Annotated in this window: 36 protein-coding genes; 10 read left to right on the plus strand and 26 right to left on the minus strand. The window is 50.3% G+C overall.

Annotated features, from left to right (window positions below; all coding sequences use genetic code 11):
• Nucleotides 1-479 precede the first annotated feature (479 nt).
• Nucleotides 480-1,463, plus strand: coding sequence for an integron integrase (locus tag NO559_RS16465; protein ID WP_258332972.1), 984 nt, complete (start codon nucleotides 480-482; stop codon nucleotides 1,461-1,463).
• Between the two features lie 65 nt (nucleotides 1,464-1,528).
• Here the strand turns inward: NO559_RS16465 and acs are convergent, their stop codons facing one another.
• The 11 genes from acs to dksA all read right to left on the minus strand — a co-directional run bounded on the left by acs (nucleotide 1,529) and on the right by dksA (nucleotide 15,322).
• The gene (gene acs, locus NO559_RS16470) at nucleotides 1,529-3,466 is read right to left on the minus strand and encodes an acetate--CoA ligase (RefSeq protein ID WP_258332973.1); all 1,938 of its coding nucleotides are present in this window, start codon (nucleotides 3,464-3,466) and stop codon (nucleotides 1,529-1,531) included.
• A 196-nt stretch (nucleotides 3,467-3,662) separates the two neighbouring features.
• Nucleotides 3,663-4,547 carry a pantoate--beta-alanine ligase gene (panC, locus tag NO559_RS16475; protein ID WP_258332974.1) on the minus strand — a complete coding sequence of 295 codons (885 nt, stop codon included), beginning with the start codon at nucleotides 4,545-4,547 and terminating at the stop codon, nucleotides 3,663-3,665.
• A 310-nt stretch (nucleotides 4,548-4,857) separates the two neighbouring features.
• Complete coding sequence (panB, locus tag NO559_RS16480) at nucleotides 4,858-5,652, minus strand: 3-methyl-2-oxobutanoate hydroxymethyltransferase (RefSeq protein ID WP_258332975.1); 795 nt, start codon at nucleotides 5,650-5,652, stop codon at nucleotides 4,858-4,860.
• A 15-nt stretch (nucleotides 5,653-5,667) separates the two neighbouring features.
• Complete coding sequence (locus NO559_RS16485; protein ID WP_258332976.1) at nucleotides 5,668-6,348, minus strand: deoxynucleoside kinase; 681 nt, start codon at nucleotides 6,346-6,348, stop codon at nucleotides 5,668-5,670.
• Nucleotides 6,349-6,367: 19 nt separating this feature from the next.
• The gene (gene folK / locus NO559_RS16490) at nucleotides 6,368-6,859 is read right to left on the minus strand and encodes a 2-amino-4-hydroxy-6-hydroxymethyldihydropteridine diphosphokinase (protein ID WP_258332977.1); all 492 of its coding nucleotides are present in this window, start codon (nucleotides 6,857-6,859) and stop codon (nucleotides 6,368-6,370) included.
• A gap of 12 nt (nucleotides 6,860-6,871) precedes the next feature.
• Nucleotides 6,872-8,248 carry a polynucleotide adenylyltransferase PcnB gene (pcnB, locus tag NO559_RS16495; RefSeq protein ID WP_258332978.1) on the minus strand — a complete coding sequence of 459 codons (1,377 nt, stop codon included), beginning with the start codon at nucleotides 8,246-8,248 and terminating at the stop codon, nucleotides 6,872-6,874.
• A gap of 866 nt (nucleotides 8,249-9,114) precedes the next feature.
• Complete coding sequence (locus NO559_RS16500) at nucleotides 9,115-10,572, minus strand: sigma-54 dependent transcriptional regulator (protein WP_258332979.1); 1,458 nt, start codon at nucleotides 10,570-10,572, stop codon at nucleotides 9,115-9,117.
• A 104-nt stretch (nucleotides 10,573-10,676) separates the two neighbouring features.
• A complete protein-coding gene (locus NO559_RS16505; RefSeq protein WP_258332980.1) occupies nucleotides 10,677-13,637 on the minus strand; it encodes an ATP-binding protein in 2,961 nt (986 codons plus the stop codon).
• Nucleotides 13,627-13,803 carry a hypothetical protein gene (locus NO559_RS16510; protein ID WP_258332981.1) on the minus strand — a complete coding sequence of 59 codons (177 nt, stop codon included), beginning with the start codon at nucleotides 13,801-13,803 and terminating at the stop codon, nucleotides 13,627-13,629. Before NO559_RS16510 ends, NO559_RS16505 begins: the two co-directional genes overlap by 11 nt.
• Nucleotides 13,804-13,891: 88 nt before the next feature.
• Nucleotides 13,892-14,806 (minus strand): tRNA glutamyl-Q(34) synthetase GluQRS, encoded by a 915-nt coding sequence (gluQRS, locus tag NO559_RS16515; RefSeq protein WP_258332982.1) that lies wholly within the window; start codon nucleotides 14,804-14,806, stop codon nucleotides 13,892-13,894.
• A 75-nt stretch (nucleotides 14,807-14,881) separates the two neighbouring features.
• Nucleotides 14,882-15,322 carry an RNA polymerase-binding protein DksA gene (dksA, locus tag NO559_RS16520; protein ID WP_258332983.1) on the minus strand — a complete coding sequence of 147 codons (441 nt, stop codon included), beginning with the start codon at nucleotides 15,320-15,322 and terminating at the stop codon, nucleotides 14,882-14,884.
• Between the two features lie 212 nt (nucleotides 15,323-15,534).
• Between dksA and sfsA the strand changes: the two genes are divergently transcribed.
• On the plus strand, nucleotides 15,535-16,257 hold the full coding sequence (sfsA, locus tag NO559_RS16525) for a DNA/RNA nuclease SfsA (protein ID WP_258332984.1): 723 nt from the start codon (nucleotides 15,535-15,537) through the stop codon (nucleotides 16,255-16,257).
• Here the strand turns inward: sfsA and NO559_RS16530 are convergent.
• From NO559_RS16530 to NO559_RS16540, 3 genes are all read right to left on the minus strand, one after another.
• Nucleotides 16,235-16,750: a DUF6491 family protein gene (locus NO559_RS16530; protein WP_258332985.1), complete on the minus strand. Its 516-nt coding sequence runs from the start codon at nucleotides 16,748-16,750 to the stop codon at nucleotides 16,235-16,237. The two genes, sfsA and NO559_RS16530, sit on opposite strands and share 23 nt — an antisense overlap.
• A 108-nt stretch (nucleotides 16,751-16,858) precedes the next feature.
• A complete protein-coding gene (locus NO559_RS16535) occupies nucleotides 16,859-20,431 on the minus strand; it encodes an ATP-binding protein (RefSeq protein ID WP_258332986.1) in 3,573 nt (1,190 codons plus the stop codon).
• 342 nt (nucleotides 20,432-20,773) lie between these two features.
• Nucleotides 20,774-21,769 carry an adenosine kinase gene (locus NO559_RS16540; RefSeq protein WP_258332987.1) on the minus strand — a complete coding sequence of 332 codons (996 nt, stop codon included), beginning with the start codon at nucleotides 21,767-21,769 and terminating at the stop codon, nucleotides 20,774-20,776.
• A 112-nt stretch (nucleotides 21,770-21,881) separates the two neighbouring features.
• Here NO559_RS16540 and mrcB point away from each other — a divergent pair, with 112 nt between their 5' ends.
• Nucleotides 21,882-24,167 carry a penicillin-binding protein 1B gene (gene mrcB, locus NO559_RS16545; protein WP_258332988.1) on the plus strand — a complete coding sequence of 762 codons (2,286 nt, stop codon included), beginning with the start codon at nucleotides 21,882-21,884 and terminating at the stop codon, nucleotides 24,165-24,167.
• Nucleotides 24,168-24,201: 34 nt separating this feature from the next.
• Here the strand turns inward: mrcB and NO559_RS16550 are convergent, their stop codons facing one another.
• The 3 genes from NO559_RS16550 to NO559_RS16560 form a co-directional block, all read right to left on the minus strand.
• Nucleotides 24,202-24,726, minus strand: a complete 525-nt coding sequence (locus tag NO559_RS16550; RefSeq protein WP_258332989.1) for a glycine cleavage system protein R — start codon at nucleotides 24,724-24,726, stop codon at nucleotides 24,202-24,204.
• 102 nt (nucleotides 24,727-24,828) lie between these two features.
• Nucleotides 24,829-25,497, minus strand: coding sequence for a carbohydrate-binding family 9-like protein (locus NO559_RS16555; protein WP_258332990.1), 669 nt, complete (start codon nucleotides 25,495-25,497; stop codon nucleotides 24,829-24,831).
• An 8-nt stretch (nucleotides 25,498-25,505) separates the two neighbouring features.
• A complete protein-coding gene (locus tag NO559_RS16560) occupies nucleotides 25,506-26,993 on the minus strand; it encodes an ATP-binding cassette domain-containing protein (protein WP_258332991.1) in 1,488 nt (495 codons plus the stop codon).
• Between the two features lie 111 nt (nucleotides 26,994-27,104).
• On the opposite strand from NO559_RS16560, the gene NO559_RS16565 reads away from it, so the two are divergent.
• Nucleotides 27,105-27,674, plus strand: a complete 570-nt coding sequence (locus NO559_RS16565; RefSeq protein WP_258332992.1) for a CoA pyrophosphatase — start codon at nucleotides 27,105-27,107, stop codon at nucleotides 27,672-27,674.
• Between the two features lie 35 nt (nucleotides 27,675-27,709).
• Here the strand turns inward: NO559_RS16565 and NO559_RS16570 are convergent, their stop codons facing one another.
• The 7 genes from NO559_RS16570 to NO559_RS16600 form a co-directional block, all read right to left on the minus strand.
• Complete coding sequence (locus tag NO559_RS16570; RefSeq protein ID WP_258332993.1) at nucleotides 27,710-28,309, minus strand: hypothetical protein; 600 nt, start codon at nucleotides 28,307-28,309, stop codon at nucleotides 27,710-27,712.
• 135 nt (nucleotides 28,310-28,444) lie between these two features.
• Nucleotides 28,445-29,191 (minus strand): TIGR04219 family outer membrane beta-barrel protein, encoded by a 747-nt coding sequence (locus tag NO559_RS16575; RefSeq protein WP_258332994.1) that lies wholly within the window; start codon nucleotides 29,189-29,191, stop codon nucleotides 28,445-28,447.
• A gap of 101 nt (nucleotides 29,192-29,292) precedes the next feature.
• On the minus strand, nucleotides 29,293-30,306 hold the full coding sequence (hemB, locus tag NO559_RS16580) for a porphobilinogen synthase (RefSeq protein WP_258332995.1): 1,014 nt from the start codon (nucleotides 30,304-30,306) through the stop codon (nucleotides 29,293-29,295).
• Between the two features lie 106 nt (nucleotides 30,307-30,412).
• Entirely contained in the window at nucleotides 30,413-31,708 is a 1,296-nt protein-coding gene (gene hemL / locus NO559_RS16585; protein WP_258332996.1) for a glutamate-1-semialdehyde 2,1-aminomutase, read from the minus strand.
• A gap of 129 nt (nucleotides 31,709-31,837) precedes the next feature.
• The gene (locus NO559_RS16590; RefSeq protein ID WP_258332997.1) at nucleotides 31,838-32,632 is read right to left on the minus strand and encodes a bifunctional hydroxymethylpyrimidine kinase/phosphomethylpyrimidine kinase; all 795 of its coding nucleotides are present in this window, start codon (nucleotides 32,630-32,632) and stop codon (nucleotides 31,838-31,840) included.
• 31 nt (nucleotides 32,633-32,663) lie between these two features.
• Nucleotides 32,664-33,083, minus strand: coding sequence for a CopD family protein (locus NO559_RS16595; RefSeq protein WP_258332998.1), 420 nt, complete (start codon nucleotides 33,081-33,083; stop codon nucleotides 32,664-32,666).
• Nucleotides 33,084-33,141: 58 nt separating this feature from the next.
• Nucleotides 33,142-34,878, minus strand: a complete 1,737-nt coding sequence (locus tag NO559_RS16600) for a chloride channel protein (RefSeq protein WP_258332999.1) — start codon at nucleotides 34,876-34,878, stop codon at nucleotides 33,142-33,144.
• 173 nt (nucleotides 34,879-35,051) lie between these two features.
• Here NO559_RS16600 and argC point away from each other — a divergent pair, with 173 nt between their 5' ends.
• The 5 genes from argC (at nucleotide 35,052) to NO559_RS16625 (ending at nucleotide 38,214) form a co-directional block, all read left to right on the plus strand.
• Nucleotides 35,052-36,092: an N-acetyl-gamma-glutamyl-phosphate reductase gene (argC, locus tag NO559_RS16605; RefSeq protein WP_258333000.1), complete on the plus strand. Its 1,041-nt coding sequence runs from the start codon at nucleotides 35,052-35,054 to the stop codon at nucleotides 36,090-36,092.
• Between the two features lie 12 nt (nucleotides 36,093-36,104).
• Nucleotides 36,105-36,860: a DUF6776 family protein gene (locus tag NO559_RS16610; protein WP_258333001.1), complete on the plus strand. Its 756-nt coding sequence runs from the start codon at nucleotides 36,105-36,107 to the stop codon at nucleotides 36,858-36,860.
• A 57-nt stretch (nucleotides 36,861-36,917) separates the two neighbouring features.
• Nucleotides 36,918-37,319: a polymer-forming cytoskeletal protein gene (locus NO559_RS16615; protein WP_258333002.1), complete on the plus strand. Its 402-nt coding sequence runs from the start codon at nucleotides 36,918-36,920 to the stop codon at nucleotides 37,317-37,319.
• Nucleotides 37,320-37,387: 68 nt separating this feature from the next.
• A complete protein-coding gene (erpA, locus tag NO559_RS16620; RefSeq protein WP_258333003.1) occupies nucleotides 37,388-37,741 on the plus strand; it encodes an iron-sulfur cluster insertion protein ErpA in 354 nt (117 codons plus the stop codon).
• Nucleotides 37,742-37,767: 26 nt separating this feature from the next.
• Nucleotides 37,768-38,214 carry an acyl-CoA transferase gene (locus NO559_RS16625; RefSeq protein WP_258333004.1) on the plus strand — a complete coding sequence of 149 codons (447 nt, stop codon included), beginning with the start codon at nucleotides 37,768-37,770 and terminating at the stop codon, nucleotides 38,212-38,214.
• 6 nt (nucleotides 38,215-38,220) lie between these two features.
• On the opposite strand, the gene NO559_RS16630 is transcribed toward NO559_RS16625, so the two are convergent.
• Together NO559_RS16630 and NO559_RS16635 are read right to left on the minus strand one after the other, a co-directional pair.
• Entirely contained in the window at nucleotides 38,221-39,330 is a 1,110-nt protein-coding gene (locus NO559_RS16630) for an anhydro-N-acetylmuramic acid kinase (RefSeq protein ID WP_258333005.1), read from the minus strand.
• On the minus strand, nucleotides 39,330-40,682 hold the full coding sequence (locus NO559_RS16635) for a peptidoglycan DD-metalloendopeptidase family protein (RefSeq protein ID WP_258333006.1): 1,353 nt from the start codon (nucleotides 40,680-40,682) through the stop codon (nucleotides 39,330-39,332). The genes NO559_RS16630 and NO559_RS16635 overlap by 1 nt, the downstream gene beginning before the upstream one ends.
• A 240-nt stretch (nucleotides 40,683-40,922) precedes the next feature.
• Between NO559_RS16635 and tyrS the strand changes: the two genes are divergently transcribed.
• Entirely contained in the window at nucleotides 40,923-42,230 is a 1,308-nt protein-coding gene (gene tyrS, locus NO559_RS16640) for a tyrosine--tRNA ligase (protein ID WP_258333007.1), read from the plus strand.
• The last annotated feature ends 204 nt before the right edge of the window (nucleotides 42,231-42,434 follow it).

Consider the following 42,434-nt stretch of genomic DNA (forward strand, 5'->3'; position numbering starts at 1 on the left):
TCATTCTTGAATGCGGTGAATAAATGCTGTATTTTTTTGTTCGACATATCCATATGCCTTTGTTTAAATTCAATAGTCATCCCGTGACTTAAATTACGCACTCCACCGCGAAGCGGTTATGTACAACAGCTTATTAAGTGGAATAGATCAACATATACCCATTCCACGATGGTTTTAATTATTTTAACCAGTATCCACGTTTATCCTTCAATATCAACAGGATAGAAGCTGTACTATTTACATTTTTGGAAATAAGTTGATCGCTGCGACATATTTACATGCGGGTTATTTCCCAACCGCGGGCAGCCATGGATTATAAGTCGCTGATTTATAAGGTTAAAAAGCTCCCTTAAACAGACGGCTTGTAAGAATGTTGATCGATTCCACTGTTTTACGGCTTTTTTGTTAAGCCCACGTTGCGGGCTGGGTTATTGTGGTTATAATTACTGCTGATTATACATACAGCATAGAGGTGTCTCATGGACGATATACCCATCCCAGTCGATCCGAATTCTCCGGGTTTTTTAGATCAGCTCAGGTTATTTATCCGCGCTCAAAATAAGTCATATGCTACCGAGAAGGGTTACATAGGCTGGTGCTGGCGTTTTATTTGTTTTCATAATAAGCGCAGCCCTAGAGATATGGGGGCGGCTGAAATAGAGGCATTTTTATCTCATCTAGCCGTGCACAAAAATGTTGCCATTAGCACGCAAAAAACTGCGCTTAATGCCTTGATGTTTTTGTTTAACCAGTTTCTAAAAAAAGACGTTAAAGATTTGGTGTTTAATTATGCCAAGCTGCCTAGAAATATTCCTGTTGTATTTACCCATGCCGAGGCCTGTGCAGTGATTGGCGGTTTGCCAGCGCCTTATCGTTTGATGGCCAGCTTGATGTACGGCAGTGGTTTGCGAGTGTCGGAGTGTGTTCGTTTGCGGGTGCAGGATTTTGATTTTGGCATGAATAATTTAATGATTAGAAACGGTAAAGGTAATAAAAGCCGTATCACCGTGCTACCTGAAACACTGATTTCGGATATCCGTGCGCAAATTGATTTGGTTAAAGCGCAGCATGCGTTGGACTTAAAGCAAGGGTTCGGGGAAGTTTATATGCCTCATGCTTTAGCTAGAAAATATCCTTCTGGTGCTAGGCATCTTACTTGGCAATATGTTTTTCCAGCTTTTCATCGGGCGAAGGACCCTAGGAGTGATGTGATGCGCAGGCATCATGTCATGATATCGACGGTTCAAGGGAGGGTTGCTCAAGCGATACGTGAGGCTAATATTTTAAAGAAGTCAGGCTGCCATACGTTTCGACATAGTTTTGCGACTCGTTTATTAATGAAAGGTTATGATATACGCACTATCCAAGAGTTATTAGGGCATAGTGATATACGGACTACCGAAATCTACTTGCATGTGGTGCGTAAAGGTGGGCGAGGGGTGATTAGCCCTATAGATGAGTGATGCAGATAGACTGTTCAAAAAAACGGCAGCAGCCTCTAAGGCTACTGCCGTTTTTTACAGCAGGTTTATTGATTCAAACGATTAGCCATTAACTCATCCACCACCGAAGGGTCGGCTAAGGTAGAGGTGTCGCCTAGGCTGTCGACTTCGTTGGCGGCTAGCTTGCGTAAAATACGGCGCATAATTTTGCCGCTGCGGGTTTTGGGTAGGCCCGGCGCCCATTGGATTAAATCGGGTTTGGCGATGGGGCCTATCTCTTTCACGCACAAGTCGATAAATTCTTGTTTCAGCGCATCGCTGGGCTGTTGCCCGTTCATTAAGGTTACATAGGCGTAAATGCCCTGGCCTTTAATGTCGTGGGGGTAGCCCACTACCGCGGCTTCGGCCACGGCATCGTGCAGCACTAGGGCGCTTTCAATTTCGGCGGTGCCCATACGGTGGCCGGATACATTCAGTACATCGTCGACGCGGCCGGTAATCCAGTAGTAGCCATCTTGGTCGCGGCGGGCACCGTCACCGGTAAAGTAGTAGCCGGGGTAGGTGCTGAAATAGGTGTCTATCATGCGCTGGTGGTCGCCGTACACGCTGCGTATTTGGCTGGGCCACGAGTGTTTGATGGCGAGGTTGCCTTCGCCTGCGCCTTCTATCTCTTTGCCTTCGCTGTCTAGTAATACGGGTTGCACGCCAAAGAAGGGGCGGGTGGCCGAGCCGGGTTTTAAGGCGGTGGCACCGGGCAGGGGGGTGAGCATATGGGCGCCGGTTTCGGTTTGCCACCAGGTGTCGACGATGGGGCAGCGGCCTTCGCCCACGATGTTGTAATACCACTCCCAGGCTTCGGGGTTGATGGGTTCACCAACCGTGCCTAGTACTTTTAATGATTGCCGTGAGCTGCTGCGTACAAATTCGTCGCCAGCTCCCATTAGGGCGCGCAGGGCGGTGGGGGCGGTGTAAAAAATATTCACTTGGTGTTTGTCACACACCTGCCAAAAGCGCGAGGCATCGGGGTAGTTGGGTACACCTTCAAACATCAGGGTAATGCCGCCATTAGCCAGTGGCCCGTATAGGGTGTAGCTGTGGCCGGTGACCCAGCCCACATCGGCGGTACACCAAAAAACATCGCCGTCGTGGTAATCAAAGGCGTATTTGTGGGTCATGGCGGCTTGTAGCAGGTAGCCACCGGTGCTGTGCAGTACGCCTTTAGGCTTGCCGGTGGAGCCAGAGGTATAGAGGATAAACAGCGGGTCTTCGCTGTCCATCCACTCGGGCTCGCAGTCGGCCGAGGCCTGCTCCATCAACTCGTGGTACCACAGGTCGTGGCTTTCATCCCAGCTAATCTCACCGCCGGTGCGCGCTACGACAATGTTGCTGTGTACGTTGGGGCAATGGGCTAGGGCACTATCCACATTGTTTTTTAAGGGGATGGTTTTGCCGCCGCGTACACCTTCGTCGGCGGTCAGTACAACTTGGCAGTCGGAGTCTAAAATGCGGTCTTTTAAGGCTTCGGGTGAAAAGCCGCCAAACACTACCGAGTGCACCGCGCCTATGCGGGTACAGGCCAGCATGGCGTAGGCGGCTTCAATAATCATGGGCATGTAGATGCAGACCCGGTCGCCTTTTTTTACGCCGCGGCTTTTGAGTACGTTGGCGAGTTTGCAGACCTGCTCGTGTAATTCGTTGTAGCTAATGTTTATGTTGTCTTCGGGGTCGTCGCCTTCCCAAATAATGGCGGTTTGCTCGCCGCGTGTGGCTAGGTGGCGGTCTATGCAGTTGGCGCTTACGTTAAGTTTACCGCCGGCAAACCAGCTGGCCTCACCTTTTTTAAAATCAAATTCGCAGACGCTAGTCCAGGGTTGTTGCCAGCTTAAAAATTGTTGTGCTTGCTCGGCCCAAAAAATATCGGGGGTTGCTACCGATGCCTGGTACATGGCTAGGTATTGTTCGTTATTGATATGGGCGTTAGCGGCAAACTCGGTGGGTACAGGATGGGTTTTTGCTTCAAACATGGCGATCTCTTTACTGTTATTCGATATTTAAAGGGCTGTTTTGCAGTAGCTAAACATCATAGCCTGTGGTGAAGGCTATGTCATACCCACTAAAGGGTATGATTGCGCGATTTAAAAATGCTAGTCAGTGCGGGCTTGCGCGTAGAGTGTGGCGAGGCAAAATGATTTTGCTTGCAGCTTGCAGCTAGGCTTAAACCTAGCTGGTCGCCAGCATACCCCAGTCTTGGTTGGGGTTGAGGTTGAGGGTGACGTTATCGATTAGGCGCGGCATGCCCAGCTGGGCGGCGGCGGCAATCACGATAAGTTCGGTGTCATCGGTCACTTCTTTGAGGGTGTAAGCATCGCGTATAGAAAAGTAGTCGGGCTGAAAGCCGGCATTTTTTAGGGTTTCTATAGCGTGTTGTTCCAGCTCTAGGTAGCTGTCGTAGCCGCAGGCTATGGCTTCGCGGCAGGTTTGCAGGGTTTGATGTAGCAGCGGGGCGGTGTGGCGCTCCTCGGGTTTGAGGTGGCCGTTGCGCGAGCTTAGCGCCAGGCCGTCTTCGGCGCGGGCGGTCTCTATGCCTATGATCTCTATAGGCATGCACAGGTCTAGTACCATTTTTTTAATAATAGAGAGCTGCTGGTAATCTTTTTTGCCAAAGATGGCGGTGTCGGGCTGCACAATATTAAACAGCTTGGCTACCACGGTGGCCACACCGGTAAAGTGGCCGGGGCGGTTGGCGCCGCATAGGGTCTCTGATAATTCGGGCACTGACACTTTGGTTTGCTGGGCCATACCTTCGGGGTAGATTTCGTCAACGCTGGGGTAGAACAGGTATTGCGCGCCTTCGGCAAACAGTTTTTCTTTATCGGCGGCTAGGGTGCGGGGGTATTTGTTGAGGTCTTCCTGCACATTGAACTGCAGCGGATTCACAAAAATACTCACTACCACCACATCGGCGACTTGTTTGGCTTTGCGTACTAGTTGCAAGTGGCCTTCGTGCAGGTTGCCCATAGTGGGGACAAATGCAACACGCTTACCGGCGAGTTTCTCGCGGTTAAGTTGGCAGCGCAGCTGTTTGGTGGTAGTGCATGTTTTCATACAGTCTTGTTCTACTATGGCGTGAGCTTGGCCTTAAAAGACTTTGCTGGGGCGTTGAGCAGCACGCTGTTTACTAGAGTCCATAATGGTCACTGGCTGCCTGTTTACTGATCAGAAAGTGACTAGGCGGGCAAGTATGCCCTAATCAACTAGGTGGTTCAATCCTGTAAAGTGTAAAAAATACCGCTATTGTTACGAAAAAATACAGTGGTTTGTTACCGAAAAACTCAAAATCGGGCCATTTCCGCGATTAGCGGGGGCTGGCCCCGCTAATGCACATTGCCGCCTTAGGGCTGGTGTGCAGCGCTGCTTAGCCTGAAAACGTGTGTTCGGCACTGGGGAATTCGCCGCTTTTTACCGCAGCGTGATAGTCGCTTAGGGCCTGCTGTATGCTGTTGTTGCCCGCCATAAAGTTGCGTACAAACTTAGGGGTGTGGCTGGATAGGCCTAGCATGTCGTGTATCACCAATACTTGGGCATCGGTGTCTGCGCCTGCGCCTATACCTATAACGGGTATGCTTAGTGCCTGGCTGATTTTTTTGGCGAGGTCGGCGGGTACGCATTCCAGCACCAGTAAGCTGGCCCCGGCCTGCTCTAGTTGTTTGGCGTCGTCGATAATGGTTTGGGCCTGTTTGGGGTCGCGGCCCTGCACTTTGTAGCCCCCTAGGCTGTTAACCGATTGTGGGGTGAGGCCCAAGTGGCCGCATACCGGTATGCTGCGCTCGGTCAGAGCTTTGATGGTGCTTAGCAGCCAGGCGCCCCCTTCTACTTTGACCATGTGGGCACCGGCCTGCATTAGCGCCACCGCATTGGCTAGCGCCAGCTCGCTGCTGCTGTAGCTGCCAAAGGGCATATCGGTAACAATTAAGGGTTTGCTGCAGCCGCGGGCAACGTTGGCGGTGTGGTAGGCCATGTCGCTAACGGTTACCGGCAGCGTGCTGTTGTGGCCCTGCAGTACCATACCCAATGAGTCACCCACTAATATTACTTCTATACCGGCCTCTTCCACCAAGTGGGCAAAGCAGGCGTCGTAGCTGGTGATAACGGCAAATTTGTCACCGGCGGCTTTATGGGCTTGCAGGGTGTTAATGGTTACTGCTCTCATAATGGGCTAGCGCTCTTAAAATATGGTTGGGTTAAAGTAGTGGCGGCCGTTGCGTATGTTTAATAGATAATCCACAAATTGGGCGTAGTCACTGGGGCGGTTGATTAGGTCTATCTCTTCGGCATTGACGATGAGCAGTGGCGCATCGTCATAATAGAGGAAGAATTCGGTATAGGCCTCGTTAATAGCGGTGAGGTAGTCGCTGGAAATATTTTGCTCAAAGGCTATCCCCCTGCTTTGTATGCGGGAGGTTAGTACGTCTACCGGGGCTTGTAAATAGATCACCAGGTCGGGCCTGGGGGCCTCTATGGTGAGCTGCTGGTAGACTTTTTCGTACAGTTGAAATTCGTTTTGGTCCAGGGTGAGCTGGGCGAAGAGGCGGTCTTTTTCTATTAAAAAGTCTGACACTTGTACCGGCTCGAAGATGTCGGCCTGGCGCTGATCCTGTATTTGCTGGGCGCGCTGAAATAAAAAGAACAGCTGGGTAGCCAGTGCGGCATTTTTTTGGTTTTGATAAAAACCTTCTAAAAAGGGGTTGTCGCCTATGTTTTCTAGTAGCGCTTGGTGGTTAAAGGTTTCTGCTAGGCGCTTGGCTAAAGTGGTTTTGCCTACACCTATAGGGCCTTCCACGGCGATGTACGCAGGGGGTTGGCGATTTTTAAAATCGATGATGGATGCTTCATCGTTCAGGGTCACAGTAATACTCCCGTTTTATTTATTGTTCGCTGTCGCTAATGCGTTGTAAGCCTTCATCGCCGCACTGTGCGCGCAGGCTTTTGATGCATAAGCCGTTGGCCAGCTTAAGCTCAGGGGCTAAGTCGTACAAGGGGTATATCACAAAGTTGCGCTCGGCTATGCGTGGGTGTGGCACGCTTAAGCGGGGCTGCTCTATCACCTGCTCACCGTAGGCCAGCAGGTCCAAATCCAGGGTACGCGGCCCCCAGCGCTGTATGCGTACCCGCTGCTGCTGTTGCTCTATGGCTTGTAGCTGGTCCAGTAAAGTTAAGGGGCTGAGCTGGGTGTTGAGCATCACCGCGCCGTTTACATAATCGTCTTGTTGGCCGGGGCCTATGGCGGTGCTGCGATACCAGGGTGAGCAGGCCAGCAACTCCGTATCGGCCAGTTGCGACAGGGCTTTAACGGCGTCGTTAACTTGTTGCTGGGGGTTGGCTAAGTTGCTGCCCAGGCCTATAAAACAAAGCGTCATTGCTGCTACCCGTTAGTCAGGTCTGGGCTTGCGGGGGCGGCGACGTTTGTTGGCGGCGGGCGGGCGCAGTGACCTGGCCATTTGGTCGCGTTGGTTTTCGGGTTGGTTTTGGTAGTCGGTCCACCATTGCCCTAGGTTGCCGGTTTCTTCGCCAGCTTGTTCACGCAGTAATAAAAAGTCGTAGGCGGCTCTAAAGCGGCGGTTTTCAAACAGGCTTTGGGCGCGCTTGCCGCTGCGGCGGGGTAGTCGCAGTTGCAGATCCCAAATTTCACGCATGGGTATGCCAAAGCGTTTGGGGATGGCGGTGTGCTGCTGCTGGCGGCTGACGATTTCTTGGCTGGCCTGATGCAGGGCGGGCACTTCAGGTAAACGCTCAGCCATTAGTTCTAGGTGGCGGCGTTGCACTGCTGGCCATAGCAGGGCGGCAAAAATAAAGGCCGGGGTGACGGGCTTGCCTTGATTGATGCGCTTATCGGTGTTGCTTAGGGCGTGCTCTATCATGGCCTCGGCGTAAAGGTTGCCGCTGGCCAGGACTTCGCCGGTCTCGGGGAATAGTTGTTCAAACAGACCGTAGCGTTTGAGCTGCTGATAGGTGGCTAAGCCTTGGCCTGACATAAATAGTTTGAGGGTTTCGTCGAACAGGCGTGCTGCGGGTATGTCGCGCAGGCAGCTGGCCAGCTTGGGCATGGCGGCGGCGGTGTGTTCTTCTATATCAAAGTCCAGCTTGGCGGCAAAGCGAGCGGCGCGCAACATGCGCACAGGGTCTTCGCGGTAGCGGGTTTCGGGGTCGCCTATGATGCGTATGATCTTATGCTGTAAATCGTAGAGGCCGCCGGTGTAGTCATAAATGGCAAAGTCGGCGGTAGTGTAATAAAGAGCGTTAATGGTGAAGTCGCGGCGTATGGCGTCGTCTTCTACGGTGCCAAACACATTGTCGCGCAACAGCATGCCGCTTTCGCTTTGCACAGATTTTTTATTGCCGGGGCGGCCTTGCTCTGGCGCGGGTTTGGGGCTGTGGTTGCTGCGAAAAGTGGTGACTTCTATGACTTCGCGGCCAAAGCGCACGTGCACAATTTTAAAACGGCGGCCTATGATGCGGGCGCCGCGAAACAGTTTGACGATTTGCTCGGGAGTAGCATCAGTGGCGACATCAAAGTCTTTGGGGTGGCCGCCTAATAAAAGGTCGCGTACGCCACCGCCAACTAAGAAACCTTGGTGGCCGGCTTTGCGCAGCCCTGCTATCACATTGAGGGCCGCACGGCTGATATGCTTGCGCGAGATGCTGTGCTGGTCTCTAGGGATGATTTGCGGTGAGCCTGAACCGGGTTCGTTATGATTATTGAGCCAGCTATTGAGTTTGTTGCCAGCGCCAGAAAGCCATTTCAGCATAAGTAGAATGATCTATTGCGTATAAAGTTGTGCGAATCTGCGGTAGCCGGTGAGGGCTGGGTAGCCGATAGCGCGTTAATGGTGGGCGATGTTACCACAAATGTTTTACCAGCGTTTAGCTGTGGTGGTAGCGGGCTGGGGTGAGTGTGGTGCTGGGGTAATGATGAAGGGAAAACGCTGTTTTCCCCCATCCAGGTCTCGAATCTTATTGTTATTTAATTATTGTTATTAGTTGTCATTATTATTATTTGCGAAAAGGGATTGCAGCTATCATGCCAAAAAATAATTTATAGTTAAATCAATGGCTTAGAGTTTTGAGCTCAGTGGCTGGAATAGGCTGGCTCTTGCGGTTGTTACTAATCATTACCTATGGTGTTACGGTGCTACGCAGTGGGTAACAGTAAAAAGTGAGTGGCGTGTACGCCAAGCTGGTTTTGCTTACACAGTTGTGTGCGATGGTATTTTAGGGCTGGGTGTTGCTGACTTGAGGGTGTTTAGCGATGACGGGGAAGATTTCTCTTCCCCATCCAGGTCTCATGTTTTTATTATTATTTTATAAAGTATTTTTATTATTATTTTATTATTGTTATTGTGGCTAGGGTAATGCACTGGCCGTGCCAACTTTTAAATCTCTTTTAAATCAATGGCTTATATAAAGTTTTGAGGATGCTGACTAGAGGCGGGTGGGGCTTTGTTACCGAATGTTTCGCCGACTGTTACATTTACACGGCTTGGGTAACATAAATATTTCACTTTGCTGAATATTTATAGCTATTGGGCATACCAAAAATTTTTAATAGGAGAAAATAGTCGAAAAAGCGCTAGGCAAGCGCTTTTTTTGGTAATTTTTCACAAAATTAGTGTTGTTAGGCCTGCTTATTGGTCTTTTTTCTGGGGATGCCCAAGCGCTGGCGACGTTCCCATAGGCATTTACGGCTCACCCCTAGCTTTTTGGCCAGCTCGGTCTCGTTCATGCTGTCTTGGTGTTCTAGTACAAAGTGTTGGAAATAGTCATCTAGCGATAGGCTATCTCTGGTGGGGGGCGGGGTGCTGGCGTTGTTATTTGAGAAAGGGTTGTTGGCAAAGGGGCTGGTGGACTGTGGCGCCGCTTCAAAGTGCAGTAGGTCGTCTTTATTAAGAGGCTTGCGCAGTTGGTTAACATGCACCAGCTGAAAGTCTATGTTGAGTAACTCGTCGCCTATTTCTTCGCCTTCGGCCAAGATCACGGCACGGGCAATGACGTTTTCCAGCTCTCTGACATTACCTGGCCAGTGGTAGGTGGTAATGGCTTGCACGGCTTTAGGGGAGAGGTGCATGGGGCCTTTGTTGTGCTCTTCGCTGCAGCGGCCTAATAAGGTCTCGGCGATCTCTAAGATGTCTTTGCCACGGCTGCGCAGGGGCGGTAAGACCAGTTGCATCACATTGATGCGGTAGTACAGGTCGGGGCGGAACAGGTTTTGTTCGGCCAGCTGTTTGAGGTCCCTATGGGTGGCGCAAATCAGGCGCACATCCACTTTCATGGATTGGGTGGCGCCTATGCGGCGTATTTCGTCTTCTTGGATAAAGCGCAGCAGCCTGGCTTGCGCTTCTAGGGGTAATTCGCCTATTTCATCCAAAAACAGGGTGCCGCCATCGGCGGCTTCGATAAGGCCCATGCGGTTAGTGTGGGCACCGGTAAAGGCACCTTTTTCGTAACCAAATAGTTCGGACTCTATTAATGTTTCGGGGATGGCTGCGCAGTTAACGCAAATGATGGGTTTGTTAGCGCGGCTGCTGAGTTGGTGTATGGAGGTGGCTACTAGCTCTTTACCGGTGCCGGTTTCGCCATGTACTAAAACGGTGGTTTCGGTGGGGGCGACTTTTTTGATGTGTTCGTACAGTTCCAGCATGGGTTTGCAGCTGCCCAGCATATTGCCTAATTGCGGCTGGCCGCGGTGTTGGGTGGCGGTGGTGGTTTTGGGGTGCTTGTTGGGGCTGTGTTGGCTGATGATGTTGGCGACGGACTGCAGCATATTGTCGTGATCAAAGGGTTTGGCGATATAGTCCACGGCTCCAGACTTCATGGTATCTACCGCCGATTTCATGCTGGCGTAGCTGGTCATAATCAATACCGGGGTGTTCTCTACCTGCTTGATGAGGTCGGTGCCCGGTGCACCAGGCAGGCGCAGGTCGCTAATTATAAGGTCGAAACTGTGTTTGTTGGTGCTTTGTAAGGCTTCAGCCACGGAGCCGGCTTCGCTGATTTGGTAATTGTTGCGCTCCAGTAGGCGGCGTAGAGCGGTGCGTATTACCGCTTCATCTTCAACAATTAAAATGTGCTCCATGTGTGGCTCTCGATCTATATTGTGGTTGGAAGTGTTACTAAGGGGAACAACATACTCCTTCTGTTAGCTTTTTTAAAGTAGTAATACTACGGATTGTCACTTTTTTAACCAGTTTTAGGCTCTATAGCGGCCTGGGCCGCAGGCAGGTTAACGGTAAAGCGGCTGCCGTTTAAGCTGGGGGGGACGGGGCTTTCTACGCTAATGCTACCCTCTAAGTCTTCGACAATGCTATAAACCAGCGACAGCCCCAGGCCGGTGCCTGCGCCGGCCTCTTTGGTGGTAAAGAAGGGGTCGAAGATTTGCTCTTGTTGCTCGCTGCTAATACCGCAGCCTTGATCCGAAACGCTGATCAGTACCCGCCCTTGTTGCTGCTCGGCGCTCACCAGTACGCTGCTATTGGCAGGGCTGGCATCGCGGGCATTGCTGAGTAGGTTAACCATGATTTGCTGCAGCCGCTGGGCATCCCCCAAGGCGTACAGTTGTTCTGGGCAGTGGTTTTGAAAGTCTATGGCCTTGGCTTCTTTGTTCAGTGCCAGCAGGTGTATGGCCTCGGCGGCGCAGGTATGGATATTGACGGCTTCGTTTTGATGCTGGGGGTTGTTGCCGGCATGGGCAAAGTTGACCAGTGTTTGCACTATTTTGGAGATGCGATCGGTCTGCTGCAAAATCTCCTTAGCGGTGGCCAGGCTGTCAGGGTTTTCGGTGTCATAGCGCAGGTTTTGCGCCAGGCAGGCTATGCCGGTGACGGGGTTGCCTATTTCATGAGCTACCCCAGCGGCGAGGCGACCGATAGAGGCCAGTCGTTCGCTGTGGGTGAGTTCGTGCTCCAGTAATTGCAGGTCGGTGGCATCTTCCAGCACGATAACTTGGCCATCTTGTTCGGGGTTGGCGTGGGCGCTGGATTTATGCAGGTTGACCCAGGCTGCGCTGCCGTTGATCTCTACATACTGCTTATATAGGTGCAGCTCGGGTTGTTGGATAAAACGGCTGAGCAGTTTGCCCCAGGGGGCGGGGAGTTTGTGCAGCAGTGAGCCGGTGACGGCTTGGGTGTCTATGGTGGTGATGTTGGCGATGCTGTCATTCCACATTAAAATTTCGTGATCTTGGCTAATGGAGCATACCCCCACCGGCAAGTCCTGTAGGGTTTGCCGGTGGTAGCGTCGCAAGCTATCTAGGTCGGCGGCCAGGCCGGTGAGGTTGTGCTTGTGGCCCTCTAACTGATCTTCGATAAGGTTGAGGTCATCGCGGCTGATAAACTCATGCTCGTCGGTAGCCAGTAATTGAATAATCATTTCGTGGGCGACGGCTGGCCCCAGCAGGCTGGAGAGGTTGGCCTCTAACCTAAAGCGCAAACGCCTTAGCGCCAATGGCCGCGTTTCATACAGGGTAATGCCCAGTTCTTGCAAGGCTCTATCCACTTCCCGGCTGGCGGTGTGCAGCCCCAGAGCCGCGGCGAGTTTGTCCTTCATCTCTTGGGGGTTTTTGGTGCGCAGGCGCTGGCGGGTGGGGCGGTTTAAATCGTCGGAGGAGCAAAATTCGGCAGCGGCTATTTCTTCTGGCCGCGTGTGGGTCATTAAAGACACCGCAATAAAGGTAACAATATTACATAGCAGTGACACGATAGTGGTGGCATTCCACAGGTCGCCATAACTGTAGTTAAAATAAAAGTGGCGTATAAACTCGGGATTAAATTCGCTGACTATAGGCAGCAGCAGGGTAAAAAACCAAACGATAAAGCCCGCACACAGGCCCGCCAAAAAACCATTGCGATTCGCTTTTTGCCAATACAGTGCGGCCAGTATGCCGGGTAAAAATTGTAAGCCTGCAACCAGCGTGGCCAACGATAAGCTAGATAGTGATTCGTAGCCCACGATTAAACGGAAGAAGGCATAACCCGCCAAAATGATAGCCACCATTAATACGCGCCGAATTAACAGCAACCAGCGGTAAATATCTTTTTTATGGCTGGGTTTATAAAAGGGCAGCACCAAATGCTTTAAGCACATGGATGCCAGCGCTAAGGTGGTGACTATGATGGCGCCACTGGCTGCCGATAAACCGGCAATAAAGACCACCATGGCCAGCCAGGTTTGATTCAGCTCTATGCCTATGCCCAAGGGAAAATAGTCAGAGGGTAAAACGCTATCCAGCTTAAAGCCCGCCCATAAAATGGGCAGCACTGGTATGCTCATTAGCAGCATTAATAGCGGCATACCCCAAATAGCGGTGCGCACTACTTTGATGTTGGGGTTTTCAGCAAAAATCATATGGAATAAATGCGGCATGGCCACTACCGCCGAAAAGAAAATCAGCAGCATGGAGCGGGCCGAGTCTTCGCGCATGGGAGTGTTGAGCAGGGCAAAGGTTTGCGGGTTGTTTAATAACCATTGATCTAGGTCGGCCGGGCCATCAAAAACATAAAACAGGGCTACGCCGCCGGCGGTTAATAAGCCCAGCAGTTTAATAATCGATTCAAAGGCTATGGCGACGACTAAGCCATCGTGGCGTTCATGAGTGGTGATATGGCTGGAGCCAAAAGAAATAGTAAACGCCGAGATAATTAAACAAAACACCAAGGCCACATTGTTGTGGCGAGTTTCATTACTAAATAGTTGGGTGCTATCGGTGGATAAAATATGCAGCGAGTCGGACACCGCCTGAATTTGCATGGCCAGTAAGGGCATCACCGCCAACAGCATAAAGATGGTCATCACCGAGCCTGCCCACTGGCTGTGGTATCGAAACGTTAACACGTCGGCTAGTGAGCTGTGCATTTGGCTGCGGCAGATACGCAGCAGGGGCAGTAACATTAATGGCGCAAAAATAAAGGCGCCAGCTATGCCAAAGTAATAGGATAAAAAACCGTAGCCGTATTCATGGGCTAAACCGATTACCCCATAAATGGCAAAGGCGCTGGCAAAAACGCCCAGTGAGAGCACATAAACTATGGGGTGGCGTATGACTTTTTCGGGAATGATGCCGCGCTCGGCCATGCTGGCAATGCCAAATAATAATAGCAGGTAGGCAATACCAAACAGCGACAGCTGCCATAAATCAATGTTCATTATTTGATGTGCTCCGCTGGCCTAGGTACACAAAAATAATTAAGCCCAGCCATACAATATAAGGCCTATACCAAGCGCTTTGGGTTTCGGTAATCCATTCGTGTATGGAGGGGGTAAACACAATAAGCAGCAAAATCAGTAGCAGCAGGGCTGGGTTTATACGCATAGTGGCTTCGCTATTAAGGCGCTGACAATGGCGCTGATGGTAATAGTGGGGGCGAAATTATTATGCTTTGATAGTACGCAAGCTCTACTTAACATGCAAAGTGCTGTAGCGTTATTTCATCGATGGCAGTGCAATGCGGCACGGCCTTTAGCGACCAGTGTGCGGTGGCCCATTGCAAAATCTGTGAGCAGTCGTGTTGCTGTGATTTGGGGGGCAGCGGTTGCTGTAAAAAGTACAGCGCCTTGAGCAAGTTCTGGCAGGCCTGTTGCGGGCTTAGCGCTGGGGCAAAGGTTTGTTTACTGAGCTTGTGACCGGCACTATTGGTGATTACCGGTATATGCACATATTGTGGGGTGGGCAGTGCCAGTTGTTGCTGCAAAAAAATTTGCCTGGGGGTGGAGTCTAGTAAGTCCGAGCCGCGCACTACGTGGGTCACCCCTTGCAGGGCATCGTCTAACACTGCCGCTAATTGGTAGGCATAGAATTGGTCTTTGCGCTGGATTACAAAGTCGCCAACTTCGCGGTGCAGTAGTTGCTGCACGCGGCCTTGCAGGGGGTCGTTAAAGCTTAGGCTTTGCTCTGTGACCCTTAGCCGTACCGCGCAACCGGTATAGGGCGCTTGCGCTTGGCAGTTGCCGGCGTGTATGCCTTGCTGCTGAGCTAATTGGCTGCGGCTGCAGCGACAGTAAAAGGCTTTGCCCGTGGCGATGAGTTGCTCTACCGCAGCTTGGTAACGTTGCTGTTGTTGGCTTTGCCACAATACCTCGCCATGCCAGTGCAGGCCATGGGCTTGTAAGCATTGCAGTATATTTTCGGCAGCGCCGGCTTGCTCTCTAGGGGGGTCTAAATCTTCCATGCGCAACAGCCATAAACCTTGTTGGGACTTGGCGTCTAAGTAGCTGGCGACGGCGGCAATTAATGAGCCCAAATGCAAGGGGCCGGTAGGTGAAGGGGCAAAGCGGCCTATGTACTTAGGCGGGGTATGTTCGGGCTGTGGGCTCATAAGGCTCTAGCTTAGCAACAGTGAGCAATAAAAAAGGCAGTGATATAACACTGCCTTTTTAGGGTTGGCTGTGGCTTAGCCTAGTTGCTGCTTTTCTTTGATTTCGTCTAAGGTTTTGCAGTCTATACACATGGTGGCGGTGGGGCGGGCTTCTAAGCGCTTAATGCCTATTTCTACACCACAGGTGTCGCAGTAGCCGTAATCGTCAGCATCGATAAGGTCTATGGTCTTATCGATTTTTTTAATCAGCTTGCGCTCGCGGTCGCGGGTGCGCAGCTCTAGGCTGAACTCTTCTTCTTGCGTGGCGCGGTCAGCTGGGTCGGGGAAATTAGCAGCATCATCTTTCATATGCGAAACGGTGCGGTCTACTTCTTCCATGAGTTCCGATTTCCACGAAAGTAAAATATGACGAAAGTGCTCGAGTTGGCTTTCGTTCATATACTCTTCGTTTTTCTTCGGCTTATAAGGGGTGAAATTTTTAAAATCGCTAGCCGTTGGTTGTTTTTTTGCTGGCATTACTCAATCCCAATGAAGTGCTCAAAAATACCTTGTTAGCATTACCCCAAGGCGCGCTCGGGTCGAATCATTTCGTTGCTGACAATGTTTAAGGGGGCAAAAGTACCAGATTAAGCCGTTTTGCGCTAGAGTTTCCTGCTTTGTGGCGCTAAGTGTGTTAAGTGGGCCATTAAGTTGTTGAATTTAAAAGTATTAATAAAAGTGAGAGAGTTATGCAGTGCCCCCCTTTGCAGCCCGCGGTATTAGTTAAGCGCTATAAGCGCTTTTTGGCTGATGTGCAGCTGCCCCATGGCGAGATTATTACCGTGCACTGCCCCAACACTGGCGCGATGACCGGCTGTGCCGAACCGGGCAGCCAGGTGTGGCTGTCTACCTCGGATAACCCTAAGCGAAAATACCGGCATACTTGGGAGCTGGCGCAAAGCCCAGCCGGGCATTGGGTAGGTATACACTCGGCCAAGGCCAATGCCTTGGTGGTAGAGGCTATAGAGCAGGGGGTGATAAGCCCATTGCAGGGCTATGCGCAGCTGCGCACAGAGCTGAAATATGGTGACGAAAACAGCCGTATCGATATACACCTCGCCACTGAGCAGGGCGAGCAGTGTTTTGTAGAGGTAAAGAGTGTCACTTTATTAGCGCAGCCTGATACGGGCTTGGGGGTATTTCCCGATGCCGTTAGCGCCAGGGGCAGTAAGCATATCCGCGAGTTAATGGCGGTTAAGCAGCAGGGCCATAGAGCCGTGTTGTTTTTTTGTGTACAGCACAGCGGTATCACGAGTGTGGCACCGGCGGATTTAATCGACAGTGTTTATGCCCAGACGTTTAGAGAGGCCATGGCCGCTGGGGTGGAGGTATTAGCTTATGGGGCTGAGCTTAATCAGCATGAAGTTAGGCTCAGCAGCGCCTTGCCGGTTATCGCGCAGCAAGATCGCTAGCGCCCTGTACACGGGGCTTATTATCGGGGCCTTTGCTGTCGGGGTTGTGTTTATCGGGGGGATTGCTATCTGGGTTGTGGCTATCTTTGGTTTTTATGAGCAGGTATATACCTTCTATATAACAGGGGTGTAGTACTTTGCTGTGGCGTGGCAATACCTTGATGGCATCTAGCCCGGCCATCAAGGTGCCGGTGCGCGTGTCCAGGGCTATGTTTTCTATGGCGCGTAACTCATGGCAGCGCTGTTTAAAGGTGAGCAGATAAGAGCGGCCGGGGCTGGAATACATCACTAGGTTTTGCTGGTCTATATAGGCCCAGCCGTTGAGCCGATAATCGTGTACTTGTTTGACGGGTTTAACAATGGTGTAGCCGTGCTTGGCGGCGGCTTGTTCGGGGCTTAGCGCCGAGGGGCGTGGTGTGCTGCTGCAGGCGCTTAGTAAAACCAGGCTCACGGCTGCAGTGCTTAATAATAAATGGCTAAGTGAAAATTTCATATCGCAGTTATTGCTTACTCTTAGGGTTAATTATTAAGAAATTAAATTCAGGGCTGGGTTCCCTAAGCTTAGCCTAAAGATATTTTTATGCGTGCTATAGGGGGTGGCTTAGCGACGCGCCACATGGTGGCTAAGGGTTTGATATAAGGCGTTGGGGTTAATAGGTTTGCTGATATGCGCATTCATACCTGCTGCCAGTGCTTTTTCAGTATCACCAGACATGGCGTGGGCAGTCATGGCAATTATGGGGATGTCACTGCCTAGGGTGTGGCGTATATAACTGGTGGCTTGATAGCCGTTGACCTCGGGCATTTCTATATCCATTAAAATGGCATCGTAGTTGGCGGCATGTTCTTGCATAAGCTGGATCGCTTCTTGGCCGTTGTTGGCAAAACTGTATTGCATGCCTTTTTTATTAAGCACCCCTGCGGCGACTTTTTGGTTAACAATATTATCTTCGGCCACCAGAATATGCAGGCCGCGTAATTGCTGTTGGTAGTGGTCATGCTGTTGTTGGCTCTGGTCTGGCTGCTGCTGTTTAGCTAACTCAAAGGTGAGGGTTAGGGTGAAGTTAGTACCCTTGCCCAATTCGCTGACTACGCCAATATTACCGCCCATTAACGTGGCTAAACGTTGCACTATAGTTAGCCCCAGGCCAGTGCCGCCAAAGCGACGGCTAATAGAGCCATCAGCTTGGCTGAAGGGGTCAAAGAGTTGCTGTATATAGTCATCGCTAATGCCCATACCCGAATCTATAACATTAATTTGTAGTTCAACTTTATTGCCGGTTAAATTTAACAACTGGGTTTTTAAAATAATTTCACCCTGCTCGGTAAACTTCACTGCATTGCTAAGTAAGTTAGTTAAAATTTGCGATAGCCTTAAGCTGTCGCCGTAGAGTTTTTTGGGTATGTTGTCATCATGCACTAGCACCAGTTTTAGTGATTTTTGATCGCTAAGAAAAGAGGTGATGCGCAAAACTTGTTTTAAGGTTTCTTCAAAATAAAAATTGGCATTATCTATAATGAGTTTGCCAGCGGCAATTTTAGAGAAATCTAAAATATCATTAATGATACCTAGCAAATTGTTAGCAGCTGAATGTATGTGGTCTATATAGTCCAGTTGTTTTTCATTGAGATCGCTGTCTTTCATTAAGTGAGATAAGCCGATAATGGCGTTCATGGGGGTGCGTATTTCATGGCTCATGCGGGCTAGAAAATCGCTCTTTTCTATATTTGCTTGCTCCGCTTCTATGCGGGCTTTGTCCAGTGCCTGTTGCTGTAGGATAAAGTCACTGATATTTATCATTACGCCAATTAGGCACTTAGGATTGCCGTGAAAATCCCAATCGGTAAATTTTGCACGTAAGTAGCACCATATTATGCTGTGATCTTTTTTGATGAATCGTAGTTTTATGTCTTCAAAAGGCAGCTGGTTATTTTGTAGCTTGTCTAGCTCAGCTGAAAATAAGGCTTGGTCGTCATCATGCACCCGCTTAAGAAACCTGTCTGAGTCAAAATAAATTTGGCGCTCTGCATGTTGAAAACCAAACAGGCTGGAGCATTCTGGGCTTATATAGATGCTGTTGGTATCTAACTGCCATTCCCACATGCCATGTTGAGAGGCCTCCATGGCCATGCTTAGGCGCTGTTCATTATTAAGCAGTTGATAATAGATTTCTTGCCGGTCATGAGCCATGCAAATAGCGTCACCCACGGCTTGTACTAACTTTTCGTGCTCTTTAGTCCACTGTTGGGTGTGGGTCATACAGTCGACTGCGATATAGGCGGGTATACCTTCTATGCCAAATAAAGGCATCATTAAGGTGGCTAATACGGGGTCCTCTTGTAGGACGAGATTTTTTTTAGCCGCCAGTAATTTTTCTTTGCCTGACATGTCGTTGATGGCTATGGGTTTACCTATAACCAAAACATGTTCTGAGGGCAGATTGCTCAGGTCAATATTGGCACCTATGCTGTCGACTATGCTGGGTATGCCAGGCTCGCAGTGCTGATAGCTAACTTGATAAATATTACTATTTTCTATGCGATGTCGAATAAAAATACGCTCTGCATTGAGATGCTGGCATAGCGCTTTAAGGACTTTGTTGACGGTGCTCTCTATGGGGTAACGGCTGCGATACAGTTGGTCAACCTGGGTGGTTAGCCACTGTTCTTGAACAATTTTTTGTTGCAGGGCTTTTTTATCGTTGATTTGATCTATGACAGAGAATAGGGTGTCGCCTATAGATAGCAAGGTGGCTTCTATTAAGTTTAGTTGCGCAATGTTGTGGTTTTCATCCCAAGTTAAAACGATTAATGCAGGGGTGTTGTTTTGCCTATTAAAAGTGGCCGCATAAAGCCCCTGTGATTTTATGGACTTGAGTATGTTGTAGTATTTGCTGTTTTCAATAAGGCTTTTGGGGGCTTGATCTAGGCGGGTAAAAAATAAGGGTCTCGATTTTTTTAACAGCTTATATATTTCGGCATTAAAGCTATTTATATCCTCAGCCTTGTTATCGCTGTATATGTCTTTAACTATTGCGTCGCTAGATGTTTGTGTGGTGATAACTTGCTGATTTAAAAACACCATAACGCCGGATGCGTTTAAACGTTTAAGTAGCTCGCTGAGTATATGGTTAATAGTGCTAAGCTGGGGTGATAGGTGTAGTTGCTGTAATACATTGCTTAGCCATTGTGAATTGAGGGTTTGGGTTTGTAGTTGCGTGATGTCGGTATAGCCGACTAAAACAGTGTCGGGTTTATTGTGCTTGTCGCGATAAATAATACTGGGGGTGCAGCAAAAATATTTAATTTCATTATTTTTGCCATGCCACTGCAAGATTAAAGGGCTGGTGTTTTCTTGCTGGAAAATATCCTGCCACCAGCGCTGCTGTTTAACTAGCTGTTGCGCTTGCCATTGCTGATCAAAGCTTTGAGGAGTCAGTAGGGTGTCGCAAGGTAGGCCTAGCATACTGGCCAAGTTGCGGCCAAAGCTGTAATGGCTGCGCTCATAATTGAGTAAGGCGTAGCTAACGCCGGTATTTTCGGCCACTTTTTGTAATAGCTGCAAGCCCTCTCGGTCCAACTTGTCTTTGAGTATCCTATTGGCGGCAGAAAAAAAGGCCTGCGATAATTGTTGCAGTAATTCACAATCATTAGCTGACCAGTTATGGGTTCTGCCCTGGCTATGTACTTCTAGTATCCCCTGTATTCTATCCTCAAAGGTTAAAGGTATTTGCAGTGCTGAAGGCTGCTTGAGGGTTTGGTAAAAATGGATGTCAGTTTTATTGTTGCTAGGTATATCGCTGAGCTTATTAATGATTAGCGGCCTGCCCGACTGTAGCTGCTGCCAGGTCCATGGAAAATCATCAATATGATATTGGCAGCGTGTTTTTTCTTGGCTAGATGAAATGGGATAGCTGCTAACTAGGTTAAGTTGGTGGCTGCCGTAATGGTGTATCGACAGGGTGGCGCCATCGGCATTGAGGTAGGCGGCGACTTCACCTAAAAGTATATCGAGCTGTTCAATATGGGTGGCACTGCTACAGCTATCTAACCAACTGGACAGCTGTTGGTTGGTGGCGTCAGCTGTGGTGCTCAAGCGTTTTTGTAGCGCTGCATTTTCAGCGCGAAGCTTAGCAATTGTCTGCTGTAGTTGCTCTACGTCTTTATCATCCATGAGGGCTAATCGCTATAAGGCTGTGGTAGGCAATAGCAGTACTGAGCTAGGTTGATGGCTGTGATTTTGGCGCTAGTTCGATTTAAGGGCTTGCCAATACACTCCCCGCAGGGGCTGTTAGCTAGCGGCTGGGTGCTAGGGCGATAGTCGCCATGGGATTTGTTTTGTGCTCGTATTAAGCCAGCGCTTAGCGCTGCAGAAGAAGGCTGATGGCTCATAGTGTAAGCAATACCGCAAATAGCAATAACTTGAGTATGGCTTATAAACTGCGGTTTTGCCGATAGGATGGGGCAGTAGGTGGCCTAGTGGCAGATCACTAAGCCAGCCTTTAGTGTTGAGAGGTTAGAGTACGCTGTGCAGTAATTGCTGGTGCTGCTCGGCTTGCAGACGTGGGCCGTAGTGGCTGACTACCTCAGCGGCGGCGCGGCAAGCGAGTTGCCCGGCCTGGCGGAAGCTGTGGCCTTGGCTGAGTGCGTATAGGAAGGCTCCGGCAAACATATCACCAGCGCCGTTGCTGTCTACCGCTTTGACTGGATGCCCTGGCAGCTCTATGAGCTGCTGGCCATCAAATAATACCGCGCCTTTAGCGCCCAGGGTGATGACAAATTGCTTGGCCAGCGTTTTCATCTGGGCGATGGCGTCCTCAAGGTTGCTGCTGTCGCCCCAGCCCATGGCCTCGGCCTCATTGCAAAACAGTAGGTCTACGCCGTCGCCTATCATGTCTACTAGGCCATCTTTAAAAAACTGCACCATGCCGGGGTCGGAGAGGCTGATCGCGGTTTTCACCCCATGTTGCTCGGCAATTTGCCTGGCTTTAATAGCCGCTGCGCGACCGGTGGGAGAGGTGACTAAGTAGCCTTCGTAATACAGGTATTCGGAGTTGGCGATGGCATCGGCATTAAGCTCTTGCTCGGACAGGGTTTCGCTAATCCCTAAATAGGTGTTCATGCTGCGCTCGGCATCGGGAGTAATCAGTACCAGGCATTTACCGGTAATGCCTTCGGGCTTGCTGCTGGCGTAGTCGCTATCCACCTGCGCGGCTTTTAAATCATCCAAATAAAACTGGCCATTGTCGTCGTTGGCCACTTTACAGCTGTAGTAATTGTTGGCACCAAAATAGCTGGCGGCGATGATGGTGTTGCAGGCCGAGCCGCCACAGGCGCGTTTGGAGTGCACTAGGTGGCCTTGCAAATGCGCTATCAGTTCCTGCTGCCGGGTTTCATCAACCAAGGTCATCAAGCCTTTATCAACATTCATTTGCGCTAGTTCTTGATCTTGCACTTCTATTTCAGTGTCGACGAGTGCCGCGCCTAGGCCGTAAATGTGGTATTGCTTCATGCTTGCGTTCCTGAGAGCTAAAAGAGTAGTTAATGGCTGGCCATTATCCCTGTTGTGATGCTGTTTGCAATGTCGATTAAAGAATTAGTGGCCGCCGTGATAGACTCGCGCCATGAGTAAAAAAGCACACAGTACTAAGACTAGTCGTCGTAAAAAATCCCCTAAAACCTCCCGCACTAGACGCTTTCCTTGGTGGAAGTTATTGATCAGTGCGACGGTATTAATGGCCGTGGTGTTGATAGCATTGGATGCCAATGTGCGTTATGGCCTAAACGAGCGCCAATGGCAGACGCCTGCTCGGGTTTACAGCCGCGCCTTAACATTGCACGAAGGGCAGTTTTTACCGGCCGAGGATTTGCGCTATGAATTAAACCTACTGGGCTACCAACTCAATAGCGATAGCCGTCGCCCGGGCAGCTATTGGCAGCAGGGTCAGAAATTTACCGTGGCTACCCGCGGCCATGGCGACCAGCCCTCGCAGCGATTTGAGCTGCAACTGCTAAACGATAGAGTCAAAAACTTGCGCTCAGTGTGGGGTAAAGCCTTACCGCAGGTGCATTTAGAGCCTGTAGAAATAGGTAGTATTTACCCCAGCCACAAAGAGGATAGGCTGTTGGTGCGCTTGGATGAAGTGCCACTAAGCCTGCGCGAAATTTTACTATTAGTAGAAGATAGAGATTTTTATAGCCACTGGGGCTTGTCGCCTAAGGCTATAGCCCGCGCTTTAATTGCCAATATAAAAGCTGGCCGCACCGTGCAGGGCGGCAGCACCATTACCCAGCAGTTGGTTAAAAACGTGTTTCTCAGCCGCAGCCGCAGTTTATGGCGCAAGGCCACCGAAGCGGTGATGACTGTATTGGTGGAGCTGCATTACAGCAAGGATAAAATTTTAGAGTCCTATATCAATGAAATTTATTTGGGGCAGGAAGGCCCGCGCGCTATTCACGGTTTTGCTCTGGCCAGCCAACATTATTTTAATCGCCCGCTATACGAATTAAACCCCGGCCAAATTGCCTTGTTAGTGGGCATGGTGAAGGGGCCTTCTTATTACGACCCTTGGCGCCACCCCGAACGCGCTGAGGCACGCCGCGATGTGGTGCTAAAGCTGATGGCCCAGCATCAATTAATTACCCAGCAGCAAAGTGATTTTTATCAAATGAATAGCTTGGGCTTGGCTAAGCCCAATGCGGTGGCGGTGGTATTTCCTGCGTATTTAGATTTGGTACGCAGGCAGCTGCGCCGCGATTACAGCGAGCAGGAGTTACAAACTCAAGGCTTGCATATCTACACCGCCTTTGACCCCATAGTGCAGCGTCATGCCGAGCAAAGTTTAAGTAGCGTGATTAAAACGGTGGCTAAAGAAACCGAGGGCGCCGTAGTGGTTAGTGATGTTAATAGCGGCGATATCGTTGCCCTAGTGGGCGGCCGTGAAATGCGCTATGCCGGTTTTAATCGCGCCTTGGATGCGGTGCGGCCCATAGGCTCGCTAATTAAACCGGCAGTGTACTTAACCGCCTTGGAGCAGCCGCAGCAGTACACCTTGGTCACGCCCTTAAATGATAGTGCAGTAACCGTGCAAGGTGGCGACGGCTCACTATGGCAGCCACAAAATTTTGATAAAAAAAGCCATGGCTCGGTGTTGCTGCACAATGCTTTGGCGCAGTCCTATAATCAGGCGACAGCTAGGCTGGGTATGCAGCTGGGTATAGAGCCGGTGCTTAATATGGTGCAGCGCCTAGGGGTAAGCCGCAAATTACCCGCGGTGCCCGCTTTGTTGTTAGGAGCTGGTGAGTTGTCGCCCTTAGAGGTGACGCAAATGTATCAGACTATTGCCAGCCACGGCATTAGCCGACCGCTGCGGGCGATTACTCAAATTAATGATCAGCAGGGCAAAACCTTGGCCCGTTACCCGGTGCAGTCGCAGCCAGTCATCGACTCCGCAGTCGTGCACTTGCTGCATTACTCTATGATGGAAGTGGTGCGTGAGGGTACCGGCAAAAGTGTTTACCAGCGCCTACCCGAAGACTTTGCCGTAGCGGGTAAAACCGGCAGCACTAATGATTTACGCGATTCTTGGTTTGCCGGTTTTGCTGGCGATTATTTAGCGGTGGTGTGGATGGGGCGCGATGATAATCAAAGCGCGGGCCTAACTGGGGCGGGTGGTGCTTTAAAAGTATGGCGCGAGTTGTTTGCCAGAGTCAGCCGCCAGCCCATTAATTTAGAGGCGCCCGCTGGGGTTAATTATCACTGGGTAGATGGCGACAGCGGTTTGCTTAGCAGCGGCCCCTGCGACAATGCCCGTTATGTTCCTTTTTTATTGGGCAGTGCGCCGCAGCAAAAAGCGCCTTGCAATACCAGTGTTAAGGGCGTGTTGCAGTGGTTTAGGGATTTGTTTTAATCGCCACCGCTAGGGTAAAAAAATGGCTTGGCTGTTATTCGTCTTCGGCGCGGTCTATCTCTACAATCAAGTCGTCTGAAATGCCTTCCAGTTTGGTGCGTAAATGCCCCTTAGCTAAACTGGGAGGCAACGTGGCGCTGCCCTCCATAGTAAATAGTAGGCCGCCCGACCAAGGGGCGCTGCTGATATAGGTGTTGAGGCTTTCTATATTGGCGCCGCAGTTGGCCATTAAAGAAGATAGCTCTTGCACTATGCCGGGTCTGTCATCGCCGGTGACTTTAAAATTAACGGGGAATAATTCTGCGGCGGCTGTGCTGGGGGGATTGGCATTTAAGCTATAGGTAATCCCTTGGGCTTCTAAATCGCGCAGTGCCATGTCTAAATTGGTGACGGCGTTTTCAGCTATTTCTATACGGATTATGCCGGTAAATTGGCCGCCTAAACGGGTTAGGCGGCTTTCTAGCCAGTTGCCTTGTTGCTGTGCTATCACCTCTGAGATTGCGTCGACTATGCCGGGCCTGTCTTCGGCGATAAAACTCATAATCAATGACTGCTGCATGGCGACCTCTACTGCGTTTGTTAGTGTTATTACTAACTGTAATGGCAGTTGTGGCATCGCGCCAGTTTTTAATCGCCGCAGAGCAGTAGCAACGCAGTGTTTCTAATCAAATACAATATGGCCAAAGGTTTCGGGCATATGAAAATTTAATTCGGGTACCGGCTGCCATGACGCCCAGTGTGGGTGTGAGGTTTCATCGCCGCATTTAAATAAATTACAGCGCCATTGTTGGCCTTTAATGCTGCCTAGTTCACCTACATAGTGAGTGAGTAAGCTAAAGGGTACAAAAAACTGTAGCGTCCAAGTTGTGGCCTCGCTAATTTCTGGTTCTACCACTTTGGGCAAGCTACTAATAATGGCAACTTGCTGGCCTTGTTGCTCCGTAATTTTAACAAACTCTTTAAAACCGCCGGGGGCGCGTTCGGCATTGGTGATGTAATAGCTTAGTAAGGTGCCGTTGCCGCTGATTTCAAAATTGAGATAGCCGCGATCGCTTTTGGGGTGAAAATAAATTTCCACGCAGCTGTCTTTGCAAACCAAATCTTGAAAGTTTTGCTGTACACAGCGCACGTAGCGATCCTGCACTTGAAAAATACCGTGTATGCCATCGTCGCTGTATAGTAATTTGGCTTCGGTAATGGGTCTATGACTGGAACTTTCCTCGCGGAATTGCGCGATGGGAATAGTTGCTGCCAATTGCCATAGTGGGTCTTGCCAGTCGGCCTTGAGCGCAGGGGCTAGGGCCGTGTACTTAACGTTGTAGTGTGACATGTGTAATCCTATGTGTGAGTTATGTCATTGACTGATGCGGTGTAACCGCCGTTAGGGTGGGGGGCAAGTTGTAACTGTTGGTTAATGCAGCGGGGGATTTGTTCGGCTTCGTGGCTAACATATAAAATATGGCTGCGGCCACTATGGGCTATGTGATCGACAATGCGCAGTATTTGCTGGCGATGGCTGTGGTCTAAGCCCAGGCAGGGTTCATCTAAAATTAATATCAGCGGGCTTTTAACCATGGCTCTGGCTAACAGCACCAGGCGCTGCTGACCGAAAGATAATTGTTCAAAACGCGTTTTGGCTAAGTGGTCCAGGCCTATGTAGTGCAGCCATTGCATGACTATGTCTTTTTGTTTGCCGGCGCAATTATCGTATAGCCCTACGGTGTCAAATAATCCTGAGGCCACCACTTCGGTGACCCGCATGCGGCTAACATGGTTAAGCTGTAGTTGCGTATTGACCAAGCCAAACTTTTGTTTAATTTCCCAAATACTTTCGCCGCTACCGCGCTTGCGGCCGAATAAGGAAATATTTTGGCCGTAGGCTTTGTGGTTGTCGCCGCAGATCATACTCAGCAGGGTGGATTTACCCGCGCCATTAGGGCCGCTGATATGGCAGTGTTGGCCGGGCTGTAATTGCCAGTTAATGTCGGTGAGTATGGCTTGTTCGTGGTAGCTGACATTAACCTGTTGTAAATCGAATAAAGCTTGCGAGCTGTCTATATGGTAATTACGTTTGGCCGCAGGGGGCAATGCGGGCAGGCTCTGCTTATGGTCTGCATGGGAGGCATGTTGCTGGCTTAACATTTGTTCGCGATTGCCCTGTTGCTGTATGCGGCCCTGTGCCAGCACCATGATATGACTAATGGCTGGGGGGATGCGCTCGGGGCTTTGCAACAGCAGCATGACGTGTATGGCACTGCGCAAGACTTCGTCTAATAAACTTTGTAAATCTTGTTGTGATTGCGCGTCTAGCCCCTCAAAGGGGTTGTCGATAATTAATACTTTGGGTTGGTTGTATAAGGCTTTGGCCAGCATGACCTTGCGGCTTTCGCCAGTGGAAATATAACGTATGCCGTGATCTAAAATATGGCTGATATGGCAGCGTTGCACCAGCTGTTGGAACCGTGGGCAGGCGGGTTGGCCCTGCAAAATAAAGTTATCTACGCGGGTGCCTATATCAAAAGCATCTTCGCGCTCGTTGCTGTTATCGTAGCGTTTGTCGTGTGCTATTAACTGTTTGTGTAACTCAAAACTCAGCTGCACTATATCGTGTTTAGGGTCTAGCTGTTCAGCGTGTTGGTAATGGCCTTTTAACGCTTTTAATTTTAGGCTTAAAGCATCGGCCAGTGCGCTTTTACCGGCGCCATTATTGCCCAATACTGCCCACTGTTGCCCCGCCTGCCATTGCCAGTTGAGATCTGCTAATACGGGCTCAGTTTTATAGGCGGCGTAAAAATCTTGTAGTTGAAAGAGTATGGGCTTGCTCATGGGTTGATAATATTAACTGCGCTAGTAACTGAATGCTTGCAGAGCTTAACGGCTTTTATAATGCTAAGCCAGCGCTTATGATGGTGGTGAAATAACTTAGCCAGTAGATTTATGCAATATTTAATCAAGCGCCTACAACAGTACCGTGCCCACAAAAAATGGTATCGCCGTTACTGCTATCGCTCGGCAGTGGCCATCATTTTACGCCAAGGCGAGCAGGGGGTAGAGGCATTAATGATACAGCGCGCCCAGCGCTTGGGAGACCCTTGGTCTGGGCAAATGGGTTTTCCCGGTGGCCGTATGGAAAAGCGCGATGGTGGCGGGCTGGCCACCGCCCAGCGTGAAACTCACGAGGAAATAGGTTTGCCCAGCCATGCCTATAGCAATTGTATCGGCCGTTTGCCCGATATTATCGCTACCCCCAAAAAACATCTGCGGCCTATGGTGATTAGCTGTTATGTGTTTGAGTTTCAGGGTGAGCCAGAGTTAAATTTAAACCATGAAGTGGACGAAGTGATTTGGCTGCCGCTAACATTTTTAGCAAATAAAAATAATCGCCAAACCATGCGTTGGCAGCGCAATAGAAAAACCGTAGAGTTGCCTTGTTATTTTTACCAAGGCAAACGGGTTTGGGGACTGTCGTTGCGAATGTTGGATGAATTGGTGAAGGTCGCTAGTTGATAGTCTCTAGCGATTAGAAGATTTTTTAGCGGCTGTCATTCTAACGACTGTAAAGTATTTTTCATTAAGTCTTGCAAGGCCTTTTGTGGTTTGGCGGCTTCTTTTAGCGTGTTGTCATCTATCTTGCCGTTGATGTAGGCCTCTAAGACTTCTATGCGCACGGGGTTCATTTTTTTATCCTGCCACTGCCAGCGCGGGCCGTTAACTAAATTGCCGCTAATAAAACCGTGCTCGTATTTAAGCCAATACACGCCGCAATTAGATAGGCTGTAATCGCCGACGCGGCCATAGCTAAAGCTGGGGGTGTTGGGATTAAAGCCGCCGGCAGGAACCTCGGTAATTTTATGCAGTGCCAGTACCCATTCGCTATGTTCGGGGAAGCCATAAATATTAGGGCGGCAGAGTTTGCCGGTGTCGCCCCATAGCCGTATGATTTCTAAAAACTCTTTGCCTTTAAGTATTTTATTAATTTCAAAGTCGGCGGCATTGCCTTTGTGTTCTAGTACCTTGCCGCTAACGATAAGGTCGGCCTGTTGATAAGCTTTGTTAAAAGAGCCTTGCCATAGGCACTGGCAGGCTAGGCTGGCCTGGCTGCTAAGTGTTAGCAGTGAGAATAGAGTGAGTGCTTTGAGCATGCTTAAGTCTTTTGGCTAGTCAGGTCTTTGATATTGCTCAGCGGCGCTAAGGTTTAGTTGGTTATAGTAATAGATATTAAGCATAAAAAAAGCCCTAGCCACGCAGGTGACTAGGGCTTTTTTAAATACTCATACTTAGAAGTGGTAAAACACGCCTAGGAAAGCACCATCAATGGTTAAGTCAGCGTTTTCGTCATCGTCTTCATATTCGATTTCAAAAGAGCGAAAGCCGGCTTCTATACCCAGGCCTATGCTATGTTCATAGCCTATCGCTGCTTGGTAATCGAGAACACTGTCGCCGTCATAGCTAATGCCGTTACCGCTGGCGCGTACGTACAGGCCGGATAAGGGTAGTTCGAATTTGGCGCCCACATATAGCATGGGTAGCACTACGTCTACGTCAAACTCGCTGCTTTCGGTAGTGCCGCCAGCTGTACCACTAATGCTAAAACCTTCGTCAAAGGCGCGCACGGTAAAGCCTATGTCCAATGAAACCCAGTTATCTAATATTTCATAATACAGGGTGGCATCGGTGTGGCTAAGGTCGGCAGTGGCTTTGATATCGGCGGTATAGTCGACGCCGTCAAAGTTAAAGCTGGCATCGCTGCTGGCGTTAATTTCCATTTCGGTGCGCGCTAGCATGACGTTAGGAATTAATGGGATGGGGTGTTCAATGGCAACATAAAAATTGTTGTTGCTTTCGTCATCAAAACCTAGCGTGTCCTGCATGTCGACGATGTCGCCAGCATCACCCGATTGAATGTCACCCGAGAAGTCTTGTTGCCAAGAATTAGCACCTACACGAAAGCCTAAGGTGTCGGCAGTGGCGGCGGTGGATAATAAGCTTAGGGCGATGGCGCCAGCTAAGGTGGTTTTTTTCATGAGTGTCTCCTAGAGCGATATTATTATTCGCGTTTATCAAATCTGTGCAGGGGGCTAAATATAGCAAGAGTGTAGCAGCAGAAAAGTATTCTGCGGGTTATTTATTTTTTTTGCAGCAATTGTGCGGCCTCTTTCGCAAAATAGCTCAAAATGCCATCAGCGCCTGCGCGTTTAAAGCTGATCAGTGATTCTAAAATAACCTGCTCGCGGTTTAACCAGCCGTTTTCAAAGGCGGCTACGTGCATGGCGTATTCACCACTGACTTGGTAGGCATAAGTGGGGGCTAATAGCTCATCTTTAACGCGGCGCACTACGTCTAAATAGGGCATACCGGGTTTGACCATAATCATGTCGGCGCCTTCGGCTAAGTCCAGCGCGCATTCGTGCAGGGCTTCGTCGCTGTTGGCGGGGTCCATTTGATAGCTGAATTTATCGCCGCCTTTAATATTGCCCGCCGAGCCTACCGCATCGCGGAAGGGGCCGTAATAGGCCGAGGCGTATTTGGCCGAGTAGGCCATTATTTTAGTATTAACGTGACCGTTTTCTTCCAGCGCTTGCCTCACCGCGCCTATGCGGCCGTCCATCATGTCGGAGGGGGCGACGATATCCACACCGGCGTCGGCGTGTGAGGCGGCTTGTTTGACTAGGGTTTCTATGGTGCGGTCATTTAGCACATAGCCGTTTGCATCGAGTATGCCGTCTTGGCCGTGTACGGTGAATGGGTCTAGCGCTACATCAGTTATCACACCTAATTCGGGGCAGGCATCTTTAATGGCTTTAACGGCGCGCTGGGCTAAGCCGTTGGGGTTGTAGGCTTCTTCAGCAAATTCAGACTTGGCACTTTGTGGGGTAACGGGGAATAAGGCAATGGCGGGTATGCCCAGTTGCACTAGCTCTTTGGCTTCTTGCACCAGCAGGTCTATGCTCAAGCGCTCAACGCCGGGCATGGAAGCTACGGTTTCTTTTTCGCCTTGCCCTTCTAAAACAAACATGGGGTAGATTAAATCGTTAACCGTTAAGATATTTTCGCGCATTAAACGGCGCGAAAAATCATCGCTGCGCATACGGCGCATGCGCGTGTGTGGGTATGGGCCGCGGTGTAGGGATTTGGACATAGCTAATCTCGTTATGTTTTTGTCATGCCGGACTGGATCCGGCATCCACTGTTACCATTGTCGGGGTCAGACCCGCAGGTTCTGACCCCCTTTGTTTAAAGCGAAATTAAAGCGCAGCAAAAACTTTTTCTGCGGCAGCTATTGTAAACTGTATATCTTCATCGCTGTGGGCGGCCGACATAAACCCAGCTTCATAAGATGCAGGCGCTAAATAAACCCCCGCCTCTAACATGCCGTGGAAGAAACGGTTAAAAGCAGGAATGTCACAGGCCATAACTTGCTGGTAGTTGGTGATGATTTTTTCGTCAGTGAAACTTTCCCCTAAAAAGAAACCGCCAAACATCGTACCTACATGGTTGGTGGTAAAGGGCACGCCCGCTTTTTCGGCGGCGGCGTTTAAGCCGGCAATAAGGGTATCGGTTTTGTCGAACAAGGGCTGGTAAAAGCCTTCTACACTAATCGCGTTTAACATGGCTAAACCGGCGGCCATGGCGATGGGGTTGCCCGATAAAGTACCGGCTTGGTACACCGGCCCTAATGGCGCAATTTGCTCCATGATTTCTTTTTTACCGCCAAAGGCGCCTACCGGCATGCCGCCGCCTATCACTTTACCTAAGGTGGTGATGTCGGCTTCTACATTGTAATAACCCTGTGCGCCGGTTAGGCCCAGGCGAAAGCCGGTCATGACTTCGTCAATAATAAACACGCTGCCGTATTGGTTGCACTGTTCCCGTATGGCTTGTAAAAAACCGGGTATGGGGGGCACGCAGTTCATATTGCCAGCCACCGGCTCTACGATCACACAGGCCACTTGTTCGCCGATTTCGGCAAAGGCTTTTTTAAGGCCTTCGATGTCGTTATAGGTCAGCGTCACCGTGTGGTCGGCCAGTGCCGCGGGTACGCCCGGTGAGCTGGGTACGCCCATGGTTAAAGCACCTGAACCGGCTTTAACCAGTAGTGAGTCAGAGTGGCCGTGGTAGCAGCCTTCAAATTTAATAATCTTGTCGCGGCCGGTGTAACCGCGGGCCAGGCGTATAGCGCTCATGGTGGCTTCGGTGCCGCTGTTGACCATGCGCACATAATCCATGTTGGGCATGATGCTGCAAATTTTTTCGGCCAGGGTGGTTTCTATTTCGGTGGGGGTGCCAAAGCTCAAGCCTTTTACCAGCTGCTCTTGTACGGCGTTAATAATAGTGGGATGGGCATGACCTAAAATCATCGGCCCCCAAGACAGTACATAATCGACATAGCGCTTGTCGTCAGCATCGAAAATATAGGGCCCTTCGGCGCGCTCAATAAAAATCGGGCTGCCACCTACCGCGCGAAAAGCGCGCACCGGTGAATTAACCCCACCGGGTATAGTTTTTTGGGCTTGTTCAAATAGGATTTCAGAGCGGCTCATGGGGGACCTTACTAGTTGCAGATGGAAATTGGCGGGCATTGTAGCAGCCACCGCTTATCAGTCGCTAGCTTCTAGTAAAAAGAGCAGCTCTGGCCTTCTTATAGCTTGCCACTTGCCGCGCAGCGAGCATTATTCATTCGCCCAATGCATGCGGTCGGGGATTAGCTCCCCCATGCCTATGCGCTTAGCTTTTTGTAGGGCTTGCCAGGTGAAGTGTTGGGCCTGTTGCACTGATTCGGCCATGCTTAGGCCGTGGGCCAAGTAGGCGGCTAGGGCTGCGCTAAGAGTGTCGCCACCGCCGTGAAAGTGGCCGCTGAGGCGCTCCCTTTCATACTGCTGGCATAGGCCGCGAGAGCTGTAGAGCAAACTACAGACTTTATGCTGTGGGGTTTTGTGGGTGGTATTGGTAAACAGCAGGTATTCACTTTCAAACTCCAGCAGCTCATGGGCATAGGCGCTAAGGCTGTCGGCGCTATTGCTGAGGTGGTAGGCATCGGTTTCGCTAAGCAGGGTGATGGTGGCCAGTGGGAAGAGTAGTTCGCACAGGGCTTGGTTGAGATCGTGGCCTTTAATATTGCCGGTAAAGGGGTCTAGCACCACGGGGATGTTGGGGTAGTCATTTAATACGGTGTGTACGGCCTCTATATGGGTGAGGCTGGTGAGCTGGCCGACTTTGATCAGGTCGATCTGGGCATCTTCTAGTACCGAGCGCATTTGCCCTATCAGCAGGCTGGCACTGGTGGTTTGTTGATCTTGGGGTTCGGAGCTTGGGTTTTGAATGGAGAGCTGGCTGATAATGGGGGTGCAGTGGCAGCCCAGGCTGCTCAAGGCTTCTATATCGGCAGAGATGCCCGCGCCACCTAAGGGGTCGTGGCTGTTTATGCTCATTACTATGGGGGTGCAATTGAGTACAGCTGTGGTCACTTTGTTCTCCCGCGTTGCGGTGTTGGGTTAATTAAAAGGGTTTAACCACGACTAAAATAATCACGCTAAATAACACAAGCACTGGCAGCTCATTAAACCAGCGGTAAAAAACATGGCTGCGCTGGCCGCTGTGCTGCGCGAGTTGCTTGATATAGCGGCCACACTGCAAGTGGTAGCCCACTAAGAGTAGTACCAAAGCCAACTTTGCGTAAAACCATTTGGCCTGCAGATAGTAGTCGATATTATAGCTAGCCAGCCATAGGCCAAAACCTATAGTAAGCACCGCGAAGGGGCTGACAAAGCGGTATAGCTTGCGCTCCATAATCGCCAGTTGCTCGCGGGTGGCTGGGTCTTGGGCCATGGCGTGATACACAAACAGCCTAGGCAGATAAAAAATGCCAGCGAACCAGCACACCATAAAAATTATATGTAGGGCTTTTAGCCACAGCATAAGCTTACCTTTTTGTTACTATTCTTTTTGTTGCGATTACCTGATTGGGCTGCCGCCATTATTGAGGCATGCTGGCGTGGCGGTTAATGGCCTTGCGGGTGAGCAGCCCTTCTACCAGGCGCGGGCCGGTAATATGGACACAGTTTACATCTTGCTCATTCATCAAGTCTAAGGCTTCGCGCAGGGTGGCCTGGCTATGCAGCGCTGCTGCGGGTTCAAAGGCCGGGGCTATTTTATAGATATCGATTTCAGTTTCTTGATTGGCGATGGCGGCCTCCAGCAGAGGCTTTATATCTTGCCATTGATAGTAATTGATTCCCTCCTCGCGGCTATTGGTGATCAAACCTACACACTGCTGGCGTTCGGCATCGTCTAATAAGCTTTGGGCGCTGATGGCACTGATTAGCTGTGGTGAGGTGAGTATGCGACGCTCCATTATGCCTGCCACGCTGGTGCGTTGCAGTGCCAGGCTTAAGGGGTCGGTGCGCAGTAAGGTGTTTAAGCGGCGAAACACCGTTTGGGTTGCTGAGCGCTGTTTAAACACGGCGCTATGGCTGATGGTGGCCACGGTAATGGCCAGCATGCCGGGGAAGATAATATGCGTATTGCCTGTCAGTTCTAGCAGCGCCATTAACGCTGCCAGTGGCGCGTTCATTACTGCACCCATTACCGCGCCCATGCCTAGCAGCACATAAAACCCTCGTTGCATACTGAGCTCGGGGTAGAGGCTTTCCACTCCTATGCCTACGGCACCACCCAGGCAGGCACCTATAAGTAAGTTGGGGCCTATTAATCCTATGGGTAAACCCAGGCCACAGCTGGCTGCGGTGGCTAAAATTTTGGCGGCTAGCAGTGCCAGAATAATCGCCAGCGTGTATTCACTGGCTAATACCGCATTGAGGCTGTCATAGCCTATACCTAGCACTTCGGGTACTAGCAGGGCGCAGCAGCCAGTGATGACCCCTGCTAACAGGCCGCGGACAAGCATGGGGCGATCTGAGAGCTTAAGACCTTGTTTTAAGATCACAATAAATGCTGCCGAGCAGCAGCCCGCCAATAGCCCCAGTAGCACTACATAGGGCAGCTCGGCTAAAGAAGAGAGGGCGATTTGCTCTATATGGGGGATGGAGAATAGTTTCTCGGTATCGGTGAGTGCGCGCATGACGGTGGTGGCGCTAATGGCCGCCAGGGTAATGGGGATAAAGCCGACGATGGTGTATTCCATCATCACCACTTCCATGGCAAAAATGACCCCGGCGATGGGGGTGTTAAAGGCCGCGGCTATGGCCGCAGCGGTGCCGCAGCCTATGAGTAAGCGTATGCTGTTATTGGGCAGTAGTAGCTTTTGCCCTAGCAGGCTATTAATTCCTGCGCCTAAATGCACGGCCGGGCCTTCGCGGCCGCCCGATTGGCCGGTAGCTAAAGCAAAGGCCCCCATAAAAAATTGCACCAGCATATTTTTTAAGGGCATATGACCATGCTTGGAGTGCAGGCAGTGCAGCACATGGGGGACACCGGTGCGGGCGGCGTGTTTGGCAAATAGCTGTATAGTGGCGCCGATAATCAAGCCGCTGCAGGCGGGCAGGGCAAAATAAGCCCATACCGGTAGTGCTTCAAAATTATCCGCTACGCCGCCGGGTAGTATCTGCGATTCAATAAAGCGCAGCAGGGCATGAAAGGCCAGCATGATCAGGCCGCAGTTAATACCGGCGATGATTCCCAGCGTGGAAAAGTGTAATAGAGAGTTATCATGCGCCAAATGATGGCGAAAATGTTGTAGCTGATTTTGCAGCATAAAATTGTGTGGGCTTAAACAGCAATGATAAGAGTTTATAGGCGCTAACGTTTCAGGGTTATTTGATTTATTATAGCCAGCTTAAAGTGAGTGTAGCATCAAGTTAAAAGCGCGGTTAGTGTTTTTAGTGGCATGGTGGTTGTGCTCTGGTGCAAATATAGGGGCTTTTTATTGTGGTTAAGGTAGGTATTGTTGGCGGCACGGGTTATACCGGTGTTGAGTTATTGCGCATATTGGTCAATCACCCGCAAGCGGAGGTGGTGGCGATTACCTCTCGCGCCGAAGAAGGCGTGCGTGTGGATAGTCTGTATCCCAATTTGCGCGGCCATACCGACATTGCTTTTTCCCTGCCTAAGGTTGAAGTGCTGGCGCAATGCGATGTGGTGTTTTTTGCTACACCCCATAACGTGGCTATGAATATGATGCCGCAGCTACTAGACCAAGGTATACGCGTGGTGGATTTATCGGCTGACTTTCGTATACGCGATGCCGCCTTGTGGTCGCAATGGTATGGCGAGCCCCATGCCTGCCCCGAGATTTTAGCGCAGGCGGTATACGGTTTGCCGGAAGTGAACCGCGAGCAAATCAAAACTGCGCAGTTGGTTGCCTGCCCCGGCTGTTACCCTACCTCGGTGCAATTGGGCTATTTGCCATTAATAGAAAACGGTTTGGTTGATAATAGCCGTTTAATTGCCAATGCCACTTCTGGTGTGAGTGGTGCGGGTCGCCAAGCTAAGGTTGATAATTTATTGTCGGAGGTTAGCGATAGCTATAAAGCCTACGGCATACCCGGGCACAGACACTTGCCCGAAATTGAGCAGGGTTTGCGTGATGTTAGCGGCGCTGAGGTGAACTTAACATTCACGCCGCATTTGGCTCCTATGGTGCGCGGCATGCATTCAACTTTGTACGCGGAGCTTATCGATAGCAATACCTCTTTGGAGAGCATCCAGCAATTATTTGAACAGCGCTATGCCAACGAACCTTTTGTGGATGTGTTGCCCGCCGGTAGCCACCCACAATCGCGCACGGTAAAAGGTTCTAATATGTGCCGCATCGCTGTGCATAGGCCACAAAATAGAAACACGATAGTGGTGTTGTCGGTGATTGATAATTTAGTGAAGGGTGCCTCCGGCCAGGCCGTGCAAAATATGAATATTATGCTGGGGCTAGAAGAAAACGCCGGTTTAAATATTGTTGCGCTCACGCCCTAAAGGCAGTTACTTATGGTTGATGTGAAAGGCAGCTCTCAATACCGCTCTATTGTGGTGCGTTATCGTCCCTGGCAGCGCGCCGCTGTGTTAGTGGCTTTTGTGTTATTGCTGCTATTGGTTGCCGGCGCTAGTGCGTATGTGACCCAGACTGATTTTGAGCAATTAAAAAACAAATTGTTGGCGGAAAATGCAGACTATAAAAAGCAATTGCTATTGGTCACCAAGCAGCGCGACAGTGCCGAGCAGCAGTTAGCTAATATCACTATGGGCGCCGATGTGGATAGGGCAGCCGTCGATGGTTTGCGTATAGAGCTCAAAGACAACCAAGATAAAATTGCCGAGCTCACTGAAGAAATTAGCTTTTATAAAGGCCTGATGTCGCCCAGTGAGCGTGAGCGCGGTTTAAGTGTTAGAGATGTAGAAATACTGGCAACCGCTGTAGAGGGCGTGTATCACTATAAATTAGTGCTGCAACAAACAGCCTTAAAGCATAGGTTGTTAAAAGGCTCTGCCAGGGTGGTGTTAATAGGCAGTGCCGTTAATGAAAAAGGCGAGCAGATACAGCGTCGTTACGCCTTGGCCGATGTGTCGGCTGATCTTAAAACTGTTGATATACCGCTACGGTTTAAATACTTTCAAAATATAGAGGGCGAGCTGACATTGCCTGCTGGCTTTGAAGCTCAAAAAATTGAACTAGTCGCTAGAGCTACCTCCCCAAAAAAGGTTCAAATAGAACAAACCTATGAGTGGAAGGTGCAAGCGTTGTAGGCTAAGGCAATAACATAGGAATAAAGCATCATGTGGGGAAATAAGGGGAATAAGGCAATGGCATTTCAAGGTGGCGGTACCACGCTAATATCAAAAGACTCAGAAATTGTGGGTGATATAAAATTCACTGGCGATCTAGAGATTCAAGGCATAGTCCGAGGCAATATCATGGCTAAGGACCAAAGCAAGGCCACGGTGAGAGTCGTAGAGGGCGGCCAGATAGAGGGCGAAATTCACGCCCCCCATGTCATAGTTAACGGCTTGGTTAAAGGCGATATACACAGCGCTGAGCATATAGAGCTGGCAGCTAAGGCACAAATACAGGGTAATGTGCATTACCAGCTTATAGAAATGGTAAAGGGGGCACAGGTAAATGGCAGTCTGCTCTATGCAGCGGCTAAATCTGTTGCCACCCCTATTAACAAGGCCGTGGCACAAAACGCGGTAGAAGTTGACTAAAACCCTAGGTTTTTAGCATAATCCTCAGTCGGGCAGCCTGTTGTTGCCCAACTGACTAGGTAATATTGATGTCTGCTGTAGAGCAATTTTCACCTCAACCCCTCATTCTCACCGACAATGCCGTTAATAAGGTGTTGGCACTGCGTGCGGCTGAGGGTAACGATGATTTAAAACTGCGGGTTTTTGTTACCGGCGGCGGCTGCTCGGGTTTTCAATATGGGTTTACCTTTGATGAGTTTCCCGCCGAGGACGATACTGTTGTTGAAAAACAAGGGGTTACCGCCTTGGTTGACCCTATGAGTTTTCAATATTTGGCCGGTGCCGAAGTGGATTATAAAGAGGGCCTAGAGGGTTCACGTTTTGTGATTGCCAACCCCAATGCTGAAACCACCTGCGGCTGCGGATCCTCTTTCTCTATCTAAATCCGAACATAGCGAGAGGTTTTACCATGTGTTTAAAACCTGCTGTTGTGTTACTGAGTTTCTTTTTGTTATCGGCCCTGTCTCTAGGGCAAACCACCCTGGCGGTGGATGATGAGCCCGCCTATTTAGCGCGCATAGAGTTGCATACGGCGGCAGAGCTGTATGATTTATTGCAGCGTTCCCAGCGACTATTCCAGCTCTCCCAGCAGGCCCCGGCAACGCCGGTGGCTTTTGTATTGCACGGTGCTGAGGCCAAGGTGTTTTTTCGTCAGCAGTATACGGCCAATCAAGCTTTGGTGGATTTGGCGGCTAAGTTATCGGCTTTCAAGGTGGTGGATATTCGGGTGTGTAAAACCTGGATGGGGGGGCAGTCATTGGACGAGAGCCAACTGTTGCCTTTTATCGGTACCGTGCCTGTAGGTGTTGCGGAAGAGCGGCGTCTGTTAGAGCGCCAGGGTTATAACTATTTTTAAGCCAGGCTACACGGGGTAGATGGCTCCCAAAATACAGGCGCTATTAGCGCCGGTGGCAGCAGGGATATTGCCGCTACGGCTGTTAAGGGTCTGCTGTGCCAGCCAGGCAAAGGCGGCAGCCTCTACCCAGTCGGGGGCTATGCCCAGCGCGCCGGTGCTATGCACCGAGTAGGGGGTGAGTGCTAGCTTTAAAGCCTGCATCAGCGCTAGATTGTGAGCGCCGCCGCCACCTATATAAACTTCATTAATCGGGTAGCCCAGCGCCTGTATGGCTTGCGCAATAGTGTTTGCGGTTAATTGCAGCAAGGTGGCCTGCACATCAGCGGGCTTATCGCTGCGCTGGTCTAGCTGTTGCTCTAGCCAATAGCTGTTGAAATATTCGCGGCCGGTGCTTTTGGGTGCTGGCAAGGCAAAGTATGGGTCTTGTTGCATCTGGCTTAGCAGGTCTGTAAGTACTTGCCCGCTGGCTGCCCAGTCACCGTTGCGGTCGTAGCGTTCCCCAATATTTTTCGCTATCCAATAGTCCAATAAGACATTGCCGGGGCCGGTATCAAAGCCTTGTGTCGCCTGGCCTTTGATTAGCGGTGTGATATTAGCCATGCCGCCTATGTTGACAATAACCCGATTAGTGTCGGGGCTGGCAAAGGCCGCTTGGTGGAAGGCGGGAGCTAAAGGTGCGCCCTGGCCGCCAGCAGCTATATCGCGGCTGCGAAAGTCGGCCACCGTGCAGATGCCGGTATGCTGGGTAATTAAGTTGGGGTTGCCAATTTGTAAGCTGAAGGGGCTGGGGCCCTGGGGGTGATGGCGTATGGTCTGGCCGTGGCTGCCTATGGCGGTAATATCGGCAGGCTTTAATCCGCTGATGTTTAATAGTTTTTTTACCGCCGTGGCGAATTCCATACCTAATAAATAATCGGCCTGCCCCATACGTATAATTTCATTGTCACCGGGGGCGCATAAGGCCAGTAGTTGTTGGTGCAGAGCCGGGGGGATGTTGTGACTGTAATGCTGGCCTAGCTTAAACCCCTTGGGCGACACCTCCAGTATGGCGGCATCTATGCCGTCCATGCTGGTGCCAGACATTAGGCCTATATAGCGTTGTAGTGGCGCAGCCATTACAGAGCGTTGTTAGTTGCTGAGGTGTTGGCCGCGTACTTATGATGATTTTGAAAGGCGGCCAGCTGCATCTGTAGGCTGCCTATTTGTTTTAGAAACTCATCTTTATCGGCAGCGGCTATAGACACGGCTTTGGGGAGTTTGCGCAAGACTGTGCGTGGATTGCGGTGTACGCCATTGACTAAAAACTCATAGTGTAAGTGTGGGCCGGTGGCGTAACCGGTAGAGCCCACCCAGCCTATGATTTGCTGTTGTTTTACTTTTTGGCCGCGTTTAACGGCACGTTTAGTAAAGTGCAGGTACTTGGTGGTGTAGCTCTCACCGTGCTTGATCACCACATAGTTGCCATTGGCTTTGTTGTAGCCGGCCTCTACAACTCGGCCATCGCCTGTGGCGTATACCGGGGTGCCTTTGGGGGCTGCGTAATCTATGCCGCGGTGTGGGCGCTTGGTTTTAAATACTGGGTGTAGGCGGTTGGGGTTAAAGGATGAGCTGATGCGGGTAAAGTCTAGCGGTGCGCGTAAAAATGCTTTGCGCATGCTAATGCCCTGTTCATTGTAGTAGCCTATATCACCGTTACCGTATTCATAGCGGTAGGCTTTGTAGCTTTGATCTTGGTTGATGAACTCGGCCGCTAAAATAGGGCCACTGCCCACTTTTTTACCATCAATAAAATGCTCTTGAAACAAGATGCTGAACGAGTCGCCCTCGCGTATATCGTAAACAAAATCAATCACGCCGCCGAACACATTGGCCATTTCCATAATCAGGTTTTGCTGCAGGCCCGCTTTACTGGCGGCGGTATACAGTGATGAGCTAATTGTGGCAGTAACGTGGCGCTGGCGTATTTCGGGTTCACGCTCTAAGTCGGTTACGGTAAAGCCATCTTCTGCGCGCTGATATAAGGTGCTTTTTAATAAATCATGCTGGTGTTTAAGCGCTAGTAATTTGCCGTCGGCATCGATTTGGAAGGCCACTTTTTGACCTGGGTAAATTTGGGTAAGTTGCTTGGCTTTTTTGCTAGAGCTGGTGATCTCATAAACATCGCGGCCAGTGAGTTGGGCGCGCTGAAACAGCAGTGATAAATTATCACCTTTTTGCACCACTAGTTCTTTCCAGGGCGCTTGTGGGGTGGCGGCGACAGCAGGTTCTTCAATAATGGGTTTGCTGGCTATGGGTAAGGTGATGGATTGGCTGGTGCGTAGTGCCTCGGCTTCTTGGCTAGGCATCACCATAAGGGTGATAAATAATAGGCAGCATGCCGCAATAGCGATAAGCAAATGGCGTCTGGGGAATTCAGCAATGAGCTGGCTGAGATGCTGTGAAGGCTTGTTGGGCGTCGCTTGGCTCATAGTTCGCTATCTATAGCTGGTAAGGTAATTTCTAATAAAATCGCATAACTGACCGAAGTATAACAAAAAAGTGCCATCTAACTAGTTTCTTTGGTTAGTTAGTGCTCAGCCCGGCTTGCAATTGGCTAGGGTTGTTGTATTGTGCGCGATTTTGCGAGGGATGATGCCCGATGTGTGCGGCTAGTGCAATCGGGGTTTTCCGTTGTGTGAATAGGTATATATAAGAAGGTGCATAAGCGTATGTCTGAAGTAAATTCAGCACTGATAGAAGATTTACAGGCCAGAGGTTTAGTGGCGCAAATGACGGGCGACGGTGAGTTAGAGCGTCATTTGGCTGAAGGCGCGCGCACCTTATATTGTGGCTTTGACCCCACTGCCGATAGCTTGCACCTGGGCCACTTAGTACCCCTGCTGGTGTTAAAGCGCTTTCAAATGGCTGGCCATAAGCCCATAGCCTTGGTTGGGGGTGCGACCGGGTTAATTGGTGACCCTTCTTTTAAGGCGGAAGAGCGCAAGCTCAATACACCCGATATAGTCGCCAGCTGGTGCGATAAAATACGCGGCCAGGTGAGCCAGTTTATCGACTTTGACTGTGGTGAAAACTCTGCAGAAGTGGTGAATAACCTGGATTGGGCCGGGCAAATGAATGTGCTAGATTTCCTGCGCGACATAGGCAAGCACTTCTCCATCAATGCAATGATTAACAAAGAGTCTGTGCAGCAGCGCATTAATCGCGAAGGGGCGGGCATATCGTTTACCGAGTTTTCATACGCCCTGTTGCAGGGTATGGACTTTGCCGAACTTAATCGCCGCCATGATTGCACCCTGCAAATTGGGGGCAGTGATCAGTGGGGTAATATTGTAGGCGGCATAGACTTGTCGCGTCGTCAAAACAAGGCGCAGACCTTTGGCTTTACTGTGCCGCTGGTGACTAAGGCGGATGGCACTAAATTCGGTAAGACCGAGTCCGGGGCGGTATGGCTGGATCCGGCCAAAACATCGCCTTATAGCTTTTACCAGTTCTGGCTCAACACGGCCGATGCGGATGTTTATAAGTTCTTGAACTACTTCACTTTCTTAAGTACGCAGGAGATAGCGGCTATAGAGGCGGAGGATAAAGCTAGAGAGGGTCGCCCACAGGCGCAGATGATCTTAGCCAAAGAAGCAACTCAACTAGTGCATGGCGAAGCGGGGCTGTTGGCGGCGCAGCGTATCACCGAAGCGATGTTTAGCGGCGACTCTTCCAGTTTGTCAGAGTCAGACTTGGAGCAGCTCAAGCTGGACGGTTTGCCAGCTAGTGATTTGGATATTGAGGCGCTTGCCGATCAGCCCTTAACCAGTTTGTTGGCTGACTGCGGCATGGTAAAAGCCGGGCGCGAAGTGAAAGATGCGCTAGGTCGAAATGCCGTGCTCATTAATGGCGAGCCCAAAGGGGCTGAAGATAATATGAAGGCAGCGGAAAGCTTTGCAAAAGATAAGGCGCTGTATGGTCGTTTCTTTATCGTTAAGCTGGGTAAAAAGAAATACCACTTGTTCGAAATAGCCTGATATTTAAGCGTATTGTTCAATAAAGCGGCTATTGTTAAATAAATTAGCAATAGTCGTTGACTCCCAATTTTATCTCCCTATAATGCGCCGCTCTTCCAAGGCAGAGGCCGACGGGAGAGGGTGAAAAACGCAGTTCTTGGTTTTTTCACCGCCGGTAAGACGGTTTGAAAATGGTTTGCCACTTCGGTGTAAAATACTTTCAAA

Origin of the sequence: Dasania sp. GY-MA-18, from assembly GCF_024734385.1 — a bacterium.
Classification (GTDB): Bacteria; Pseudomonadota; Gammaproteobacteria; order Pseudomonadales; family Dasaniaceae; genus Dasania; species Dasania phycosphaerae.

Excerpts from the sequence above, each read along its gene's own strand:
- NO559_RS16635 (WP_258333006.1), bottom strand. The coding sequence starts at position 40,682 with ATGAGCCAAGCGACGCCCAACAAGCCTTCACAGCATCTCAGCCAGCTC.
- NO559_RS16530 (WP_258332985.1), bottom strand. The coding sequence starts at position 16,750 with ATGAAATTTTCACTTAGCCATTTATTATTAAGCACTGCAGCCGTGAGC.
- hemL (WP_258332996.1), bottom strand. The coding sequence starts at position 31,708 with ATGAGCCGCTCTGAAATCCTATTTGAACAAGCCCAAAAAACTATACCC.
- NO559_RS16595 (WP_258332998.1), bottom strand. The coding sequence starts at position 33,083 with ATGCTGTGGCTAAAAGCCCTACATATAATTTTTATGGTGTGCTGGTTC.
- NO559_RS16560 (WP_258332991.1), bottom strand. The coding sequence starts at position 26,993 with ATGAGCAAGCCCATACTCTTTCAACTACAAGATTTTTACGCCGCCTAT.
- panB (WP_258332975.1), bottom strand. The coding sequence starts at position 5,652 with ATGAGAGCAGTAACCATTAACACCCTGCAAGCCCATAAAGCCGCCGGT.
- NO559_RS16500 (WP_258332979.1), bottom strand. The coding sequence starts at position 10,572 with ATGGAGCACATTTTAATTGTTGAAGATGAAGCGGTAATACGCACCGCT.
- folK (WP_258332977.1), bottom strand. The coding sequence starts at position 6,859 with ATGACGCTTTGTTTTATAGGCCTGGGCAGCAACTTAGCCAACCCCCAG.
- NO559_RS16540 (WP_258332987.1), bottom strand. The coding sequence starts at position 21,769 with ATGAAGCAATACCACATTTACGGCCTAGGCGCGGCACTCGTCGACACT.
- NO559_RS16505 (WP_258332980.1), bottom strand. The coding sequence starts at position 13,637 with ATGAACATTGATTTATGGCAGCTGTCGCTGTTTGGTATTGCCTACCTG.
- gluQRS (WP_258332982.1), bottom strand. The coding sequence starts at position 14,806 with ATGAGCCCACAGCCCGAACATACCCCGCCTAAGTACATAGGCCGCTTT.
- NO559_RS16535 (WP_258332986.1), bottom strand. The coding sequence starts at position 20,431 with ATGGATGATAAAGACGTAGAGCAACTACAGCAGACAATTGCTAAGCTT.
- NO559_RS16610 (WP_258333001.1), top strand. The coding sequence starts at position 36,105 with ATGGTTGATGTGAAAGGCAGCTCTCAATACCGCTCTATTGTGGTGCGT.
- NO559_RS16630 (WP_258333005.1), bottom strand. The coding sequence starts at position 39,330 with ATGGCTGCGCCACTACAACGCTATATAGGCCTAATGTCTGGCACCAGC.
- NO559_RS16555 (WP_258332990.1), bottom strand. The coding sequence starts at position 25,497 with ATGTCACACTACAACGTTAAGTACACGGCCCTAGCCCCTGCGCTCAAG.
- NO559_RS16615 (WP_258333002.1), top strand. The coding sequence starts at position 36,918 with ATGGCATTTCAAGGTGGCGGTACCACGCTAATATCAAAAGACTCAGAA.
- NO559_RS16600 (WP_258332999.1), bottom strand. The coding sequence starts at position 34,878 with ATGCTGCAAAATCAGCTACAACATTTTCGCCATCATTTGGCGCATGAT.
- NO559_RS16575 (WP_258332994.1), bottom strand. The coding sequence starts at position 29,191 with ATGAAAAAAACCACCTTAGCTGGCGCCATCGCCCTAAGCTTATTATCC.
- pcnB (WP_258332978.1), bottom strand. The coding sequence starts at position 8,248 with ATGCTGAAATGGCTTTCTGGCGCTGGCAACAAACTCAATAGCTGGCTC.
- hemB (WP_258332995.1), bottom strand. The coding sequence starts at position 30,306 with ATGTCCAAATCCCTACACCGCGGCCCATACCCACACACGCGCATGCGC.
- acs (WP_258332973.1), bottom strand. The coding sequence starts at position 3,466 with ATGTTTGAAGCAAAAACCCATCCTGTACCCACCGAGTTTGCCGCTAAC.
- tyrS (WP_258333007.1), top strand. The coding sequence starts at position 40,923 with ATGTCTGAAGTAAATTCAGCACTGATAGAAGATTTACAGGCCAGAGGT.
- NO559_RS16550 (WP_258332989.1), bottom strand. The coding sequence starts at position 24,726 with ATGCAGCAGTCATTGATTATGAGTTTTATCGCCGAAGACAGGCCCGGC.
- NO559_RS16510 (WP_258332981.1), bottom strand. The coding sequence starts at position 13,803 with ATGCGTATAAACCCAGCCCTGCTGCTACTGATTTTGCTGCTTATTGTG.
- panC (WP_258332974.1), bottom strand. The coding sequence starts at position 4,547 with ATGAAAACATGCACTACCACCAAACAGCTGCGCTGCCAACTTAACCGC.
- NO559_RS16570 (WP_258332993.1), bottom strand. The coding sequence starts at position 28,309 with ATGCTCAAAGCACTCACTCTATTCTCACTGCTAACACTTAGCAGCCAG.
- NO559_RS16465 (WP_258332972.1), top strand. The coding sequence starts at position 480 with ATGGACGATATACCCATCCCAGTCGATCCGAATTCTCCGGGTTTTTTA.
- mrcB (WP_258332988.1), top strand. The coding sequence starts at position 21,882 with ATGAGTAAAAAAGCACACAGTACTAAGACTAGTCGTCGTAAAAAATCC.
- NO559_RS16625 (WP_258333004.1), top strand. The coding sequence starts at position 37,768 with ATGTGTTTAAAACCTGCTGTTGTGTTACTGAGTTTCTTTTTGTTATCG.
- erpA (WP_258333003.1), top strand. The coding sequence starts at position 37,388 with ATGTCTGCTGTAGAGCAATTTTCACCTCAACCCCTCATTCTCACCGAC.
- dksA (WP_258332983.1), bottom strand. The coding sequence starts at position 15,322 with ATGCCAGCAAAAAAACAACCAACGGCTAGCGATTTTAAAAATTTCACC.
- sfsA (WP_258332984.1), top strand. The coding sequence starts at position 15,535 with ATGCAGTGCCCCCCTTTGCAGCCCGCGGTATTAGTTAAGCGCTATAAG.
- NO559_RS16565 (WP_258332992.1), top strand. The coding sequence starts at position 27,105 with ATGCAATATTTAATCAAGCGCCTACAACAGTACCGTGCCCACAAAAAA.